This is a genomic window from Pseudomonas sp. PsB, assembly GCF_043658375.1.
GTDB classification, from domain to species: Bacteria; Pseudomonadota; Gammaproteobacteria; order Pseudomonadales; family Pseudomonadaceae; genus Aquipseudomonas; species Aquipseudomonas putida_Z.
The window spans coordinates 1-56,410 of the sequence record NZ_JBIGLU010000003.1 but is presented as its reverse complement, the minus strand read 5'-3'; the positions used below and the strand labels follow the sequence as shown (position 1 = coordinate 56,410).

Genomic DNA, 56,410 nt, shown 5'->3' with positions numbered 1-56,410 from the left:
GTCCAGATCTCGCCGCTGCGCACCAGCTCGACGCCGGCGCTGACCACGGCGCTGGGCGCCGGCAGGATGCGCGTTGACAGCCAGCCGGCGCTGACCGCCAGCTGCCAGGCAGCCAGCAGCAGTACCGGCAGCGCCCATGGCGCCAGGCGCTGGCCAAGGTTGTTGGAAGTTGCACGACTCATGGCCTGGCCCTCAGCTCTGCGCAACGGACTTGGGCAGGATGTCGTTGGCCACCATTTCGCCAAACGGGCTCACATAACCACCGGTCTTGGCTTGCTCCGGGCGTTGCACATCCAGGTGCGGGAACAGCAGCTCGGCCACCCGGTACGACTCTTCCAGGTGCGGGTAGCCGGAGAAGATGAAGGTATCGATGCCCAGCTCGGCATATTCCTTGACCCGCGCCGCGACGGTCGGGCCATCCCCCACCAGCGCGGTACCGGCACCACCACGCACCAGACCGACACCGGCCCACAGGTTGGGGCTGACTTCCAGCTTGTCACGGTTGCCGTTGTGCAGGGCGGCCATGCGTTGCTGGCCGACCGAGTCGAAGCGCGCCAGCGAGGCCTGGGCGCGAGCGATGGTGTCGTCGTCCAGGTGCGAGATCAGCTTGTCGGCAGCGGCCCAGGCTTCTTCGTTGGTTTCCCGCACGATCACGTGCAGGCGGATACCGAAGCGCACTTCGCGGCCCTGGGCGGCGGCTTTCTCACGCACCTGGGCAATTTTTTCAGCGACCGCACTCGGCGGCTCGCCCCAGGTCAGGTACAGCTCGACCTGCTCGGCGGCCAGGTCCTGCGCAGCTTCCGAGGAACCGCCGAAATACAGTGGCGGGCGTGGTTGCTGGATCGGCGGGTAGAGCAGCTTGGCGCCCTTCACCTGGATGTGCTTGCCGTCGTAGTCGACCACCTCGCCTTCCAGCACCTTGCGCCAGATACGGGTGAACTCTACAGAGGCTTCATAACGTTCCTGATGGTTCAGGTGCAGGCCGTCACCGGCCAACTCGTCCGGGTCGCCACCGGTCACCAGGTTGAACAGCGCGCGGCCGTTGGACAGGCGATCAAGGGTTGCTGCCTGGCGTGCCGCCACGGTCGGCGAAATGATCCCGGGGCGCAGGGCGACCAGGAACTTCAGGCGCTGGGTCACCGGGATCAGCGATGCCGCGACCAGCCAGGAGTCCTCGCAGGAGCGCCCGGTAGGTATCAGCACGCCACCAAAGCCGAGCCGGTCGGCCGCCTGGGCGATCTGCTGCAGGTAGCCATGGTCGACGGCGCGCGCGCCATCGGAGGTGCCCAGGTACTTGCCGTCACCGTGGGTAGGAAGGAACCAGAAGATGTTAAGGCTCATTGGAGTTGTCTCCTCAAGGGGGCTCAGCCAGGGCGGCGCCCCGGCGCAGGCAAATCAATCAAGGCGCACTGGCGACCTTGGCCGGGGGTGTCCAGATCACGTCCTTGATGCTCAGCGGCTTGGGAATCAGCTTCAGTGCCTGGAACGTGTCGGCGATCTTCTGTTGCGCGGCCACCACTTCCGGGGTGAGCGGCGCGGCACCGTAGCCTTGGCGCTTGACCGAGGTCAGGGTGATGTCGGCAGGCAGGCCGAGCAGCGGCGCGACCTGGTCGGTCACTTCCTGCGGGTTGGCCTGGGACCATTGACCTACGGCACGCACTTCTTCGATCAGGGTGTTGATCACCGCCGGGTGCTGGGTCGCGTAGTTGCGGGTGGCCAGGTAGAACTGATGGTTGTCGACCAGGCCCTTGCCGTCACGCAGGGTATGAGCCTGCAGCTGTTTCTCGGCGGCAGCCTGGTACGGGTCCCAGATCACCCAGGCGTCCACGCTGCCGCGTTCGAAGGCGGCGCGGGCGTCGGCCGGAGGCAGGTACACCGGCTGGATGTCGCTGTATTTCAGGCCGGCGTCTTCCAGGGCGCGAACCAGCAGGTAGTGAACGTTGGAGCCTTTGTTGAGGGCGACTTTCTTGCCCTTGAGGTCTTTGACCGACTGGATCGGCGAGCCCTTCGGCACCAGGATCGCCTCGCTGTGCGGCGCTGGCGGCTCGTAGGCGACGTACAGCAGGTCGGCACCGGCGGCCTGGGCGAACACCGGCGGGGTTTCACCGGTGACGCCAAAATCGATGGAGCCGACGTTCAGCCCCTCAAGCAGCTGCGGGCCGCCGGGGAACTCGGTCCATTGCACCTGCACGCCCTGCTCGGCCAGGCGCTTTTCCAGCGTGCCCTTGGCCTTGAGCAGCACAAGGGTGCCGTATTTCTGGTAACCGATACGCAGGCTCTCGGCCTGGGCTTGGGTGATGGCGCCGAAGGACACAGCCGCCGCAAACAGGGCGACCAGACCGCGACGCAAGAAGACTGTGCGCATGGCGCTCTCCTGTGCGAGTGGGTTCGGGTTGCACCTGCTTGCCTCGTTGTCGGGCGAGTAAGGTGGTAAAGCGGGTTGGGCCGGTCAGATGCTCCAGCGAGCACTGATCAGGCGTTCGTTCAATACGCCGGGGGCCACGGGGCGCGGCCGACGGGCCAGTGCAACGTGGAAGGTTTCCAGCGCGTCCTGCAGGCGTTCTTCCAGCGCCGCTACCAGCTGCGCGGGCCTGGAGCCTTCTGCGTAGGCGACCTGGCTGTCGTCGGCGAAGATCCCTTGCAGGGTCTCTTGCGCCTTGAGTGCCGACAGCACGGGTTTCAGTGCGTAATCCACCGCCAGCATGTGGGCGATGCTGCCGCCGGTGGCGATCGGCAACACGATCTTGTGTGCCAGGGCGCGTTCGGGCAGCAGGTCGAGCAAGGTTTTCAGGGCACCGGCGAACGAGGCCTTGTACACCGGCGTGGCGACGATCAGGCCATCGGCCTGGGCCACCAGCTGCTGGAAGTGCTGCACCTGCGGGCTGCCGAATCGGGCGTGCAGCAGGTCTTCGGCGGGAAAGTCACGTACCTGGAACGTCACTACTTCGACGCCACGGTCCTGCAGCCACTGGCGAGAACGCTCCAGCAGCACGCCGGAGCGTGAACGGGTACTGGGGCTACCACCGATTGAGACGACCAGCATTGCAGCGCTTCCTTGTGTTCTGTTGGAGGTGACATTAACAGTCGCCGCATATATCTAGAAATCATATTTTTTCATTTGTTTATTCCATTTTTATCAATCTCCTGTTTTGGCCCTTTCGCGGGTAAACCCGCTCCCACAGGGACCGCACAAGGCCTAAGACTTGCGCTATCCCTGTGGGAGCGGGTTTACCCGCGAAGAAGCCCACGCAGTTTCAGCAGGCATAAAAAAGGGCCGTCGAAACGGCCCGAATATCCCTGCTTTGGCTAAGAGCAATGCAACGAGGAATCCTTTAACGATTGGGCTGCGGGGTCAGCCGCAGATAGGGTTTGACCGCCCGGTAACCTTTGGGGAAGCGCTGCTTGATCTCTTCCTCGTCCTTCAGCGAGGGCACGATCACCACGTCGTCACCGTCCTGCCAGTTACCTGGCGTGGCGACCTTGTGGTTGTCGGTCAGCTGCAGCGAGTCGATCACCCGCAAGATTTCGTTGAAGTTGCGCCCGGTACTGGCCGGGTAGGTGATGGTCAGGCGCACCTTCTTGTTCGGATCGATGACGAACAGCGAGCGCACGGTCAGGGTGTCGCTGGCGTTCGGGTGGATCAGGTCGTACAGGTCGGACACCTTGCGGTCGGCGTCGGCAATGATCGGGAAGTTGACCACGGTGTTCTGGGTTTCGTTGATGTCATCGATCCAGCGGTGGTGCGAATCGACCGGGTCCACCGACAGGGCGATGGCCTTGACCCCGCGTTTGGCGAAATCGTCCTTCAGCTTGGCGGTAAGGCCCAGTTCGGTGGTGCACACCGGGGTGAAATCGGCCGGGTGAGAGAACAACACCCCCCAGCTGTTGCCCAGCCACTCGTGGAAGCGGATCTTGCCTTCGCTGGAATCCTGTTCGAAATCGGGGGCGATATCGCCGAGTTTTAGGCTCATGGGCTGCGGCTCCTGTGCTGGGTTATCTACCGTGTGGGTTCAATGTGCCTGCATTCGATTAAAAATAAAAAGAATAAATACTGATTTATTTATAACCATTCGGCATACGAAATTGCAGACACAAAAAAGCCTCGCACTAGGCGAGGCTTCTTGTTCAGCTACGGCTTACATGAAGTTGTAAGTGTAGTTCACGATGAAGCGAGTCTGATCTTTGTCGACTGGCGCTTCACCCTCACCACGGTAGACACCGTGACGCAGGCTAGCGCCCAGGCCCTTGAGGGTGCCTTCCTGGATCACATAGTCGATACGAGCGTCACGTTCCCACTCGTGGTAAGTACCGTTACCGGAGAAGTTACGGATATCGGTACCGCGCAGGTAGGCGACCGAAGCCTTCAGGCCAGGCACGCCAACGCGGGCGAAGTCATAGCTGTACTGGCCGAAGGTGGTGTTGGTACCAGCACGGGCGAACTGGTTGATCATACTATCGGTGAACAAGTAGAAGCTCGCGCCACCTGCACCTTCTGGTCGGCCATTGCCATCGGTCACCGAACCTTGGTTCAACCAGACGAAACCACCGTCATCGCTAACTTGCTGATGACCCAGCATCAAGGCATGGCCACCCAAGCTGTAGGTAAACATGGCAGACCAGGTCTTGTTGTCGACCTCGCCATTGTTCTTGCGATAGCCGCCGTTGTTGTTGAAGCTGTATTCGCCAGGCCCGTTCTTGCCATCGCTACTGCTGTCGAAGTATCGCAGATCAGTCTTGAACGATTGGTCATCGGAAATCTTGAAGATGTGGGTAGCACCCAGGAAGTGCTGCTTGTAGAAGTCTTTCAGATTCGAGTAGTAGTACTGCAGCGTCAGGTCAGGGGTGAGCTTGTAGTCCAGGCCACCGTAGATGAACTTGTTGCTGTCGGCAGTAGCACCGTTGACCGACAGGCCAGTACGGTTGCTCGAAGCACGCCCCATAGCGTGGGTCAGCTGACCGGCGTTGATGGTCAAGTTGTCGATTTCTTTCGACTGGATGGTGCCGCCTTCGAAGGTTTGCGGCAGCAAACGACCATCGTTGGAGACCAGAATCGGCAGGTTCGGCGCCAGGGCGCTACCGAAGTGGGCCTCGGTTTTGGAGAAACGAGCCTTGGCGTTACCACCAATACGAGCCCACTGGCTCACGGCGGAACCATCGGTGTCGCTCGGGAAGAAGGTGCTGCTATTCGGGTGCTTGCCGCGACCGCCGTCGAGGTGGATACCCCACAGAGCTTGTACATCAACGCCGAAGCCTACGGTGCCCTCGGTGAAACCGGAAAGGTAGTCGAGCTTGAAGCCCTGACCCGACTCACGGTTGTCAGCACCACCTTCGCGGTTGTCATCGTTGAAGTACATGGTGCGCGAGCTGAGCGACAGTTTGCTGTCTTCAACGAAACCGGCAGCGCCTGCTTGTTGGGCGAGAACCCCCAGTGCCACGGCCAGTGCCAGGCTGGACTTGTACATGTTTTGCTCCTCTACGTTCTAATTCTTGTGTATCTCTGGCGGTGGGATCTGCTGCCCCGCTCACCGTGGATTGGCGATTTAGTCCCAAAGCGTGACCGTTTAGTCAATCGTTTCTAAACATTTCGCGACTTTGGTCTAAGACGCCACCTGCGCTACAGGATAATGACAATCCTATAAATCCAAAATGACCGTTTTATGAATTGGTAAGATTTTTAAGGAATATGTTAGGAACTGTTACTGCGATTCGTTAGCAGCAGGTCGCTTTTCATAACTGCTGGTTATTTGCAAACGTTTGCTCATAACCTAATTCCGTATCGTTCTATCGGGACGAAAAAGCCTAGCAGCACTCTCGGATTTCGCCATTGAGCGAAATCACCAGCCCTCCCTGCTAATGCGCCCCCCCTGTAGGAGCGGCCTTGTGTCGCGATGGGGTGCGAAGCAGCCCCCAAAATCTCAGCCAACGCCGCATAAATTGCCGGGGCCGCTTTGCGGCCCATCGCGACACAAGGCCGCTCCTACAGGGATCGCGTAAAGGCAGGCGGTGATTTCAAACAATTGGCTCCTAAGCTAATGCAAAAAAGTTATTTATTTTACTTTTCTTAGATCATTTAGCCTTCTCGCCATCCATCACATCGATTGCCTGACGAGAGGTTCACCATGATCCCGCACGCTCCGCTGCGCCTGTTCGCCGCCCTGACCCTCGCCAGCGCCAGCTGGTTGGCCCAGGCTGCAAACCTGACCGTGGCCTACCAGACCACCGTCGACCCGGCCAAGGTGGCGCAGGTCGATGGCAACTACGAAAAAGCCAGCAAGGCCAGCATCGACTGGCGCAAATTCGACAACGGTGCCGACGTAATCACCGCCGTAGCCAGCGGCGATGTACAGATCGGCTACCTGGGCTCCAGCCCGCTTGCCGCAGCAGCCACCCGCAAGCTGCCGGTCGAGACCTTCCTGATCGCCACGCAGATTGGCGCCGGTGAAGCACTGGTCGCCCGCGACAGCATCAAGACGCCGCAGGACCTGGTCGGCAAGAAAGTCGCCGTGCCGTTCGTCTCCACCGGCCACTACAGCCTGCTGGCCGCGCTGAAGAGCTGGAACATCGACCCGTCCAAGGTGCAGATCCTCAACCTGGCGCCGCCGGCGATCATTGCCGCCTGGAAGCGCGGCGACATCGACGCCACCTACGTCTGGGACCCGGCCCTGGGCGTGGCCAAGGAAAACGGCAAGGTGTTGATCACCTCCGGCGAGCTGGCCGAGAAAGGCGCACCGACCTTCGACGCATGGATCGTGCGCAAGGACTTTGCCGCCAAGCACCCCGACGTGGTCAAGGCCTTTGCCAAGGTCACCCTCGACGCCTACGCCGACTACCGCAAGAACCCGCAAACCTGGCTGGCCAACCCCGACAACGTGAGCAAGCTGGCCAAACTGTCTGGCGCCAAGCCTGCTGACATCCCGGTGCTGCTGCAGGGCAACGTCTACCCGCTGGCTGCCGACCAGGCCAATGCACTGGGCGCACCGACCACCCAGGCGCTGACCGACACGGCCACCTTCCTAAAGCAGCAAGGCAAGGTCGACGCGGTGCTGCCGGACTACTCCCCGTACGTCAGCGCCCAGTACCTCCCCAACTAAGCCTGTAGAAAACCGACCGGAGCCTGCCATGGCCTTGCTCGAACTGGAGCGCATCAGCGCACAGTACCCCGGTGCCGAAACCCCGGTACTGGCCGACATCAACCTGAGCCTGGGGCCACGCCAACTACTGGTGGCCCTGGGGCCTTCCGGCAGCGGCAAGACCTCGCTGCTCAACCTGATCGCCGGCTTCGTCGCCCCCAGCGGCGGGCGCATCACCCTGGACGGCGTGCCCGTCCAGGGCCCCGGCGCCGAGCGCGGCGTAGTGTTCCAGGACGATGCGCTGCTGCCTTGGCAGAACGTGCTGGGCAACGTCGCCTTCGGCCTGGAACTGGCCGGCGTGCCACGCGCCGAGCGTGAAGCCAAAGCCCGCGAAATGCTGGCCCTGGTCGACCTCGACGGCTTTGGCGAGCGGCGTATCTGGCAATTGTCCGGTGGCCAGAAGCAGCGCGTGGGCCTGGCCCGGGCGTTGGCAGCCGACCCACGGGTGTTGCTGATGGACGAGCCGTTCGGCGCACTGGATGCCTTCACCCGCGAGCAGATGCAGGAGCTGTTGCTGCAGGTATGGCAACGCACTGCCAAGCCGGTGTTCCTGATTACCCACGACATCGAAGAAGCAGTGTTCCTCGCCAGCGAGCTGGTGCTGCTGGCGCCCAACCCGGGGCGCGTGGTGGAACGCCTGCAACTGGACTTCGGCCAACGCTACGCAGCCGGTGAACCGGCGCGGGCGATCAAGTCCGACCCGGCCTTCATCGAAACCCGCGAGCACGTACTGGCGCGGGTGTTCTCCCAACGTCAAAGCCTGCAGGAGCGCGCATGAGCAGCCTGGACCTGCCGGTCACCGGCAAACGCAACACCCAACCCCGGTCAGCCACCAAGCTGCGCCGCCCCCTGCCTACCCGCTGGATCAGCACACTGACCCTGGCCAGCCTGCTGTTGGCCTGGTGGCTGGTGACCGCGGCCGGCTGGATCGAGCCGCTGTTCCTGCCCTCGCCCGCCGACATCCTGGCCAAGGCCGGGGCCCTGCTGACCCAAGGCTACATGGATGCCAGCCTGTGGCAGCACCTGGGTGCCAGCCTGGGGCGCATCGGCGTGGCCCTGCTTGCCGCCACCCTCACCGCCATCCCGGTGGGTATCGCCATCGGCTACAACCGCGTGGCCCGCGGCATTCTCGATCCGCTGATCGAGTTCTACCGGCCGATCCCGCCGCTGGCCTACCTGCCGCTGATCGTCATCTGGTGCGGCATCGGCGAGCTGTCCAAGGTGCTGCTGATCTACCTGGCAATCTTCGCCCCCATCGCCATTGCCACCGCCACCGGCGTGCGCACGGTCGACCCGGCCAAGCTGCGTGCCGCGCAGTCGCTGGGCGCGACCAAGGCCCAGCTGATCCGCCACGTGATCCTGCCCAGCGCCCTGCCCGACATCCTCACCGGCATCCGCATTGGCCTGGGGGTTGGCTGGTCGACCCTGGTGGCCGCCGAGCTGATCGCCGCCACCAGCGGCCTGGGCTTCATGGTGCAGTCGGCGGCGCAATTCCTGGTTACCGATGTGGTGGTGCTGGGGATCCTGCTGATCGCGCTGATCGCCTTCGCCCTGGAAATGAGCCTGCGTGCCCTGCAACGCAAACTGGTGCCTTGGCACGGGCAGAGCCACTGAATCCTGTTGACCACGCCAGCAGCCTGGCGCCTGATTGAAGAGACCGACATGAGCCTGACCATCACCCCCCTCAGCCCGGCGCTTGGCGCCCAGATCAGTGGCGTGGACATCAGCCGCGATATCACCGTCGAAGAACGTGACGCCATCGAGCAGGCGCTGCTGCAACACCAGGTGCTGTTCTTCCGCGACCAGCCGATCAACCCGCAGCAGCAGGCACGTTTTGCCGCCCGCTTCGGCGACCTGCACATCCACCCGATCTACCCCAACGTGCCGGAAACCCCGCAGGTGCTGATCCTCGATACGGCGGTTACCGATGTGCGCGACAACGCCGTGTGGCACACCGACGTGACCTTCCTGCCGACCCCGGCCCTGGGCGCGGTGCTCAGCGCCAAGCAGTTGCCGGCCTATGGCGGCGACACCCTGTGGGCCAGCGGCATCGCTGCCTTCGAAGCCTTGTCGGCGCCGCTGCGCGAGCTGCTCGACGGGCTGACCGCTACCCATGACTTCACCAAGTCGTTCCCGCTGGAGCGCTTTGGTACCACGCCGGAAGACCTGGCGCGCTGGGAAGCAACCCGGCGCAACAACCCGCCGCTGTCGCACCCGGTGGTGCGCACGCATCCGGTGAGCGGGCGCAAGGCATTGTTCGTCAATGAGGGGTTCACCACGCGCATCAATGAGCTGAGCGAACTGGAAAGCGAGGCACTGTTGAAGCTGCTGTTCGCCCATGCGACGCGGCCGGAGTTCAGCATTCGCTGGCGGTGGCAGGAGAATGACGTGGCGTTCTGGGACAACCGCGTGACCCAGCATTTTGCCGTGGATGACTACCGGCCGAACCGGCGGGTGATGCATCGGGCGACCATACTCGGGGATGCGCCCTTCTGAAACTGGGAGGCCTTTGGCCTCCATTCGCAGCACAAGGCTGCTCCTACAGGGAAGCGCGATCCCTTGTAGGAGCAGCCTTGTGCTGCGAATGGGCCGCAAGGCGGCCCCAGCGATCTAGCGGACCAGATGCAGGTACTGCATGTGCCGTTCGTACTGGTCGAGGATGTCGTTGATGATCTGCTCCTTGCTGTAGCCCACCAGGTCGTAGTTCTGGCTGCCTTCGCTCAGGTGCACCTCCGCCCGGTAGTAACGGCGGTTCTTCAACTCTTGCGTACCCAGCCCACCCAAGGCGAACGATGGCGTGAAGTAGCCACGCATCTGCACCTGGTAAATGAACGGCTGTTCCTCGCCATGGCCAATCTTCAGGCTGACGTTGTCGTGGCTCGGGTCGTCCTGGGTAATCAGTACCAGGCCCTTCTGCTCGAACACTTCACGCACATCGGCAATTGCCGGACGCACCACGTCGTCCATGAAGCGATACACCTCATCACGCGACGGGAAGTGCACCGCCTGGCTCAGGCGCTGGCGCCAGCCACCACGGCCGCGGCGTGACTGGGCGAACGGGGCCAGCGAATGCATCTGCGCGATCTGCCGTTGCGACTCCAGGTAGAACGCCTTGTGCAGCCCCCACATCATGCACAGCAGGATCAGCGAGAACGGCAGCGAGGTCAGCACCACCGCCGACTTCAGCGAATCGATGCTGCCGGCGAACAACAACGCACTGGTGATCAGCGCCGTCATCGCGCCCCAGAAGATGCGCAGCCAGTTCGGCCCATCCTCGTCGGCATCACCACCCTTGGCCGACAAGGTCGACAGCACCACGGTGCCCGAGTCGGCCGAGGTGACGAAGAACACGAAACTGATGAACACCGTCATGGCGATCACCGTCTTGCTCCAGGGGTAGGTCTCCAGCAGCAGGTACAGGCTCATCGACGGGTTATCCAGCGCCGACTGGCCCAGCGCGGTCATGCCGTGGTTGATGACCTGGTCCAGGGCGCTGTTGCCGAAGATCGACATCCACGCCAGGGTGAAGCCCAGCGGAATCAACAGCACACCAAAGACGAACTCGCGGATGGTGCGGCCACGGGAGATGCGGGCGATGAACAGGCCCACGAACGGCGCCCAGGCAATCCACCAGGCCCAGTAGAACACTGTCCAGCCGCCCAGCCAGTCACGGTTCTCGCCGTAGGCATAAACGTCGAAGCTCTTGCGCGGCAAGGCCCCCAGGTAGTCGCCGAGGTTCTGGATCAGCGTGTTGAACAGGTGCTGGGTAGGCCCGGCGAACAACACGAACAGCAACAGCGCGCAGGCCAGGAACAGGTTGATGTCGCTCATCACTCGCACGCCCTTCTCCACCCCGGCGACGGCCACGGCCACCGCCGCGCCCATCATCAGGGTGATGAGCAGCACCTGCACCCACTGGCTGTGGTCGATGCCGAACAGGTAGTCGAGGCCGGCGTTCAGGTGCAGCACGCCAAAACCCATGTCGGCGCCCAGGCCGAACACCGTGGCGATGATGCCGAAGCCGTCCACCGCATAACCAATGGGCCCGTTGATGCGCTTGCCGATCAGCGGGTACAGCGCCGAACGCAAGGCCAACGGCAGGTTGTGCCGGTAGGCGAAGTAGGCCAGGGCCATGCCGACGAAGGCGAACACGCCCCAGCCATGCAGGCCCCAGTGCAGGAACAGTATCTGCATCGCCTGGCGCCCGGCCTCGGCCGTGCCCGCTTCGCCCTGGGGCGGCTGCAGCATGTGGGTCAGGGGTTCGGACACGCAGAAGAAGAACAAGGTGATGCTGATGCCGGCGGCAAACAGCATGCCGGCCCACGACAGGTAACTGAACTCGGGCTCGTCGTGGTCGGCACCGAGCTTGATCTTGCCGTAGCCGGACAAGGCGGTGACCACCACGAAGACCAGGTACAGCGTCATCGCCAGCATGTAGTACCAGCCGACCGTGTTGGCCGCCCAGTTCTGCGCCGCCAGCAACCAGTCGCCTGCTGCTTGCGGATAGGAAATGACCACCAGGCCGAAGATGAGGATGAAACTTGCCGCGAAATAGAACACCGGGGGGTTCATGCGGATCTTGCCATTGGCAAGGGAAGGGGTCGGTGCACTCATTGGGGGCGCACCTCGTCGAATGACGTAAGGCTCGGAATGAACGGGTTCAGCAAAGGAATCCTCCTGTTGAACACCGGCAGCGGACCAGCGTTTTTCATTGAACAAGCGTTCAAGTTAAACATGGATCGGATTTCAATGCGAATTGGGGTGCTGATTGGTGCCCTCCTGTTCCGGCCCTTTCGCGGGTAAACCCGCTCCCACAGGTACTGCACAGGATTCAAAATCTGTGGGGGCCCTGTGGGAGCGGGTTTACCCGCGAAGAGGCCGATACAGGCCAAGGAAATGCCAGATCAGTTCTTGTCCTGGCAATCCAGCTGCAGGTTGGCCTGGGTAATGTTGCTCTCGGCCGGCACACTGCGGGTCAGCCACACATTGCCGCCAATGGTCGAGCCTTTGCCGATGGTGATCCGCCCCAGCACCGTGGCCCCGGCATAGATCACCACATCGTCCTCGACGATCGGGTGGCGTGGCAGGCCCTTGTGCAGGGTGCCCGATTCATCGCTGGGGAAGCGCTTGGCGCCCAGGGTCACTGCCTGGTAGATGCGCACGCGCTCGCCGATGATCGCGGTTTCGCCGATCACCACGCCGGTACCGTGGTCGATGAAGAAGCTCGGGCCGATCTGCGCCCCGGGGTGAATGTCGATCCCCGTGGCCGAATGCGCCAGCTCCGAGCTGATCCGCGCCAGCAGCGGCAGGCCGGCCTGGTACAGGTGGTGCGCCAGGCGGTGGTGGATGATCGCCAGGATGCCTGGGTAGCACAGCAGGACTTCATCGACACTGCGCGCCGCCGGGTCGCCGTGGTAGGCGGCCAGCACGTCGGTGTCGAGCAGCACGCGCAGGCCCGGCAGGGCGGCGGCGAAGCCCTGCACCAGGCTCAGCGCATGGGCATCGACACCGGCCAGCTCGGCCTTGCTTTGCCGTGCGGCGTAGCGCAACTCCAGGCGGGCCTGGGCCAGCAAGGCGGTCAGCGCGGCATCCAGGGTATGGCCGACGTAGAAGTCTTCGCTTTCTTCGCGCAGGTCGACCGGGCCAAGGCGCATGGGGAACAGTGCGCCGCACAGTTGCTCCAGGATGTGTCGCATCGCTTCGCGCGAAGGCAGCTCACGCCCGCCCTGCTCGCCGCTGCTGCGGCCATTGCGGGTACGCCATTGTTCACGGGCACCGCGCAGGCCGTTGACGATGCTCTGCAACTGCCAGTGCCCGGATGAAGGTTGTTCGCTCACGGTTTTCTCCTGCCTGAGTAGGCCAACTATTTTTATCGGCAGGCCAGGCCTCTTCGCGGGTAAACCCGCTCCCACAGGGACTGCACAGGTTTCGATGCCTGTGCGGGCTCTGTGGGAGCGGGTTTACCCGCGAAAGGGCCGAACCTGCCCACATGCAATCCACTCTACGGCAAATCCATCCCTTGGAAAAAACAACGCTTTATTCCATCCTGCGCTAAGTCAGGCATAAGCCGCGATGACGGAGCAGGCAACCTCGCCTACCCTCAAAGCAGCCAGCACCTGGCAAAAACCAAAAAGGGAATAACAAAATAATTTTTTAGTATTTCCTGGCCTAAGCAGCCGACCCTATAGTCGCCACCCACCACTTACACAACAAGCGCGGGGCTCTGAAATGTCGAAATTCGCCAAACCGCTACTCAACGCCAGCCTGGCACTCCTGCTGGGTGCCGGCCTGCTCGGCCAGGCCTTCGCCGGCGAGCAGCTGAAGACCATCCAGGAAAAAGGCGTGATCAACGTCGGCCTCGAAGGCACCTACCCACCGTTCAGCTTCCAGGACGAAAACGGCAAGCTGACCGGCTTCGAAGTGGAACTGTCCGAACTGCTGGCCAAGGAGCTGGGGGTAAAGGCCAAGGTGCAGCCGACCAAGTGGGACGGCATCCTCGCCGCACTGGAGTCCAAGCGCCTGGACGTGGTGATCAACCAGGTGACCATTTCCGAAGAGCGCAAGAAGAAGTATGACTTCTCCGAGCCTTACACCATCTCCGGCATCCAGGCGCTGATCCTGAAGAAGAAGGCCGAGCAGCTGAACATCCACAAGGCCGCAGACCTGGCCGGCAAGAAGGTCGGCGTGGGCCTGGGCACCAACTACGAGCAATGGGTCAAGAAGGACGTGCCGCAAGCCGATGTGCGCACCTATGAAGACGACCCGAGCAAGTTCGCCGACCTGCGCAACGGCCGTATCGACGCCATCCTGATCGACCGCCTGGCCGCGCTGGAATACGCGCAAAAAGCCAAGGACACCGAACTGGCCGGCGATGCCTTCTCGCGCCTGGAAAGCGGCGTGGCCCTGCGCAAAGGCGAGCCGGAACTGCTGGCAGCGATCAACAAGGCACTGGACAAGCTCAAGGCTGACGGCACGCTGGCCAAGCTTTCCGAGAAATACTTCGGTGCCGATGTCACCAAATGATTGCTGAAAGCCTGCAACTCGTTGTCGACTCCGCGCCCTTCCTGCTGAAGGGCGCGGGTTATACAGTGCTGCTCAGTGTTGGCGGCATGTTCTTCGGCCTGCTGCTGGGCTTTGCCCTGGCACTGATGCGGTTGTCGAAGATCTTGCCGCTGAACTGGCTGGCGCGGGTTTACGTGTCGTTCTTCCGCGGCACGCCGCTGCTGGTGCAGCTGTTCGTCATCTACTTCGGCATGCCGCAGATCGGCATCGAGCTCGACCCGATCCCGGCCTCGCTGATCGGCCTGTCGCTGAACATGGCCGCCTACATCTGCGAAATCCTGCGCGCGGCAATTTCCTCGATCGACCGTGGCCAGTGGGAAGCCGCCGCCAGTATCGGCATGACCCGCGTCCAGGCCATGCGCCGGGCGATCCTGCCCCAGGCCTTGCGCACCGCACTGCCGCCGTTGGGCAACAGCTTCATCTCGCTGGTCAAGGACACCGCCCTGGCGGCGACCATCCAGGTGCCCGAGCTGTTCCGCCAGGCCCAGCTGATTACCGCGCGCACCTTCGAAGTGTTCACCATGTACGTGGCGGTGGCGGTCATCTACTGGGTGCTGTGCAGCATCCTCGCGCACTTCCAGAACCGCATGGAAGCGCGAGTCAACCAGCATGACCAGGAGCATTGAGCATGATTGAAGTCAAAGGCCTGACCAAGCGGTTCAAGGGCCAGACCGTGCTCAACGGTATCGACCTGACCGTGCAGCCCGGCGAAGTGGTGGCCATCATCGGCCCCAGCGGCTCGGGCAAGACCACTTTCCTGCGTTGCCTCAACCTGCTGGAAACACCCGATGCCGGGCAGATCCAGATTGGCGACATCAGCATCGACGCCAACCGCCCGCTGGGTGGGCAGCAAAGTGCGATTCGCCGCTTGCGCCAGCAGGCCGGGTTCGTGTTCCAGAACTTCAACCTGTTCCCTCATCGCACCGCCCTGGAAAACGTGATCGAGGGGCCGGTGATCGTCAAGAAGACGCCCCGCGAGCAGGCCATCGAACTGGGCCGGCGCCTGCTGGCCAAGGTTGGCCTGGCGGGCAAGGAAGATGCCTACCCGCGGCGCCTTTCCGGTGGACAGCAGCAACGGGTGGCCATCGCCCGCGCCCTGGCCATGGAACCGGAGGTGATCCTGTTCGACGAGCCGACCTCGGCGCTGGACCCCGAACTGGTGGGTGAAGTGCTGGCGACCATCCGCGGCCTGGCCGAGGAGAAGCGCACCATGATCATCGTTACCCACGAGATGAGCTTTGCCCGCGATGTGGCGAACCGGGTGATCTTCTTCGACAAGGGCGTGATCGTGGAACAGGGCGAGGCCAAGGCGCTGTTTGCGGCGCCGAAGGAAGAGCGTACCCGGCAGTTCTTGCGCAAGTTCCTCGGTACTGCTGCTTCCGAATAGGCACGCACATACACAGTCCCTGTAGGAGCGGCCTTGTGTCGCGAAAGGGCTGCGCAGCGGCCCCAGGCTTTCAGCATCACCGCTGAGATTGCCGGGGCTGCTGTGCAGCCCTTTCGCGACACAAGGCCGCTCCTACACCGATCACGCCTGCCTGGAACAGACACTCCTCCTTCCATCTATACATATTCCAAAGAGTTAGTTCATAAACTTTTTATAAAGCATTATGGTATATAAACCGGACCACCGGACCAGCACACATCTGTCGCGATCAGCTGTAGCGGCATCACTTTTTTTGTGAGGTCAGGAATGGTCAGGATCACAATCACCCCAGTGCGTAACGCCAGGGCATTGAGTGCAGCCAAGGAGCGGTACTGATGTCCAGCCAACCCAATACCCAATTCCACAGCGATCTCGACAGCTCGCCCCTGCTGCTGCCGGCCAAGGTACTGCGCAACGACGCCGAAGCCCTGCAAGCGGCCCGCGAACTGGCCGAGGTCGCCCGCGAGCAGGCCGCCCGCCGCGACCAGCAACGCAAACTGCCATGGGCCGAGATCGAACTGTTCACCCGCAGCGGCCTGGGCAGCATCAGCGTACCCAAGGCCCATGGCGGCCCCGATGTGTCATTCGAGACCGTGGCCGAAGTGTTCCGCCTGATCAGCGCCGCCGACCCGGCCCTGGGGCAGATCCCGCAGAACCAGTTCGGCATGCTGCAACTGCTGCGCCTGACTGCCACCGAGGCGCAACAGGCGGTGATCTTCCGCAGCGTGCTCGATGGCTGGCGCATCGGCAATGCCGGCCCCGAACGCAGCACCAAGGACACCCTGACCCTCAAGGCCAGGATCACCCGCGTCGGCGACAGCTATCGCATCAGCGGCGAGAAGTTCTATTCCACTGGTGCCCTGTTCGCCCACTGGGTGGCGGTCAAGGCACTGGACGACGAAGGCCGCCAGCGCCTGGCATTCGTGCGCCGAGGCAGCCCGGGGCTGCGCATCGTCGATGACTGGTCCGGGTTCGGCCAGCGCACCACTGCCAGCGGCACCGTGCTGCTCGACCAGGTACCGGTGGATGCCGACCTGGTGATCGACAACTGGCGCCAGCGCGATATTCCCAACATCCAGGGCGCTGCCTCGCAGCTGATCCAGGCGGCGATCGATGCCGGCATTGCCGAAGCGGCGATCGAAGACGCCATCAGCTTCGTGCGCGAAAAGGCCCGGCCATGGATCGAGGCCAAGGTCGACCGCGCCAGCGACGACCCCTATGTAATCGCCGACATCGGCCGCCTGAAGCTCGAGCTGCATGCCGCCGAAGCGTTGCTGCGCAAGGCCGCGCGGGTCCTGGACGAGGTCAACGCCGCGCCGGTCGATGCAGCAAGCGCGGCGCGGGCCTCGATCGCGGTGGCCGAGGCCAAGGTGCTGACTACCGAGATTGCCCTGCAGGCCAGCGAAAAGCTGTTCGAGCTGGCCGGCAGCCGCGCCACCCTCGCCGAGTTCAACCTCGACCGCCACTGGCGCAATGCCCGGGTGCACACCCTGCATGACCCGGTGCGCTGGAAGTACCACGCGGTTGGCGCTTACCACCTCAACGGCACCTTGCCCGCGCGGCATTCCTGGATCTGATTTGTGGGCCTTGGGGCTGCTTTGCAGCCCATCGCGACACAAGGCCGCTCCTACAAGGGATCGCGTACCTCCTGTAGGAGCGGCATTGTGTCGCGATGGGCCGCAAAGCGGCCCCAAGGCCCCGGAGAAACACCATGACTACAAACATCATCACCAGCGACACCGAAGCCCTGAACGTCGCCGAAGAAGTCGCCCGACACCTGCGCCGCGACAGCGCCCTGCGCGACCGCGAGCGCCGTCTGCCGCACGCCGAACTGGAACTGTTCACCCGCTCCGGCCTGTGGGCCATCAGCGTGCCCAAGGCCTTCGGCGGCGCCGGCGTGTCCAACGTCACCCTGGCCAAGGTCATCGCCCGCATCGCCCAGGCTGACGGCTCGCTCGGGCAAATCCCGCAAAACCATTTCTATGGCCTGGAAGTGCTGCGGGTAAACGGCGCACCCGAACAGCAACAGCGACTGTACGCCGAAGTACTGGCCGGCAGCCGCTTCGGCAACGCCCTGGCCGAACTGGGCACCAAGACCGCCAACGAGCGCACCACTCGCCTGACCCGCGACGGCGATGGCTTTCGCATCAACGGCCGCAAGTTCTACTCCACCGGCGCCATCTACGCCCAGCGCATTCCCACCTCGGTGGTCGATGAGCACGGCGTACAGCACCTGGCCTTCGTCCCGGCCGACAGCCAGGGCCTGCAGGTGATCGACGACTGGAGCGGCTTCGGCCAGCGCACCACCGGCAGCGGCTCGGTGGTATTCGACAACGTGTACGTCAGCGCCGCCGACGTGGTGCCGTTCCAGAGCGCCTTCGAACGCCCCACCCCGGTCGGCCCGCTGGCGCAGATCCTTCATGCCGCCATCGACACCGGCATCGCCCGCGCCGCATACGAAGATGCCCTGCACTTCGTGCGCACCCGCAGCCGCCCCTGGGTCGACTCCGGCCTGGACAAGGCCAGCGATGACCCGCTGACGCTGAAGAGTTTCGGCCACCTGGCGATCCGCCTGCACGCCGCAGAAGCCTTGCTGGAACGCGCCGGCGAATACCTGGACCGCGCCCGCGACGACAGCACTGCCGACAACGTGGCCGCCGCTTCCATCGCGGTGGCCGAGGCCCGTGCCATCAGCACCGAGATTTCCCTCGCGGCCGGCACCACCCTGTTCGAACTGGGCGGTAGCCAGGCCACCCTGGCCGAACACAACCTCGACCGCCACTGGCGCAACGCCCGCGTGCACACCCTGCACGACCCGGTGCGCTGGAAGTACCACGCCATCGGCAACTACTACCTCAACGATGCCAACCCACCACGCCGGGGGACCATCTGATGGCCAAACAGATCCTGCTCAATGCCTTCAACATGAACTGCATCGGGCACATCAACCACGGCCTGTGGACCCACCCACGGGACACCTCGACCCAGTACAAGACCCTGGATTACTGGACCAGTCTGGCGCGCCTGCTGGAGCGCGGCCTGTTCGACGGGCTGTTCATCGCCGACATCGTCGGCACCTACGACATCTACGGCCAGTCGCTGGACGTCACCCTCAAGGAGTCGATCCAACTACCGGTCAACGACCCGCTGCTGCTGGTCTCGGCCATGGCCGCCGTCACCCGTCACCTGGGCTTCGGCCTTACCGCCAACCTCACCTACGAAGCGCCGTACCTGTTCACCCGGCGCCTTTCCACCCTGGACCACCTGAGCAATGGCCGGGTGGGCTGGAACATCGTCACCGGCTACCTCGACAGCGCTGCCCGGGCCATGGGCCTGACGCAGCAACCCGAGCATGACCGCCGCTACGACCAGGCCGACGAGTACCTGCAGGTGCTGTACAAGCTGCTGGAAGGCAGCTGGGCAGACGATGCCGTGGTCGCCGACCGCCAGCAGCGCGTCTATGCCAGGCCCGACAAGGTGCGCAAGGTCAACCACCAGGGCGAGTTCTACAAGGTCGACGGCTACCACCTGTGCGAGCCCTCGCCGCAACGTACACCGGTACTGTTCCAGGCCGGCAGCTCGCAGCGTGGCCTGGCCTTCGCCGGCAACCATGCCGAATGCGTGTTCATCAGTGGCCAGGACAAAACCGCCACCCGCGCCCAGGTCGACAAGGTGCGCGCCGCCGCCCAGGCCGCTGGCCGCGACCCGCAAGCGGTCAAGGTGTTCATGGGCATCACGGTGATCGTCGCCGCCACCGAGCAGCAGGCCCAGGCCAAGCATGCCGAGTACCTGCGCCATGCCAGCGCCGAGGCCGGGGTCGCGCACTTCGCAGCGTCCACCGGCATCGACTTCGCCGCCTACGCCCTGGATGAGCCGATTGCCTTCAGCCAGGGCAACGCCATCCAGTCGGCCACGCGCCAGTTGCAGGACAACGCCTGGACCCGCCGGCGCCTGCTGCAGCAGCACGCCCTGGGTGGCCGTTACGTGACCCTGGTCGGCGCGCCCGAGCAGGTGGCCGAGCAGCTGATCGCCTGGATCGATGAAACCGGCCTGGACGGTTTCAACCTGACCCGCACCGTAACCCCGGAAAGCTTCGAGGACTTCATCGACCTGGTCATCCCGCAGTTGCAACAGCGTGGCCGCTACAAGACCGCCTACGCCGAAGGCACCCTGCGCGAAAAACTGTTCCAGGCCGACCACCCGCATTTGCCCGCCGACCACCCTGGCTCGGCTTACCGCTTTACCTCTACCCCTGCCCCGACTGGAGCCCTGCACCATGCTTGATAAACTGTTCCGGCCCGTCGCGGCCATTGCCCTCACCCTCGGCCTGTCCGCCAGTGCGCTGGCTGCCGAACCGCTGAAGATCGGCACCACCTCGGCCTTTGCCATCCCGCTGGAAGCCGCAGTGGAAGAAGCGCACAAGCAAGGCCTGGAAGTGAAGCTGGTCGAGTTCAGCGACTGGATCGCACCCAATGTCAGCCTCAACAGCGGCGACATCGACGTGAACTACTTCCAGCACATCCCGTTCCTGGAAAACGCCAAGGCGGCCGCGGGCTTCAACCTGGTGCCCTACGCCCCGGGCATCATCAACAACGTCGGCCTGTACTCGAAAAAGTACAAGAGCTTCGCCGACCTGCCCGAAGGCGCCAGCGTGGCCATCGCCAACGACCCGATCAACAGCGGCCGTGGCCTGCAGCTGCTGGCCAAGGCCGGGCTGATCACCCTCAAGCCGGGGGTCGGCTACAAGGCCACCGAGGACGACATCGTCGCCAACCCGAAGAAACTGAAGATCCTTCAGGTCGAGGCCGTACAGTTGGTACGCGCCTATGACGACGCCGACCTGGTGCAGGGCTACCCGGCCTACATCCGCCTGGCCAACAGCTTCGACGCCAGCTCCGCACTGCTGTTCGACGGCCTGGAGAACAAGGAGTACGTGATCCAGTTCGTCATTCGACCGCAAAGCAAGGACGACCCACGCCTGGCCAAGTTCGTCGACATCTACCAGCACTCACCAGTGGTGCGCGCAGCCTTGGACAAAGCCCACGGCAAGCTCTACCAGGCCGGTTGGGAGGGCTGACATGAGCCAGGCCAGCGCGCTCCGGGCGCCCACCGCACAACCACTGCCGCCAACGGCCAGGGAGCAGGCCTTGCGCCCGGAGGTCAATGAAGCCCATGTGCGCTTCATCGGCCTGGGCAAGACCTACCCGGGCCAGGCGCAACCGGCCTTGCAAGGCATCGACCTGAACATCCGCCATCGCGAGATCTTCGGCATCATCGGCCGCAGCGGCGCCGGCAAGTCATCGCTGCTGCGTACCATCAACCGTCTGGAGCAACCCAGCCAGGGCCGGGTGCTGATCGACCAGGTAGACATCGCGCCCTTCGACGAGGACCACCTGGTAGCCCTGCGTCGGCGTATCGGCATGATCTTCCAGCACTTCAACCTGATGTCGGCCAAGACCGTGTGGCAGAACGTCGAGCTGCCCCTGAAGGTGGCCGGCGTGGCCAAGGCCGAACGACAGCGCAAGGTGCGCGAACTGCTGGAGCTGGTCGGCCTGCAGGAAAAGCACCACGTGTACCCGGCGCAGCTGTCCGGCGGGCAGAAACAGCGCGTGGGCATTGCCCGGGCGCTGGTGCATGACCCCGAGATCCTGCTGTGCGACGAGGCCACTTCGGCGCTGGACCCGGAGACCACCGCTTCCATTCTCGAACTGCTGCGCGACATCAACCAGCGCCTGGGCCTGACCATCGTGCTGATCACCCATGAAATGGCGGTAATCCGCGATATCTGCCACCGGGTGGTGGTGCTGGAACGTGGAGAAGTGGTCGAGCAGGGTGAGGTCTGGCGGGTGTTTGGCTCACCACGCCACGAAGTCACCCGTACCCTGCTGGCACCGTTGCAAGCCAGGTTGCCAGCCACGCTGCAAGCCAGCCTGCGGGCCAGCCCGACAAGCCGCGACAGTGCCGTGGTGCTGAGGCTGACCCTGCTCGGCGAGCCCGAACTGTCTGCCCTGTTCAACGACCTTGGCGGCCGCGTGCGCCTGCTGCAGGGCGGTGTGGAAACCATTGGCGAGCATGCCCTAGGGCAGCTGATCCTGTCGGTGCAGCACTCGCCGCACGACACCCATCAATTGCTGGAACGCGCCCGCCGCTGGGCCGAGGACGTGGAGGTACTGGGCCATGTGGTTTGATCGCCTGCTGGAAGGCTTGCTCGATACCCTGCTGATGGTTGGCGTGTCGTCGCTGATCGCCCTGCTGGTGGGGGTACCGATGGCGGTGCTGCTGGTCACCAGCGACAAGGGCGGGATCTTCGAGGCGCCGCTGCTGAACCGGGTGCTGGGTGCCTTCGTCAACCTGTTCCGCTCGATCCCGTTCCTGATCCTGATGGTCGCACTGATCCCCTTCACCCGCCTGGTGGTGGGTACCACCTATGGCGTGTGGGCGGCGGTGGTGCCGCTGACCATTGCCGCCACGCCGTTCTTCGCGCGGATTGCCGAGGTCAGCCTGCGCGAAGTCGACCACGGCCTGGTGGAGGCTGCGCAGGCCATGGGCTGCCGACGCTGGCACATTGTCTGGCACGTGCTGCTGCCAGAGGCGCTGCCGGGGATTGTCGGGGGCTTCACCATTACCCTGGTGACCCTGATCAACTCCTCGGCCATGGCCGGAGCGATCGGTGCCGGGGGACTGGGAGACATCGCCTACCGCTATGGCTACCAGCGCTTCGACAGCCAGATCATGCTGACCGTGATTGCCATGCTGGTGGCGTTGGTGGCGTTGATCCAGCTGGGTGGAGACCGGTTGGCGAAAGGCTTGAACAAGCGCTGAATGCTTCGCGGGCACGCCCGCTCCCACAGGTACTGCACAGGGCTTGAATACAACGATATCCCTGTGGGAGATGGCCCAGCCCTTTGGGCTGCGCTGTCGCGCAGATAACTGAATTCGCAAGCGATCCTCGTACCCTGTGGGAGCGGCTTTAGCCGCGAAGAATCCAACGCGGTGCATGGCACCGGCTGCGCCGGTGTTCGCGGCTAAAGCCGCTCCCACAGGGTCCCTGCTGATTCAATGAGTTATGTGCAGTTCTATTCTATGGGAGCGGGCATGCCCGCGAAGGAGCCTTCAACCCCAGCGAAGATCCCCGGCAGGCACCGGCCGCCCGAACCAGTACCCCTGCCCCAGCTGACACAGCTCATGCAGCAGGAAACTGGCCTGTTCTGCCTGCTCGATGCCCTCGGCATGCACCTGCATGCCCATGCTGCGGGCCAGGGCGATGATCACCCGGACGATCGCGATGTCGTCCTCATCCAGCGGCAACCCGGCAACGAAGCCCTGGTCGATCTTCAGCTTCTGCACCGGCAAGCGCTTTAACCGCAGCAGCGATGAATAACCGGTGCCGAAGTCGTCGATGGCCAGGGTCACCCCCAGCTCGCGCAGGCGATGCAACTGCTCCAGGGCCACCTCCGGGTCCTCCATCACCGCGCTCTCGGTCACCTCCAGCTCCAGCAAGGCCGGGGCCAGGCCGGTGTCGTGCAGCACCTCGGCCACCTGCTGGTACAGCTCGTGCTGGCCAAACAGGCGACTGGAGATGTTCACCGCCACGAATGCCAACTGCCGCCCTTCACCCTGCCATCGCACCATCTGCCGACACGCCTGGCGCAGTACCCAGGCGTCGATCTCGGCAATCAGCCCGGTACGCTCGGCAATCGGGATGAACTCACCCGGCGGCACCAGGCCCCGCTGGGGGTGCTGCCAGCGCACCAGGGCCTCGACGCCGACCTGGCGGCCGCTCGCCAGGTCGTGCACCGGCTGGTAGAACACCCGCAGCTCGTCCTGCTCCAGGGCCCGGCGCAGTTCGCCGGCGGTTTCGACCCGCTGCTGGGCGTGGGCGGTCAGCTCTTCGGTGTACAGCGCGTAGCAGGCCCGCCCGTTGCTCTTGGCCTTGTACAACGCCGAGTCGGCATTGCGCAGCAACTGCTCGGCACTCAAGGCATCGCTGGGGAACAGGCTGATGCCCACGCTGACACTGATGAACAGGCGGTGACCGTCGAACAGGAACGGCTCGCGCATGCGCTCGATGATGCCCTGCGCCAGCTTGCCCGCCTGGCCGACCTCATGGCAGTTTTCCGCCAGCACGCCAAATTCGTCGCCCCCCAGGCGCGCCAGGGTCACGCCGCTGCCCAGCACCTCACCCAGGCGCTCGCCCACCAGTTTCAGCAACTGGTCGCCAATGGTGTGACCAAGGCCGTCGTTGATGCTCTGGAAGTGGTCCAGGTCCAGCAACAGCAGGGCACAACCACGCTTGTTGGCCTGGGCTGCCGCCAGGGCCTGCTCGACCCGGTCATTGAACAGCAGGCGATTGGGCAGGTCGGTCAGCGGGTCGTGGTGGGCCAGGTAGGCCAGTTCCTGTTCCGAATGCTTGATCGCGCTGATGTCGCTGAACACCGCCACGTAATGGCTGAGCTCGCCTTCATCGTCGCGGATGGCGCAAATGGTCTGCCACTGCGGGTAGATTTCACCACTCTTGCGCCGGTTCCAGATTTCGCCGCTCCACTCGCCCTTTTCCGCCAGGGTGGCGAATATCTGCTGGTAGAACGCCAGGCCATGGCGGCCCGACTTGAATTTGTTCGGACGCTGGCCGATGACCTCGTCCTGCTGGTAGCCGGTGATGCGCATGAAGGCACGGTTGACGTGCACGATCAGGCCATGGCGGTCGGTCACCAGCACGCCTTCGAGGGTGCTGTCGAACACTGCCGCAGCCATGCGCAGGCGTTCACGGTCTTCACCACGCATACGCGCGCCAACGCCGATGAAGTCGAGCAGACGTACCCTCGATACATAGATCAGCAAGGCGCTCAGCAGCACCCAGACCACCACGTTGATCTGCCGGCCCACGGTCAGTGCCAGGGGATCCTCGGTCATGCCGTGCAACACCACCTCGGCCAGCGTCAGCCAGAGGATCGAGAGCACCACATACAGCGCAGCCATGCGCAAGGCGTCGCGAACGGAAACAGACATGTCGGGTGCAATTGCCCATAAAAAATGATGGGGCATTATAAAGGCTGAAACATGTCGTGACTTCCTATCTGAACGGGTGACTGTATTTATTTCCTGCCCAAGGGATAATCAGCCCCTCCTCCTGCATTCCGAGGGTATTTACACCTATGTGGTACAACGGCCTGCTCGACTTGTCGGCCTGGCAACTGGTCGGCATCACCCTGCTGATGACCCACGTGACCATCGTCAGCGTCACGGTCTACCTGCACCGCTATTCCGCGCACCGGGCCCTGGAGCTCAATGGCGCGCTCAAGCACTTCTTCCGTTTCTGGCTGTGGCTGACCACGGCGCAGAACACCCGCGAATGGACTGCCGTCCACCGCAAGCACCACGCCAAATGCGAAACCCCCGACGACCCGCACAGCCCGCTGTACAAGGGCCTGGGCACGGTGCTGCGCAAGGGTGCAGAGCTTTACCGGGAAGAGGCGCGCAACCCCGAAACCCTGCGCATCTACGGCAAGAACTGCCCGGACGACTGGATCGAGCGCAACCTCTACTCGCGCTACAAGCTGGGTGGCATCGCGCTGATGGCGGTAATCGACCTGCTGCTGTTCGGCACCATCGGCATCACCATCTGGGCAGTGCAGATGATGTGGATTCCGTTCTGGGCCGCCGGCGTGGTCAACGGCCTGGGCCACGCTCTCGGCTACCGCAACTTCGAGTGCCGCGACGCCGCCACCAACCTGGTGCCGTGGGGCATCGTCATCGGTGGCGAAGAGCTGCACAATAACCACCACACCTACCCCAACTCGGCCAAGCTGTCGGTCAAGCGCTGGGAGTTCGACATGGGTTGGGCGTGGATCCGCCTGTTCTGCCTGCTGCGCCTGGCCAAGGTGCAGCGCGTCGCGCCCATCGCCCACCGGGTGGCCGGCAAGGCCAGCCTGGACATGGACACCGCCATGGCCATCCTCAACAACCGTTTCCAGATCATGGCCCAGTACCGCAAGCTGGTGATCGGCCCGCTGGTCAAGCAGGAACTGGCCCGCGTCGATGCCTCGCTGCGCCACCACTTCCGCCGCGCCAAGCGCCTGTTGTCGCGCGAGACCAGCCTGCTGGAAGACCGCCACCATGTGCGCATCGAGTCGATGCTCGCCCACAGCCAGGCGCTGAAGACCATCTACGAAAAACGCCTGGCCCTGCAGCAGATCTGGGCGCGCACCAGCGCCAACGGCCACGACATGCTGGCCGCCATGAAGGACTGGGTACATGAGGCGGAAACCAGCGGCATCCATGCCCTGCGCGACTTCGCGGCACAGCTCAAGACCTACTCCCTGCGCCCGACCGGCGCCTGACCGCCGTTGATCGGCACGCCCCTTTGGCGGGGCGTGCCGCCCGGAACTTCGCCCTCTCGTTTACACTCATATCTGGCACATCGCCCGCGTGGCGGGCCAGATGCTGGCCGCACGCTTTCACGCCGAGATCTGCTCCGTGCACATGGCCAAGAACATTCCAACGACACTGCCCGGCACCCCGCCTCCCGAAGCCGCCCAGACCTTGCTTGCGCTGCTCCACGCCCAGGGCGAGGTTGCCCGCCTGAGCGAGCGCGAGCAGCTGTTCAGCTCGCTGCTCGACAGCGTCAACGCGGTGCTATGGGCCTTCGACTGGGAAACCCGTCAGGTGCTGTACGTCAGCCCCGCCTACGAACGCATCTTCGGCCGCCCGGCCAGCCTGGTGCTGGCCGACTACAACGAGTGGCGCGACAGCATCTACCCCGACGACCTGGAGTTCGCCGAGCGCAGCCTGGCCCAGGTACTGCTCAAGGGCTCGGTGGAAGACCGCGAGTACCGCATCCTCAATGCCGACGGCCAGCTACGCTGGCTGAGCGACAAGTGCTACATCAACCAGCAACGCGATGGCGACCGGGTGATCATCGTCGGCATCGCCGAAGACATCACCGAGAAGAAGCAGCTCGAAGGTGAACTGCAGCGCCTGGCCACCACCGACGTGCTGACCCAGAGCAGCAACCGCCGGCACTTTTTCGAATGCGCCCAGCAAGCCTTCGACAGCGCCCGCGAAGACGGTACGCCACTGGCCTTCCTGCTGCTGGACATCGACGACTTCAAGCGCATCAACGACAGCTACGGTCACCAGGAAGGCGACCAGGTGTTGCAGCAGATCGCCGATAGCGGCAAGGCCGTGCTACGCCGAGGTGACCTGTTCGGGCGCATTGGTGGCGAGGAGTTCGCGGCAGTGTTCCCCGGCTGTAGTGCTCAGGTCGCGGAGCAGATTGCCGAGCGCTTGCAGCGGCAGATCCAGCGGCTGAGTTTCAGCCATGGTGAGCAGACCTACGGGGTGACGGTGAGCCAGGGGGTGACCGGGCTGACTGACGAGGATGTGGCGCTGGACAGCCTGTATGCCAGGGCCGATGCGGCGATGTACCAGGCCAAGCGACAGGGCAAGAACCAGATCGTCCGCGGCTGAGCCTTTGGGGGGGCTTTGCCCCCCTATCGCGACACAAGGCCGCTCCTACAGGCAACCGCGCACCCGTGTAGGAGCGGCCTTGTGTCGCGATGGGCCGCAAAGCGGCCCCAAGATCTCAGCCCGAAACTTCACCCTCAGCTAAAGGCGGTTCTTCCTGCTGCGGTTTCACCTCCGGGTTCTCCACCTTACTCAACCGCCTCAGTTCCGGCAGACCAAGCTTGAGCAGCCGCGCGGTCTTGCTGCTGGCCACCTTCTCCAGCCCCTGCTCGGCCGGCAGCCGCGACAGTTGCCCGGCCAGGTTCATGGCCAGGATCTCCCGCGAATACACCCCGCCGCCCAGCTGGTAGATCGCCGCAATCAACTCGCGCAACCCCAGCGGCAACCGCCAGCGCGTACGCAGCGCCGAGCCGAACGCCGCCCCGAACTCATTGAGCGACAGCTGCACCTGGTCCTCATCCAGCTCGCCCCCGGCCAGCCGCCATTCCTGCAGGCAACGCAGCACCGCCAGGTCGCCCAGGCAATGCAGCAACCCCGCGCAATAACAACGCCCTTCGTCCAGCTCGAGCATGCGTGCCAAGGTGCGGCCATATTCGGCAGCGTGCAGCGACAACCCCCAGTAACGGGCCGCATGCTCCGCCAGCAGCGGGTCGCTGAGGCGCGCACTGCGCTTGAGGGTCATGCCCAGGATCAGGTTCATGCTCTGGGTGCTGCCAAGCTTGTTCAAGGCCTGCAGCAACGTCTGCACCGGTGCTTCGCGGTGCAGCGCTGCGCTGTTGGCCGCAGCGATCAGCACGGCGGTGATCTGCGGGTCGCCCTGCACTTCCTCTTCGAGCACTCTCAGGTTCAAGCCCTGGGGGTTGAGCGCGCGCTTGATCGCCACCTGCACATCGGCCAGCAGCGGCCCGCCATCGGCGGTAGCGCGACGCTGTTCGAGGTAGGCCGGCAGGCTGGCACCTGCCTGCAAGGCCGGCACCGGGCAGGCGATCTCTTCGCCAACCGCCAACAGCAACTCTTCCAGGCGCTTGCGCAGGGTGTCCAGGTTCAGCGGCTTGCTCAGGTAGGCCGTGGGGTGCAAGGGCAGTGCTTCGCGCACACTGGCACTGTCGCTGCGGTTGCTCATGAGAATGAACGGCAACCCCGGACCTTTGGCACGCACCTTGCGCAACAAGTCGAGGCCATCGACACCGGCCAGTTCGCGCGCGGCGATGATCAGGTCGGGTTTGCTGGACAGCGCACTCAAGGCCTGCGAGCCGTCGGCGCAGACCTGAAGCCGGGCATCACAGCGCACGCTCAGCAGCATTTCGCTGAGCATGTCGCGTACCCAGGGGTCGCCCTCGACAATCAGTACGCTTGGTGGGGTGGGGTCTGCAGCGTTCATCGCCAACTCCTGAATAGCCCTGACACACAGTCCGTCGCAGCTTCCTGAGCAAATCCTCCGACAACGATAGCGCCCCACGGCTTTCCTGGGCACAAAAAAAACCCGCCGAAGCGGGTTTTTTCTGAAGCACGTCACATCAGGCGATTTCAGCGAAGCACTCTTCGATGATAGCCAGGCCTTTGTCCAGCAGAGCGTCTTCGGCGGTCAGCGGAACCAGGATACGCAGGACGTTGCCGTAGGTGCCGCAGGACAGCAGGATCAGGCCCTTCTCGCGCGCCTTGGCGACAACCTGGCCAACGGCAGCAGCGTTCGGGGTATGAGTGCCTTTCTCGAAGACTTCGACAGCGATCATCGAGCCCAGACCACGGACGTCACCGATGATCGGGTACTTCTTCTGGATTTCGCGCAGGCCAGCGGTCAGGCGCTCACCCACAGCTTTGCTGCGGTCCAGCAGTTTCTCTTCTTCGAACACTTCGATCACGGCCAGGGCCGCGGCGCAAGCGATCGGCGAACCGGCGTAGGTGCCGCCCAGGCCGCCAGGAGCGATGGCGTCCATGTACTCGGCCTTGCCGCACACACCGGCCAGCGGGAAGCCGCCAGCGATGGATTTGGCGAAGGTGGTCAGGTCAGGCGCAACGCCCATCTGTTCCATGGCGAAGAAGGTGCCGGTACGGCCAGCGCCGGTCTGTACTTCGTCGGCGATCAGCAGGATGCCGTGCTGGTCGCACAGGGCGCGCAGGCGCTTCATCAGCTCTTTCGGCGCTGGCAGGAAGCCGCCTTCGCCTTGTACCGGCTCGAGGATGATCGCGGCGATGTCGCGCGGCTCGGCGTCGTTCTTGAAGATGCGCTCGACCGAGGCGATGGCGTCGTCAACGCTGATGCCGTGCAGTTCGCTCGGGAACAGGGCGCGGAAGATGCCACCTGGCATCAGGCCCATGCCAGCGGAGTACGGCACGACCTTGCCGGTCAGGCCCAGGGTCATCATGGTACGGCCGTGGTAGCCGCCGGTGAAGGCGATGACGCCAGCGCGGCCAGTGGCGGCACGGGCGATCTTGACGGCGTTTTCAACGGCTTCGGAGCCGGTGGTGACCAGCAGGGTCTTCTTGTCGAAGTCGCCTGGGACCAGCTTGTTGATCTTTTCGCACAGCTCTACATAAGGTTCGTAGGCCAGCACCTGGAAGCAGGTGTGGCTGACCTTGGTCAGCTGCTCTTGCACGGCCGCAACCACTTTCGGGTGCAGGTGGCCGGTGTTCAGTACTGCGATGCCGCCGGCGAAGTCGATCAGTTCGCGGCCTTCAACGTCGATCACGGTCGAGTTCTTCGCGGTATCGACGAAGATCGGGTGGATCTGGCCAACGCCACGTGGGACGGCGGCGACACGACGTTGCATCAAGGATTCGTTGGTCTTGCTCATAATGCCCTCATTGCGCCGGTTTGGAGTGGCGCTTTTATTCGGGGGTGGCTGGGAGTGCTCGCGAACAGTATTCGTTGATCGACTGCCGTGAACGCCCTGGCCACCAGGTACTGCGATGTAAAAAAGGCCAGCGAGACGTCGCTCTCGCGCCCCGCTGGCAGAGGTAAAGCCGTTACCGTGCTATCAGACGCTGATGCACAGGTATTTGATTTCGAGGTAGTCCTCGATACCGTACTTGGAACCTTCGCGGCCCAGGCCCGAAGCCTTGATGCCACCGAACGGTGCCACTTCGTTGGAGATCAGGCCGGTGTTGATACCTACCATGCCGTATTCCAGGGCTTCGGCAACACGGAACACACGGCTCATGTCGCGGGCGTAGAAGTACGAGGCCAGGCCGAACTCGGTGTCGTTGGACATGGCGATGACTTCGGCCTCGTCCTTGAAGCGGAACAGCGGCGCCAGCGGGCCGAAGGTCTCTTCCTTGGCGACGGCAGCGGTCTTCGGTACGTCGACCAGAATGGTCGGCTCGAAGAAGTTGCCTTCGATGATCTTGCCACCGGACAGTACCTTGGCGCCTTTGCCAACGGCGTCTTCGATGTGTTCCTGGACCTTGGCGACAGCCTTGCCGTCGATCAGTGGGCCAGTGGTGGTGCCTTCTTCCAGGCCGTTACCGATCTTCAGCTTGGCAACCGCGGCGGCCAGCTTCTGGGCGAACGCGTCGTAGACGCCGTCCTGCACGTAGATACGGTTGGCGCAGACGCAGGTCTGGCCGTTGTTGCGGTACTTGGAGATGATCGCGCCCTCGACCGCCTTGTCCAGGTCGGCGTCGTCGAACACGATGAACGGGGCGTTGCCACCCAGCTCCAGGGAAACCTTCTTGATGTCCTTGGCGCATTCTTCCATCAGCTGGCGACCGATTTCGGTCGAGCCGGTGAAGGACAGCTTGCGGACCAGGGAGTTGCCGGTCAGTTCACCGCCAACTTCGCCAGCGCTGCCGGTAACCACGCTCAGCACGCCAGCCGGGATGCCGGCACGGTGGGCCAGCTCGACCAGGGCCAGGGCGGAGTACGGGGTCTGCGAGGCAGGCTTGAGCACCATGGTGCAGCCAGCGGCCAGGGCCGGGCCAGCTTTACGGGTAATCATGGCGGCCGGGAAGTTCCACGGGGTGATGGCCGCGGTAACGCCGATTGGCTGCTTGATGACGATCAGGCGCTTGTCTGGCTGGTGGCCCGGGATGGTGTCACCGTAGACGCGCTTGGCTTCTTCGGCGAACCACTCGATGAACGAGGCAGCATAGGCGATTTCGCCCTTGGCTTCGGCCAGCGGCTTGCCTTGTTCGGTGGTCATCAGACGAGCCAGGTCGTCCTGGTTCTCGATCATCAGTTCGAACCAGCGACGCAGCTTGGCCGAACGCTCCTTGGCGGTCAGGGCACGCCAGGCCGGCAGGGCCTTGTCGGCGGCTTCGATGGCGCGGCGGGTTTCCGCGGTGCCCATCTTCGGCACGGTACCGATGACTTCACCAGTGGCCGGGTTGGTGACCTTGATGGTCTGGCCGTTGTCCGCATCCAGCCACTCACCATTGATGTAGGCTTGCTGGCGGAACAACTGAGCGTCTTTGAGCTGCATGTCGGCTTCCCGAATTGTTGATTGTTGAAAAGCGCCCAAGGCAGGGCATCGAGCGTTTGAAATCTCAAACGAATGCTAAGCGGCTGCTGGGGTGTTGGACAATAGGCTGTTCGAAAAAAAGAACGAATGGTTGAACACCCTGGCGGAAATTTCATCATTTGCATAATGGCAACGGGCCTCTTCGCGGGCACGCCCGCTCCCACAGGTACCCCACCGGTTTCGAACTCGGTGCAGTACCTGTGGGAGCGGGCGTGCCCGCGAAGAGGCCAGTACAGGTTAGACGAACGAGCTGAAGAAATGTGATGGGAGGACCGACGGCCCTCCCGGAAGGGATGGGTCAGAAGGCCTTGGCCAGGTCGATCACCAGGGCCCGGTAACCCACGCTGCCCGGCTGCCGGCTGTGCACCTTCAGCTCCACCAGCACCTCCTGAGTCCCGCGCCGCACCTCGTTGAGCACGGTGGTGGTCAGTTTCTCCGGGGTCAGGAAGTTCACCGACGCCGAGTAGATGAACTGGGTGTCGGTCTCCGGCCGGTAGGCCACCACCGAGGTCACCGGGCTGTACCACTCGTCACCGCGCTCCTTGCCATATTCCCACACCTGTTCGACCGTGCCCTTGGCCTCGTCGATGCGGTACTCCACCGCCCGGCTGTAGTTGCCGGTCAGTCTGGTCGGCGCAAAGTCGCGGCCCCAGCCGTTGTCGAACACGGTCAGTGTGCCTTTGCCGGTCAGCCAGGCGGTGTGCTGGGTCCAGGACCAGTCGAAGCCTTCGCTCGCCACCGGCTTCAGCACTTTCTCGCGCAGACGCTCAGGCCAGCCTTGGGGCGAGGCGAGAATCCACTTCACCTGCTTGTCGCGGCCGATCTTCACCACGCCCTGGTGCCGTGCTGAAACGATGATGCTGTCGTCATCGGCGTCGTAGTCGATGGCATTGACGTGCGCCCAGTTACGCCCGGTGCCCACCCCCGGGGTGTCACCAAAGGGCAGGTCACCCTCGGCCAGTTCGTTGGCCAGCCGCTCGTCCTGTTTCTGCACCCCGGCCGGCAACTGGATGGCTGCCTTGCCCAGGGTTTCCAGCAGGTCGCCACGGTACGGGTCGAGGATCTGGTTGAGGTCCCAGAAGTCCAGCACATCACCGGCCTCGTCGACCTCGATGATGTGGTCGCGGATCGAGCGCACGCGCTTGCCGTCGGGCCGGCGATAGTCACTGGTGCCCACCCGCAGCAGGTAGGTGCCATTGGCGGTCTCACGGATTTCATGGGAGAAGTCGGCGAACTTGTCGGGCAGGCTGCGCTGCCAGATGCGCCGGCCCAGCAGGTCGTACTTGGAATAGGTCTGGCCCTGGCCCCAGATCAGCTTGCCGTCGCGGGTCTGATGGAAGCCCATGGTGCCGCCCAGGCCATCGCGGCGGTTGGAGTCGTGGATCTGCTCGATGTCCAGGTACCAGCGCACATCGCCATTGCTGTCGGCGATCCAGTTGTTGCCCACCTGGTCCCATTCCGCCGCACCTCCCAGGGCATTCCACTTGAAGGCACGCCCGCCCGGGATGTCCCCCTGCAGATGGTTGAACAGGTACAGGCGCTTTTCAAAACCTGGCGCTACCTTGACCGGCTGCACCTCAGGCAAGGCAGCGGTCTGCCTGGCCACCACCGGCAGGCGCACGGCCGGGGCGTAGATCTGGTACTGCTCGCGGATGCGCTCGCCGTCGAGCTTGTAGGTCACTTCCACCTGGTTGACGTGATCCGGGTACAGGCCGAATACCGGGATGCCGCCATAGGTCCACAACGAACGGTCGGACACCTCGTAGGCGATGTCCACACCGCGCTCGCCCCGCCCCAGCACGCGCACGTGCGCGGCACTCAGGCTGCGCCCACCGTCGCGAATGATCGCGGTCAGCGGCGCCAGGCGATACGGGTTGACCACCACGTCGCCGAGCAGCGCCTCGTCACGTTCGGGAACCTTGGCGGTCAGGCAGGCGCCTTCAGGCAATGCAGGGGTTTCGGTCTTGGCATTCATGGCATAGCTCCTTGTGCTCAGAAATCATAACGGGCGGTGGCGCCGAGAGTGCGCGGGGTACCGAGCACGCCGGCATAGCCACCGTTGGCGGAGTTCCACAGGCTGGTGAAGTAGGTCTTGTCACCGGCGTTCTTCACCCACAGCGACAGGTCGACCACGCCGTCGCCCTGGTCCAGGCGCACACCGGCGGAAAGGTTGACCAGCGCGTAGCTGGGGATCTGGCCGAAATCGGAATCGTCGATGGTGCCTACTGCCTTGGAGCGGAAGGCGTAGCTGGCGGTGACGTAGGGTTCGATGTGCTCGCTGGCCTGCCACTTGTACTGGGTGTTGAGGTTGGCGATGTACTTGGAGGCGCCGACCACCTGGTGGCCGGACAAATCGCAGGTGGCGGTGGCATTGGCCAGGCTCACCTCCGGCGGGCATGGGGCGTCCTTGTACTCGGTGTAGCGCACGTCGTTCCACGAGCCGTTGAAGTTGACCGTGAGGCCGCGCAGCGGCAGCGCCGTGGCTTCGAACTCCAGGCCACGCGAGCGCACGCGGCCGGCGTTGGCCAGGTACTGCACGCGGTTGATCTGGTCGTAGACGTTGGCCTGGTAGCCATGCACTTCGGCCCAGAACAGGTTGGTATTGAGCTGCAGGCGGTCGTCGAACAGCGAGCTTTTCAAGCCGAGTTCGGCGTTGTTGACCCGCTCGGTGCCGACCAGCAGCGAATCGGTGCCCAGCCGTGGCGCAGCGCCAACGGTAAGGTTGATGCCGCCAGAATTCTCGCCGTGGGTCAGGGTGGCGTAGCCCAGCAATTGCTCGTTGAAGCGGTAGCTCAGGCCCAGCAGGCCAGAGGGGCTGAAGCTGTACTGGTTGAGGTCGCCTGAATCGTAGGCGCCTACCCGGCCCTGGCGTGCTGCTGCGGCGGCCCCGGTTACTGCCGCACCGCCGGTTGGTGCATCGCGGGTCACCCAGGCGCTCTTTTCTTCATAGGTGCCGCGAACGCCGGCGGTGAAGTCCAGGCGGTCGGTGATGTGCCAGGTGCCCTGGGCGAACAGCGCGTAGCTGTCCGTGTCGATGTGCCCATTACCAATGGTGTCGACGTTGGCCAGGGCGCCGGCCGGGGTGAGGTTCCAGATGTCCGCCTGCGGCCCGTAGAAAGTGAAGGATTTGTTGTCCAGGTCCTGCTTGAAGTAGTACGCGCCCAGCACGTAGTCGAAGGCACCACCGGTGGGCGAAGCCAGGCGGATTTCCTGCGAGTACTGCTTGTCGCGCACCGATACCCCGGCGCTGTAGAACACCGGCACGTTGAGGCCGTCGTCGTTGCGCGGAGTGAAGTCCCACCAGCGGTAGGCGGTGATCGAGGTCAGGGTGAAGTCGTTGGGCAGGGTCCAGTTGGCCTCCACCGAGGTGCCGCCCTGGAACACCGTCACCTGCTGGTCGGCGTCGAAGTTGACCTTGCGGTGCTTGCCCGACACCAACGTCGCGCCGGCCTGGGCGGCCAGGCTTTCATAGCGGTTGACGCCATTGATGGTAGGGCCGGTGCTGTACAGGCTGAGGATGCCGTTGTCGGAGTCTTCTTCGTTGTATTCGCCGATCCAGCGCAGGTTGAAGGTTTCGCTCGGTTTGAACAGCAGCTGGGTACGAAAACCTTGGCGCTTGCCGCCGTTGAGGTCGTCGCCGTTGTGGATGTTCTTCACATAGCCGTCGTCTTCGGTGCGATAGGCGCTGATGCGCCCGGCCAGTGTGTCGCTGATCGGCCCCGAGAAGCTGCCTTGGGTTTGCAGGTAGCCGTCTTCACCAATCGACTGCTGGATGCTGCCCTCGCGGTGGAAGGTGGGCTTGCGCGTGGTGATGTTGAGCACACCGGCGGTGGTGTTCTTGCCGAACAGCGTACCTTGCGGGCCGCGCAGCACCTCCAACTGCTCCACGTCCAGCAGGTCGAACACCGCCATGCCGGGGCGGCCGAGGTAGACGTTGTCCAGGTAGATGCCGACGCTGCCTTCCAGGCCATCGCTGGCGGGGTTGTTGCCCAGGCCACGGATCGAAATGCTCGACTGGCGGGCATGAACGTAGGCGACGTTGGTGCTGGGTACCAGTTGCTGCAGGTCCTGCACGCGGTAGATGCGTTGGCTTTCCAGGGTTTCGCTGTCGAGCACGCTGATCGGCGTGGGCACGCTTTGCGCGGTTTCTTCGCGGCGGCGGGCATTGACCGTGACGGTGCCGAGCTTGGCTTCCTGCTCCACCGCCGGGGTGGCAGTGATCGGTTCTTCGGCGAAGCTGGCAGAGGACGCCGCCAGCAGCACGCCGGCAGCCAAGGGTTGCAAGGTGAAACGCGACGCGCGCGCAGGCCAACGGGAAACTCCGGACATGCAAATGCTCCTTGAGGCATGGGCCCTGGCGAGCATTTCCGTTGGCGGAACCGAATCGCGGTCAGTCGGGCTTATATTCTTTTATGTGATATAAATATTTGTAATTCATATTTTGTGGAATAAGTGACTCCCTTTATAAGGGGGCTAACCCTTGTCAGCAATTGCATTCGACCGAAAGTTTCAATGTAAAAAATGCATATCGATCTCCGTCAGCTGCGCCACTACATTGCCCTTGTCGAGCACCGCAGCTTCGTTGCTGCGGCGGCTGCGGTGAACCTGTCGCAATCAGCGTTCAGCCGCAGCATCCAGACCCTCGAGCACAACATCGGCTGCCGCCTGGTGGACCGCGCCAGCAAGGAGCTGGCGCCGACTCGCCAGGGCCTGCTGGTGCTGGAGCATTCGCGGCGGCTGGTGCATGGGGCGCACAACCTGGTCAACGAGATCCATCAGTTCAACGGTGCCACTACCGGCGTGGTACGTTTCGGCTCCGGCCCGGCGCCGGCAGGGGGTTTGGTACCGCGGGCGGTGGCACGCTTCGTCGCCGAATACCCCGCGGCGCGTACCTGCTTCCAGGTGGATAACTGGCAGGCGCTGAACCGCAAGCTGGTTGCCGAGGAGATCGAGTTCTTCGTCGCTGACACCCGCCAGTTCGAGTCCGACCCGGACTACCAGGTGCACAAGCTGACGCCGCAGCGCTGGCATTTCTGCTGCCGCGTCGGGCACCCGTTGACCGAGCGCGAGAGCGTGCGGGCGCGCGACCTGTTCGACTACCCACTGGCTACCACCTTCCGCCCGCCGAACATCCGCAAGATCCTCAGCGACCTCAGCGGGCGGCAGGATTTTCTGCCGACGGTGGAGTGCGAGCATGGCTATGCACTGCTGAATGTGGTGATGCATTCGGACACCATCGGCATTGCCTGCAATGCCAACTTGCGGCCGTATCAGCGTGACGGGGGATTGGTGGCATTGCAGCTGGCCGACCTGACGGTGGAGCAGGAAGAAGCGTTCTATACCCGTTATGGGGTGGTGAGCCGGGTGGGGTATGGGCTATCGCCGTTGGCTCAGGGGCTGGTCAGGCAGTTGATTGCCTGTGATACCGAGTTGTAGCTGGCGGGGGCTTTGCCCCCGTTTCGCGACACAAGGCCGCTCCTACAAGGGTATGCGATCGCCTGTAGGAGCGGCCTTGTGTCGCGAAAGGGCCGCAAAGCGGCCCCGGCGATATCAGCCTTTACGCGTGGTGCGGCTCAACTGCCCATCCACCCCGACCGGCACCTCACCCGCAAGGGTCACCCGCCGCACCACCCGCGGCTGGGTCCCGTAATCATCCACCGCATAATGCTGCGTCGCGCGGTTATCCCAGATGGCCACGTCCCCCGCCTGCCAGCGCCAGCGAACGGTGTTCTCCAGGCGCGTCACATGCCCTTGCAGCACCGCGAACAGGTGCTGCGAATCCGCCAGCGAATAACCTTTGATGCGCTTCACGAAATGCCCCAGCTGCAGCACCCGCTCACCACTGATCGGGTGCACGCGCACCACCGGGTGCTCGGTCTCGTACACCGTGGAGGTGAACACTTTGCGATAGCGCTCCAGCTTGGCCGGGTCCACATCGGGCTTCACGCTGGCGTAGTCGTATTCGTTGCTGTGCACCGCCCATAGCTTGTCGGCCAGCTCGCGCAGCGGCTCGGGCAGCTCCTGGTAGGCCGTGGCGGTGTTGGCCCACACGGTGTCACCACCGGATGCCGGCGCCACCACGCTGCGCAGGATCGAGGCCTTGGGGTAGGCGTCGACGAAGGTCACGTCGGTGTGCCAGGAGTTGGCCCGCTGGCCTTCGGCACCATCGAGCTGCAACAGGTAGCTGGTGCCATCCACCACCGGCACGGTGGGGTGGGCGACCGGCTCGCCGAGCAACTTGGCGAAGGCTTCCTGGCTTTGGTCATCCAGGTGGGTCTGGCCACGGAAGAAGATCACCTTGTGCTTCACCAGCGCGGCCTGGATGGCGTCGAGGGTGGCGGCATCAAGGTCGGCGGACAATTGCACCCCGCGAATTTCGGCACCGATGCGGCCGGCAACCGGGTGGATGTCGAGTTCGAGGGTTTGTGGCGCGGTGGCCAGGGCGGCGTTGCTCATGGTCGTGTCCTTGCGGTCATTGTCGGGTTATCGGGGTTCAGCGGGCGGCCTGTACGGCCTGCTTCTGTTGCAGGGCGGCATCGAGGAAGCGTGGTTCGATCCAGTCGGCCACCTGGAAGCCACGGCGGATCAGGCGCTCCTTGGCGGCCAGGTCCACGCCCTGTTGCAGCTGGCCGACGAATTCGGCATCCAGCCGTGGATCGAAGTAATGGGCCAGGTCTTCCTTGGCCAGGTCGTCGTTGAGGATGCTGCGCGGCCAGTTGGCATTGCTGGCCACCAGCTCGACATAGGCCTCGCGGTTGTGTTCGTCGCGCAGCCAGGCGCTGGCCTGTTGCTGGGCATTGACCAGGCGCTGCACCAGCTCGGGGTATTTGCGGATGAAATCGCCAGTGCCCAGCAGTACCGCCTGGGTACTGCCGGCGCCTTCCAGGTCACGCGAGTTGACCGGTAGCTCGACCAGCCCGCGCTCGCGCAGCGACAGCAGGTTGGACAGGCCCCAGGTGGCGTCGATCTGCTTGGCGGCCAGCGCGGCATTGGCGGCGTTGAAGTCCAGGTTGATCACCTTCAGTTCGCGCTCGCTAAGCCCCTGGCTGGCCAGGGCGCTGGCGAACGACAGCTGGTTGGCGGTGCCGCGGAACACCGCCACGCGCTTGCCTTTGAGGTCGTGCAGGGTCTTGATGCCGGAACCGGGCACCACGCCCAGGTAGCTCTTCACCCCACGTACCCCCGCCGACAGCACGCGGGTATCCAGGCCATTGGCCTTGCCGACGATGGCGGCCAGGTCGCCGAGGTAGGCGAAATCGGCCTGGCCGTTGGCCAACGCTTCGTTCACCACCGGCCCGGCGCCCTTGAAGAAGTGCCAGTCGATGCGAATGCCGTCCTTGGCGAATTCCTTCTCCAGCAGTTGCTGGTCACGCAGCACGTCGACCACGCCACCGGCGCTGGGCTTGCTGCCCGCGCTGAGGTCGGGCACGGCGATGCGGATGCTTGCTGGCTTGGCCGGCTCAGCTGCGTGGGCGCTGAGGGTGAAGGCCAGCCCAAGGGCGGTGATCAGGTGGCGCAGCGGGGTTTTCATGGCAAGGCTCCTTGGCAGGCTGCCACCGGCGATGGCCGGCGCTTTGGCCAGAAGCTAGGCAGGTCTGGTTAGAACCTACAAAGATCAAAACTTCATTCTTCAGTAACTGAAAGGCATAAATCAGGCGGCATGCGGGCCTGCGGCTGGCTTGCGGAAAACGCATGGAAAATATGAGGAAAACGCAACGGCGAGGGGCTTCCGTATGCATGAAGCGCATGCTGTTATCTCTTGAAAGTCATTTTTTAGAATTTTTAATTCCATAAATGAATAATCTAACAACGCTTCGAGAGATGGCCGATGAATGGAATTCTGAGCAGAGGTCGGGGATTGTTCCGGGGGTCGCTGCGCGACCCTTTCGCGACGCAAGGCCGCTCCCACAAGGATCGCGCCCGCTTGTTGCCCTGGGTCTTGCCTGTGCTGGTTGCACTGCTGTGGGTAGTGGCCAGCCGGGAGCACTGGATGAGCGAGCAGATCCTGCCAGCGCCAGCATTGGTGTGGCAGAGCGCAGTGGAGTTTGGCTCCGGCGAGCTGTGGGGGCACCTGTGGATAAGCTTGCAGCGGTTGTTCTGGGGGCTGGCGGTCGGCATCGGCAGCGGGTTGCTGCTGGGGGTCTGGCTGGGTGCTTCGCGGCGGGCGCAGACGCTGGTGCTGCCAACCTTTGTGGCGCTGGCGCAGATACCTACCCTGGCCTGGATCCCGTTGTTCATGCTGTTCTTCGGGATCGGCGAGTTGCTCAAGCTGGTGGTGCTGGTGAAAGCCGTGGTGGTCCCCGTTACCTTGCACACGCTGGTCGGTGTACGCGATGCCCAGCCCAAGCTGCGAGAGGCCGCTGCGGTGCTGCGCCTGCCTCGCCATCTACTGTTCCTGCGCCTGCTGCTACCGGCTGCCCTGCCCGCCTTCCTCACCGGCGTACGCCTGGCCCTGGCCACCGGCTGGACCTCGCTGCTGGCGGTCGAACTGCTGGCCTCCAGCGAAGGGATTGGCTACCTGATGGTGTGGGGACGGCAGCTGTTCATGCTCGACCTGGTGCTGCTGTGCATCCTGGTGATCGGCCTGGTCGGCGCACTGCTGGAGCGCGGCTTCTCGGCCCTGGAAAAGCGCCTGCTGTACTGGCCGCAAGCGGCCACAGGGGAGCAGCACCGTGGCCCCGTGCCGCGGGGTTGGCAAAGCCTGCTGCTGCCACTGGCACTGTTGGCCCTGTGGCAGGCCAGCAGCAGCTTTGGCTGGGTCGACAGCAACATCCTGACCTCGCCACTTGAAGTGTTGCACACCCTGCTGACCGGCCTGGCCGATGGTTCGCTGCCGCAAGCCTTGCTGCTGAGCCTGCAGCGCGCTTTGGCCGGCTTGCTGCTGGGCGGTAGCGCTGGCCTGCTGGTCGGTTTGCTGTTGGGGCTTTCGGCCAATGCCGAACGTATCTTCGGGCCCAGCCTGTCGGCCTTGCGTCAGGTGGCGCTGTTTGCCTGGGTGCCGCTGCTCACAGCCTGGTTCGGCCTGGGTGAAGGGGCCAAGCAGGTATTCGTCGGCATGGCTGCGTTCTTCCCGTTGCTGATCGCCACCCAGCGCGGTATCGCCAGCCTCTCGCCGCAGCTGGGTGAAGCCGCGCGCACCCTGCGCCTGAACCTGTGGCAACGCCTGCGCCTGCTGGTGCTGCCCGGCGCAGCCCCGGCCATTTTTGCCGGCCTGCGCCTGTCGCTGATCTACGCCTGGCTGGGCACCATCGGTGCCGAATACTTCATGCCCTCGGACGGTGGCATCGCCAGCCTGATGATCGGCGCCCAGCAACTGTTCCGCATGGACCAGGTAATGGCCGCCATGCTGCTGATCGGCCTGGTCGGCGCCCTGCTCGGCACCCTTGGACAACGCCTCGAATCGCGCGCCACGCGCTGGAGAACCGCATGAACGCCTTCAACACCTCGCACCTGCACGCGGCCAACCAGCCCGACGTCACCCCGCCCCTGGTCAGCTTCGAGGGGGTCGGCAAAGTGTTCAGCGTCGATGGCCAGCCGCTGGAAGCCATCCGCAACTTCAACCTGTCGATCAACCAGGGTGAATTCATCGCCATCGTTGGTGCTTCCGGCTGTGGCAAATCCACCCTGCTGCGCCTGCTGGTAGGGCTGGATACCGACTACAGCGGCAATATCCGTGTGGACGGCCACACTGTCAGCGGCATTGGTAGCGAACGCGGCATCGTGTTTCAGGAACACCGGCTGTTCCCCTGGCTGAGCGTGGAACAGAACATTGCCCTGGGCCTGGTCAACGAACCACTCACCCAGGGTGAGCGCGCGCGGCGGGTACACGAGTTCGTGCAACTGGTGGGGCTGGTCGGCTTCGAGTCGGCCTATCCACACCAGCTGTCCGGCGGCATGGCCCAGCGCGTGGCGATCGCCCGAGGCCTGGTAGCCAGCCCGCGTATCCTGCTGCTCGACGAACCGTTCGGCGCGCTGGATGCGCTGACCCGCCAGCAACTGCAGGACGAGCTGCTGGCCATTCGCGAACGAGCCGGCATTACCACGCTGCTGGTCACCCATGACGCCGAGGAGGCCACCTACCTGGCCGACCGGGTGGTGGTTCTGGAGCCGCGCCCGGGGCGGATCAAGTCGGTAGTGGAGATAGACCTGCCACACCCACGCTTGCGCACCGGCGCAGCCCTGCATGGCCTGCGCGAGAAGGTGCTGCACCAGATCACCGGCGACGGAGGCTACGTGCCCCCGGCACGCCGGGTGGAAGGGCTGCGGCCAGAACTGATCGCCCTCTAGGCCCAGTCCACCGCCGGGAAAAAGCGCTCGACCACAGCGTCGTGCTGAACCAGCTGCCGATAGGCCTGGCGATCGAACAGCAAGCCGGTGCGCATGGCGTAAACCGGCGTGCCGGCCGGCCGCGGCACTTCGCGCAGGCGAATACGCAGGAAGCGATAATGCTCCCCCCTGACCTCGCCTGCCGACTCAATCCGGAAATAGCGGCCGGGCGTGAACAGCACTTCGGCTTCCTGCCAGTTCAGCGACAATGGCGCGACTGGCACCCCGCTTGCCCGGCCATCCGCCAACAGTTCGTACAACACCGTGGTGTCATCGAAATGGCCCGCCACCTGCGCCAGCGGCAAATCGACCGCTTCCTTGGGCAGCATGAACCGGCGCGGGATGTACGGGCTCTCGGTGAAGGAGGTGATATCGGTGCTGACCAGCACGTCCCCCGCCTTGATATCGCCAGCCCGCCAACGGGCCCCAATTGTCACGCGCGGGCCCCGACCGCCGCGCCATAGCACCTTCGCTTCACTGGCTGGCAGTTGTGCCATCGAGTCGAACAAATGGCCGAGGAACGCCCGCAGCTCCTCCTCAGGTATCGCGGCCAGGCGCCTTCTGCCAATACTGAACACATCGTTGACCTTGGCCATGTGGCCGCTGTACTGCTCGATCAGGTTGTTGTGAACCTCGCCTTCCTGCCTGAAGCTGTAATGGCGAACGCCCTCGCGCTCGACATGCGGCGTACCGAATTCATCCATGGGCGCCATGTGCCCCTTGAACGACGGCAGATCGGCCTTGTTCAGCAAGGCCTTGTGCCGCTGGCGCACCGCTCGTGAAAGCAGGTCGCTGGATGTCGCGTCCACGTCGAGGTAGCTGTCCCACTGGCGCGGGGCCGCATTCGGCTGCGCTTCGCCGAACGCCGAAAAAACCATTACCAGCAGGTCACCGATGGCCGCAGCGAAGGCCTCATGCCGTTGTGCCTCGCTCCGGGCATTCACATAGGCTTCGATATCCAGCCCAAGCCCGACGACACCGGCGGTGAACAACAACATACCGACCGGCTCGCTGATGAGAGCAAAGGCGCCCAGCACGACAATCGCCAGGTTCAGCTCGTCACGCCAGTGCTGGCGACGCAGGTCGCCGTTGCTGACCAGCAGACGAAAGCTGGCCTCCAGGTCTTCCCTGATCCAGTCCCGCATCTCGGCAAACAGCGGCTGGCTGACTGGCACGCCCTGGCCAAAGGGCCAGCGCGGTGCACCAGGCACACCGCAGCGCGCGCGCACCGCTTGCAACCGGGCCTTGCGCTCGGCCGGGTCGGTGTGTCCGTGCGGTTTGTGCAGCGTGTCATACCAGGCTTGGGCATCATCCGCCAGCAGGCGCTCGGTCACCCAGGCATGCAGGGCGTGCTCAGTCTTGAACTGGCGCAGCGGGGACGTGGCAGTCGGGGTGTACAACAGCACACGTCCCTGCTTGCCCTTGAAGGTCAGCAAGTGCCCGGCCCCTTCCATCTGATAGGCCTGTACATCGAACCCACTACCGCCACCCGGCTCGGACAACGCAAACAGGCTCACCCGCCGCCCCGGTTCAAGCCCCATCCAGCTCCACAGCCGAGTACGATCATCGACCTCGATCAGGCCATCACCCAGGCTGACTTCGATGTCGGCGATAAAGCGGACCTTGATCAACAGCGGCAGGTCCAGGCCCTCCTTGCGCCAGAAGTCGTCATTTTTTGCGCGCACCTGCGCTGCGAAGTTGAGCGCCCAGAAGTCATCCATGACCTTGCGCGGGTCAAGCTTCACCTCGTTGTGCGCACCGTACTCACTGGCGTCGTCGCCCTGATCGTAGAAGCCACCGTCGGCCCAGGCAGTTTCCTGGTACTGGAAGTACTGGCTGAAACGCTGGATCCACAAATCGGTGAAACGCATGGAATGCACGGGGGGATAGCGGTGCGACCAACCGCTGAAGGTGGCGGCCGGACGCTTGTCACGGGTATTGAAGCTGTGCCACCAGACTTGATCGGGGTCCAGCGCCGAGCCGGTGTGCTGCAACAGGTAGTCGCTTGCCTGCCTGTAGGCCATGGCCTCCAGGTCAGGGAAGGCTGCCCGGTAATGCCGTGCCTTTTCCATCACGATACGCGCATCGGTGAGCCACGCCAGGCTGCGTGCAAAAGGGTCGTCCTGAATCATCTTCACAAAGCTCCGAGGTAGAGGAGCCGTGATTGGACTGCGTGCGGCACCTGGCAAGGCAGCAACCGGGTGCCACCTACGATGCCCTGGAGGGCGTGAAAGCCAGGGGCTGCTGGCAGCCGTAGGAAAAACAGCTACAGATCAAGGCGATGGACGCCACCGGATCAGATGGGTATCATGCGTGCGCGTTGCACTCGTAGCTCAGCTGGATAGAGTACTGCCCTCCGAAGGCAGGGGTCGTGGGTTCGAATCCCGCCGAGTGCGCCATATCCCCCCACAAAGCCCGCCTTGCGCGGGCTTTGTCGTTTCTGCAAGTCAGCACCGGGCTGCTCGCGTTATTTCGTTTGGCGCTTACCAAAGCCGGCTTTAGTCCTGATGGCTTTACCTGGTTGGATCCATCTGCTTAGAATAGTGGCATTATGCCTCATCCTTCAGATGGATCGTCGCAAGGTTAACCATACCCTCCAGGGACTCAGGAATGAAAATGCTGAAACACTGTCTGGCCTTGACCATCGCCGCCACACTCGTGGGTTGCCAGGCGACCGGTGAGCAATACCAATCCGATGTGTTCGATGCCAGCCAGGTAAACACCCAGCAAGAGGCCAAGACCGTGAAAATCATCACGGTCTCGCCGACCAAGATCAAGGTCAGCAACGAGAAGAACCAGAAGGCCGCGATGGTGGTTGGCGGTGTACTGGGCGCACTGGGTGGCGCGGCGCTGGGTGCGGGCCACAACAAGGACACCGCGATCATCGGCGGCGTGGCAGGCGGTGGCGCCGGAGCCCTGGCCGGTTCGCTGGTCAGCGATACCTCGCTGGTGCCTGGCGTGCTGATCGGCTACTCGGAAAACGGCAAGATCTACACCTCCGCCCAGGTTGGCCGCCCGTGCGATTTCGAAGTGGGTGGCATCTCCCTGATGGTCATGACCATCTCCAACGAAACCCGCATCCAGCCAAATGCGACCTGCCCAGATCCGAAAAAGAGCTGAGGCCTGAGCACATGAAACACTTTGTTCTGGGCACCGCCCTCGCACTGTCTGCCGCCACTGCCGCGGCGGGCCAGTTCGATCAGCTTTACCAGATCGAACAGCAGACCAAGCAATCCGAAGCCGCACTGGAAACCGAACGCCTGCGCCAGGCCGCCGCCGCCGAGCAGCGCGCCGAAGCTCGCGAAGCCGCTGCCCGCCAGCAGCGCGCAGCGTCCCAGCGCGCTTCCGCGCAACGTGCCGCCGAGAAACAGCAGGCGCAAGCAGCCGAGCGCAAGCGCGTGCAGACCCGCGAGGAAGCCTACGAGGACGACCTGCGGGCGCTGGAGCTGGAAGAGCGTCGCCTGGCCCTGCAAGCGAAAAAGGCAAAGGTCGCCCGTGCCAATGACTACATCGATGCCGAGCTGCGCGACAGCGCCGCACGCACCGACGTGATCCAGTCCAATGCCGATTCCGCACGCAACGTCACCTCGGGCGCCAAGTCGCTGCTCGAGGATTCCGGCAAGGCAGAAGTGAAACGCGCCGGTAGTCTGTTCGGCGAGTAACCATCCAGGTGCAGTCCCGGCCCGCCGGCCGGGGCCGCCCGTTGCAGAGACAACATCATGCTACGTCTGATCATGCTGGCCACGGCCGGCCTGTTGCTGAGCGGCTGCCTGCAGGAAGAAGCCAAGTTCCCCACCGTCGACTTGCACGGCCGCCTGGTCGTCGACCAGGAAATGACCGCCTCGCGCCAGGCGCAGGGCATCCAGGGCGAGTACTTCAAGCGCGTCCTGAGCGTGAACGGCCAGGACATGGCCTTCAATGACTTCGTCCAGCAATACTGCCCGGACAGCAACACCCGTAACGAAACCTGTATCAAGGCCTTCCGTATCAAGAAGATCGACGATGTCAGCGGTGCCACGAGGTTCCTGCCCAACGGGCTGTAATCACCGCTCGAAGCACTGAAAAGGCCCCGGCAACCCGCCCGGGGCTTTTTCGTTTGTGCGACACGTCGCGTTTCTGGCACTCCCGTGCCATGGGTCATTGGTGTTAGCGTGGGCGTCTTCCCGTTTCCCGACGGGTAACCCACAACAATGATTGGCGAAGGAATGCGCACAACCATGCACCTGAAAAAACTTACCGCCACCACCCTGCTGCTGGCCAGCATCGGCCTGTTCACCCTGCCGGCCCAGGCCAACCTTACCCAGCAACAGTCCGCGGCCATCGTCAAAGCCTTCGACGGCAGCGACCCAAGCGACTTCAAGCAGTTCCTCGGCAAGCTCAAAGGCAGCGACCTGGCCAAGGCCGACAACCTCGCGGCAACCCTCGATGCCTACCTGGCCGGCAAGCCATTGGCCGCCGAGCAGCAGAACGAGATCAACCGCCTGCTCGGCCTGTACACCCGCATCAAGTACGGCAAGGCTGCCAGCGAAACCCTGCGTGAACTGGTGGCCATCCCCACCTTCAACGTCGAGGGCACGCCGCAGCACGAGAACCCCGAGTTCCTCAGGATCGCCGATAAGATCAAGGCCTTGGCCGACAGCTTCGGCCTGGCTTTCCGCAACATCGACAACCGGGTGTACGAGATTTCGCTGGGCAGTGGCAAGGTAGTGGTCGGCATCCATGCCCACGCCGACGTGGTGCCGGTCAACCCGGACAACTGGAAGCTGGCCGATGGCACGCGCCTGGACCCGTTCAAGGTCACCCTGATCGGCGACCGCATGTACGGCCGTGGCACCGAAGACGACAAGAACGGCATTGTCGTGGCGATGTACGCGCTGAAAGTGGCCAAGGACGAGAACCTGCCGCTGGCTCGCCAGTTCAAGCTGCTGATCGACACCACTGAAGAAACCAGCGGTGATGCCATCCCCTACTACTTCGAGCGCAACCCCACGCCCGACTACAACCTGGCACTCGATGGCGGCTACCCTGTGGTCATCGCCGAGAAAGGCTACGGCACGATCATGGCCAGCTTCAGCAAGCGCCAGGCCAGTGGCAAGGGTGCCGAGATCGTCAACCTGACCGGCGGCCTGGCCACCAACCAGATCCCGACAACCTCGGTCGCGACCCTGGTCACCGACAACCCGGCGAAGCTGGCCAGCCAGCTGGAAAAAGCCGGCGCCGATTACGTGAAGCGCAATGGCGGCGACTTCAGCATCGCTGCCAAGGCCGATGGCAAGCAGGTGTTGCTCACGGTGACCGGCGTGTCCGCTCACTCTTCGGAGCCGGAGTCCGGGGTCAACCCGGTGGCGCGCATGCTTGGTTTCATCAACGGCCTGGGCAAGGATGTGCCGCTCAAGCACAACCACTTCACCGATGCCGCCCGCTACGCCACTGACAACTGGGGCCTGGACTACCTGGGCAACAAGCTCGGCGTGGCCTTCAAGGATTCGTTCATGGGCCCGCTGACCGCCTCGCTGACCTTTGTCGGGGTGGATGAAAAAGGCCTGAAACTGGCGGTGAACCTGCGCATTCCGAAAGGCAAGCCAATTGCCACGATCAAGGACGAACTGGCTGACAAGCTGGGCAAATGGACCCGGCAGAGCCATACCTCGGTGGCCTTCGACTACAGCCTGGACGAGCCGATGTACCGCAACCCCGAGGGCGAATGGGTCAAAGCCTTGCTTGATGTAGCCACCGAGAACCTGGGCATGAAGCACGAGTTCGGTACCTCGGCGGGCGCCACCTCGGTACACGACTTGCCTAACGGCGTGCAGTTCGGCCTGGCCATGCCGGATGTGAAGTACACCGGGCACAACGACAACGAGTTCAAGACCGTTGAGCAGTTCATGCTGGACTTGCAGGTGGTGAGCGAGATGGTGGCGCGGATCGGGCAGATGCCGAAGCTCTGAGCCAACTCTACCGGCCTCTTCGCGGGCACGCCCGCTCCCACAGGAATTACGCAACCTGTGGGAGCGGGCATGCCCGCGAAGAGGCCGGTACAGGCGACCGCTCATGACGTTTTTCAATCGACTCGATGCCGTTTCCTGCATTGCCGTGCAGAGCGCCGTGCCGGATGCTTTATTTACTCCGAAACATCGCTTTTTTCACCCGCAGAGGCCCGTATGAAGACCGTCGAACAAATCCTCAAGACCAAGTCCCAGCACCAGACCGTATACACCATCGGCCCGGATGACTCGGTACTCGACGCCCTGAAGCTGCTGGCGGAGAAAAACGTCGGTGCGCTACCGGTGGTCGAGGCCAACCAGGTAGTGGGTATCGTCAGTGAACGGGACTATGCGCGCAAACTGGTGCTCAAGGGCCGCTCGTCCGCCGCTACCCCCGTGCGCGAGATCATGAGTGCGCCGGTGGTCACCGTGGAACCGAAGCAGAACCTCGAGTACTGCATGAACCTGATGACCAACCGCCACCTGCGCCACCTGCCGGTGGTCAGCAATGGCGAGCTGCTCGGCCTGCTGTCGATCGGTGACCTGGTCAAGGAAACCATCGCCGAACAGGCAAACCTGATCCTCAAACTGGAGCAATACATCCGCGGTGAATGAAGCGCCTCAATGGTAGGCGCGCTCCAGTTCGTCCAGCTGATGGTCGAAGCTGCGCAGGCGCGCCGACCAGGTGTAAACCAGCACTTCCAGGTCCCGGTTGAGCACGGCGGTGTTGCCATGGCCGCTGCGGGTCGGCTCTCCCACATCCAGCTGGTAGCGTTCACGGGCCATGGCCTGGGCCACGCTGGACAGGTCGCGGGCATTGGCCAGCCAGTGGTGATGGTGGTCATGAATTTCGCGGTCGAGCAAGCGGCACTGGCGTTTCAGGGCATCCAGGCTCTGCTCCAGCGGCGTGCCCTTGAGCTCGCCCATGACCTCTTCGAAGGTGCGCCCCGAATGCCAGTAGCTGCCCCAGAAGTAGCGGTCGAACACCGTCTCGACGCGGCGTAGCGCGACCTTGGTGTTCCAGATGGTCAGCAACGTTCGCCCCTGCACCACCTCACGCTTGTTCAGGTGCAGTTGCTGCCAGGCGATCCAGGCCAGCGCCACCAGTGCAACCGCCACAGTGACAGCGGCAGCGGCATACAGGAAATGCACCGCCTGGTTCATCTGTTGCGTTTGCCGTACGCCGTAGAAATAACTGGCCGTCAACGTGCCCAGGATCGTCACGGAGCACCAGAAGCCTGGTGCGTAGGGATCTTTCATCGCGCTATCCCCTTGTTGTTTTCCTGAGCATAGCAACGGCCAATCACTCGTCAGGCACCACTCGGCGCTTTATTTTTTGCTTGGATGCAGCGCCTCGTTCAGTTGGTCGATCATCGGAATCCAGTCGTCATCAGCGATGTACTTCTCTTTCAGGAAATCGCGCTGTGAATCGCTCCAGAAAGGCGCGTCAACCAGCTTTATATCGTCGTCGAGCGGCGAATGGGTGGTGATGAAACGGTCGATATCGACCGGATCGTCAGACAGCCCCAGCTGTTTGAAAATCTCGGACAAAGGATGAATCGGCTTATCCATGGTTCCTCCTCGTCGCCAGACCGGTCGTCGACGATGCCGGCCCGGCATGGGTTGAGAGCATCAGCTGAGCTCACGCACTTCGGCGCGCGGCACCAACTTCAGATATTGCTCCATGCTCATGTGGATCAGGTGATCGTGATCACCCGCCTCCAGATAGACATCGCCTTGGCGGGTAAGACTCGAATCAAGCAGCATCTTTATCTGGTAGGCATCGCCAAGCGCCGGTACGGCACCGCGCTCGCAGTCGCCGAACAGGCTCGGCAGGCCGCTTTCACGGGTCAGTTGCCAGGCCCCGGACATGCGCACCTTGGTCATGTCCAGATGCCGGTTGGCAGGTAGCACGGCCATGATGTAGTTGCCATGACGGTCGTCGAGCATCACCGACTTGGCGACCCGCTCGGCGGGCACGCCGGCCGTACGGGCCGACTCCAGGCTGGTGGCCGAGTGTGGATGGGGAATGATGTCGTAATCGCAGTTGGCCTTGTCCAGGCGATCCTGCAGGGTCTTTGCCATACGCATGATGCACCTCCGGTTTCGCCCCCCAATTTCCAATTTTAGGCCGGGTACCAGCAGGCAGGGCTAAACTTGTGCAATAGAGGCAAACGAGGTGACGACAGGTGATCACCCGCTGCTGGCGCTGGCTGTTGCTGCTGTTGCTGCTTGGTATCACGCCAGGCGGCTTGGCAGCGCCCGGTGCAGTCTGGGTGCTGGGCATCGATGACGCCATCGGCCCGGCCAGCGCCGACTACCTGGTGCGCAGCCTCGACCAGGCCAAGGCGCAGGGTGCGCAACTGGTGGTTATTCGCATGGACACCCCGGGCGGGCTCGACAGCGCCATGCGCCAGATGATCAAGGCGATTCTCGCCAGCCCCGTGCCGGTCGCAACCTTCGTCGCCCCCAGTGGTGCCCGCGCCGCCAGCGCCGGCACTTATATCCTCTATGCCAGCCATGTCGCAGCCATGGCGCCCGGTACCAACCTGGGCGCCGCAACCCCCGTGCAGATAGGCGCCCCGCCAGGCACGCCCAAGGACGACAAGGCCAAAGGCAGCGATGACGAAACCCTCGCGCGCAAGCAGGTAAACGATGCGGCGGCCTACATTCGTGGCCTGGCGCAGCTGCGCGGGCGCAATGCCGACTGGGCGGAGAAGGCCGTGCGCGAGGCGGTCAGCCTGTCCGCCAGCGAGGCTTTGCGGCTCGACGTGATCGACCTGATGGCCGATGACCTGCCCGACCTGCTGCGCAAGCTCGATGGCAAAACGCTCACTGTCGCTGGCCAGCCCCAGCGTGGCGCTGATCCTGATCATGATCGGTGTGTACGGCCTGCTGTTCGAGTTCATGAACCCTGGCTCGACGGTAGGCGGCGTGGTCGGCGGCATCTGCCTGCTGCTGGCGCTGTATGCCCTGCAACTGCTGCCCGTGAGCTTCGCCGGGGTGGCGCTGATTTTGCTCGGCATCGCCTTCATGATCGCCGAAGCCTTCCTGCCCAGTTTCGGCGTGGTCGGCTTTGGCGGCATCGTCGCCTTCGTGGTCGGCGCGCTGATCCTGATCGACACCGATGCCCCTGGTTTCGGTATCCCGCTGGCCCTGATCGGCACCTTAGCGGTGCTCTCGGCGCTGCTGATCGGCGGCGTGCTGGGCATGGCGCTCAAGGCCCGCCGACGGGCGCAGGTCGGCGGTGACGCCGGCCTGGTCGGCAGCCTGGTCACCGTCACCCAGGTGATGGCAGGCAACCCGTTCTGTGGCTTCGTGCTGGCCCAGGGCGAGCAATGGCAGGCGCAGTGTGGAACGCCACTGCAAGCGGGCCAGAACGTGCGGGTGACCGCGCGCCATGGCGTCATGCTGGAAGTGAGCGCCGCCGCGCCCGCGGCGCAAGGAGAATGACCATGTTCATGCAATTGGGCTTCGGCGCGGTGCTGATCGTGCTGGCGATGCTGTTGCTGTCGGCATTCCGCATCCTGCGCGAGTACGAGCGCGGCGTGGTGTTCCAGCTGGGGCGCTTCTGGCAGGTGAAGGGGCCGGGGCTGATCCTGTTGATCCCGGTGATCCAGCAAATGGTGCGGGTCGACCTGCGCACCGTGGTGCTGGATGTACCACCGCAGGATGTGATCACCCGCGACAACGTCTCGGTCAAGGTCAACGCCGTGGTCTACTTCCGCGTGCTCGACCCGCAGAAGGCGATCATCCAGGTCGAGGACTTCCTCGTGGCGACCAGCCAGCTGGCCCAGACCACGCTGCGCGCGGTGCTCGGCAAGCACGAACTGGATGAACTGTTGGCCGAACGCGAGCAGCTGAACTCGGACATTCGCCAGGTGCTGGATGCACAGACCGATGCCTGGGGCATCAAGGTGGCCAACGTCGAGATCAAGCACGTCGACCTCAACGAATCGATGGTGCGTGCCATTGCCCGCCAGGCCGAGGCCGAGCGTGAACGACGGGCCAAGGTGATCCATGCCGAGGGTGAGTTGCAGGCGTCGGAGAAATTGATGCAGGCGGCGCAGATGCTGAGCAAGGAGCCGGGGGCGATGCAGTTGCGTTACATGCAGACGCTGGGGACGATTGCCGGGGACAAGAGTTCGACCATCGTCTTTCCGCTGCCGGTGGATTTGCTCAAGGGGTTGGTGGACAAGCAGAAATAGCAAAGGCCGCCATGCGATCCCTGTAGGAGCGGCCTTGTGTCGCGATGGGCTGCAAAGCAGCCCCCGGGCCTATCAGACTGGCGCGCGGCGCAGGGTCGCCAGGAAGGTGGCCGCGCCAATGAACAACCCGGCAAACGTCCGGTTCAAACGCTTCTGCTGCTTGGGCGTACGCAGCAAGCGCAACACCCGCGCAGCCAACCCGGTGTACCCCGCCATCACCAGCATATCCACGGTAACCATCGTCACGGTGATCGCCACATACTGCGGCAACAGCGGTTCATGCGGGTTGATGAACTGCGGCAGCACCGCCAGCATGAACACCAGTGCCTTGGGGTTGCTGACGTTGACCAGGAAGCCACGGAACACCAGGCTCAGCGGTTTACCGATAGGGCGCACGGCGGACTCATCGCTCATGTCCATCGGCAAGGCTCGCCATTGTTTGTAGGCCAGGTAGACAAGGTAGGCGACGCCGAACCATTTGATGATCTGGAAGGCCGTGGCCGAGGCGGCCAGGATGGCGCCGACGCCGGCGGCGATGATGGCGATCTGCACGATCAGGCCCAGTTGCAGGCCCAGGGCGTTCCAGTAACCACGCCAGAAGCCGTATTGCAGGCCGCTGGACATCGAGGCAATCGCCCCGGCACCGGGTGAAAGGCTGATCACCCAACAGGCGGCAAAGAAGCCCAACCACACTTCCATCGACATCACACACCTCGCTCGAACATATGTTGCAAAACGTTAAGCTAAGGTGTTGGTGAAAAAATAACCAGCGATTTCTGAAGGATTTGTATTGCCTGTGCTGGCCTCTTCGCGGGTGAACCCGCTCCCACAGGTATCGCGCTGTCCCCAAGGGCTGCGGAACTCCTGTGGGAGCGGGTTTACCCGCGAAGAGGCCGGTTCAGGTTCAGTCAGCCTCGACAGGCGACTCTTTGTGCATAACCTGCACCTCAGCCCCGCGCCAGCGCCGTACCGACTTCTGGAAGAACTGGCTATTGGGCACCTGCACCAGCGCCCCGCCCGCCTCGGGCATTTCCATCAGGGTGGTGAACAGCAGGTTGATGGCAATCACCCGGCCTTTGACGCCCGGCTTGTCCAGGGTGTCGACCAGTTCGACCACGTCACCAATACGAAACGGCCCGACGGTGAAGATCAGCACCGCGCACAGCAGGTTGGACAGCACGCTCCACATGGCGAAGAAGGCCACTGCCGCCACCGCGACGAAGCCGGACAGTGCTGTCCACAGCACAGTCGCCGACACACCCAGGCGCTCCAGCACAAACAGCAACGCGCTGCCCATGATCAGCCAGCGCAGGCCGCCACGCACCGGCACCAGCAGTTCCGGCGGCAACGGGTAACGCTGGCTCAGGCGGCTCAGCCCGCGTGCAACGATGCGCTGCAGGACGAAGGCCGCTACCAGGATCAACAGGATCTGCAAGCCCAGCCAGAAGGTGTCCATCCATTGCCCTGGCAGCAGCGAACGCAGTTCCTCCATCAGGACAGCGCCTCGAGCTCGGCCTGCATGCTTTCGAGGGTTTCCAGCGCTTCCATCCAGGCCTCTTCCAGTTCGCCTTCGCGCTGCTTCAGCTTGCTCTGGCGCGCCAGCAGGTCACGCAACTCGTCCTTGCGCGACGCGTCGTAGAGGCCACCATCGCCCAGCACGGTCTCGATCTCGGCCAGTTGCGCGTGCACCTGGTTGAGCTCGGCTTCCAGCTTGTCAGCAGCCTTCTTGTGCGGGGCCAGTTGCTGGCGCAAGGCTGCGGCAGCCTGGCGTTGGGCCTTCTTGTCGGTCTTGTCCGGGTTGACCGGGGCGGTACTGGCCGGCGCGCTGCGCTGGCGGTACTCGACCAGCCAGCGGCTGTAGTCGTCCAGGTCACCATCGAAGATGTCGACCTTGCCGTCAGCCACCAACAGGAAGTCGTCGGTAGTGCTCTTTAGCAGATGACGGTCGTGCGACACCACCACCACGGCACCGGCAAACTCCTGCAGGGCCATGGTCAGCGCCAGGCGCATTTCCAGGTCGAGGTGGTTGGTCGGTTCGTCGAGCAGCAACAGGTTCGGTCGCTCCCAGGCGATCAGGGCCAGCGCCAGGCGGGCCTTCTCACCACCGGAGAAGTTCACCACCGGCTCGTCGACGCGATCGCCATGGAAGTCGAAGCCACCCAGGAAGTCGCGCAGGGTCTGCTCACGCTCGGCGGGGGCAATGCGTTGCAGGTGCAGCAGCGGGCTGGCCTTGTCGTCCAGCGAATCCAGCTGGTGCTGGGCGAAGTAGCCCACGGCGAGGTTCTCACCCCGCACCAGGCGGCCCGACAGTGGCTCGAGTTCGCCTGCGAGGTTCTTGATCAGGGTCGACTTGCCAGCGCCGTTGGGGCCGAGCAGGCCAATGCGCGCACCGGGGGTGAGCTGCAGCTTGACCTTGTCGAGGATCGCCTTGTCACCGTAGCCCAGGCGGCCTTCGGACAGGCTCAGCAGCGGGCTGGAGATTTTTTGCGACTCGCGGAAAACGAAGTCGAACGGCGAATCGACATGCGCCGCCGACAGCTCCTCCATGCGCTCCAGGGCCTTGATCCGGCTCTGTGCCTGGCGGGCCTTGGTGGCCTGGGCCTTGAAGCGGGCAATGTACTTTTCCATGTGCGCACGCTGGGCCTGCTGTTTCTCGTAGGCCTGCTGCTGTTGCGCCAGGCGCTCGGCCCGGGTGCGCTCGAAGGCGGTGTAGCCGCCTTTGTACAGGTTCAGCTTGCGCTGCTCGACGTGCAGCACATGGTCGACCACGGCATCGAGGAAGTCGCGGTCGTGGGAGATCAGCAACAACGTGCCGGGGTAGCCCTTGAGCCAGTCCTCCAGCCACAGAATAGCGTCCAGGTCCAGGTGGTTGGTGGGCTCGTCGAGCAGCAGCAGGTCGGACGGGCACATCAGGGCCTGGGCCAGGTTCAGGCGCATCCGCCAGCCACCGGAGAAGTCGCCGACGCGGCGGTCCATCTGTTCGTTGGTGAAACCAAGGCCGGCCAGCAACTTGCGTGCGCGGGCGTCGGCGGTATAGCCGTCGGCGCTATCCAGCTCAATGTGCAGGCGCGCCAGGGCAGTACCGTCGTGGGCCTGCTCGGCCGCGGCCAGTTCGGCCTGGACCTTGCGCAGGCGCACGTCGCCGTCGAGCACATAGTCCACGGCCAGGCGGTCGAGGGTATCGACTTCCTGGCGCATGTGGGCGATGCGCCAGTCACCGGGCAGCTGGCAATCGCCGGCATCAGTCGACAGCTCACCGCGCAGCAAGGCGAACAGGCTGGATTTTCCGGCGCCGTTGGCGCCGATCAGGCCGGCCTTGTGACCGGTGTGCAGGGTCATCTCGGCGCCTTCTAGCAAGCGCTGCGGACCACGCTGTAAAGTGAGGTTGGATAGTCTGATCATGATGGTCGCGGAGTCTACCAGCTTCCTCGGCCCATAGCGCGAGTGGAACCATGCACACCGACCTGTGGAATCACGCCCTGGCCCTGTACGCCAGGCCCGGCGTAGAAGCCGCCTGCCTAGACTTGCAGGCGCTGGGTGGCGATGTCTGTCTGCTGCTGTGCGCAACCTGGCTGCAGGCGCGTGGCGTGGCCGTGCGGGACGAACGCGTGCAGGCATTGCGCGAGGTTACCGAGCCTTGGCAGCGCGAAGTGGTCAACCCGTTACGTAGCTTGCGCCAACAGTGGCGAGCAGCGGCGCAAAGTGATGCGCAGCTGGCGGCGTTGCGTGAGCAGGTGAAGGGGTTGGAGTTACAGGCCGAGAAAGCCTTGCTGGAACGCTTGCAGGAGCGTTCGCGACAGTGGCCGGTGGGCGCCCATGAGCCCATGGAAAACTGGCTGGACCGGCTGGCGCCGGCCCAGGCCCGCCACCACGACGCGCTGATTCGGTTGCGCGTCGCGGCGGCAGCGCTTCAGGACGCCGAAGACGGTGCCTGAGCCGGGGTGCTGGCAGGTGCCGATGGCGCTACCGAAGCTGCCGGGGTGGCCGAGTTGGTCGCGGCGGCCGGAGTGCTGGCGGCTGGCGTAGCCGGTTTGGCTTCGGCTGGCTTGCTGGCAACAGGCTTGGCAGCTGCTGGCTTGGCGGCGGGTTTGGCGGCCGTACGTGCTGGGGCCTTGGCGGCAGCTGGTTTCGCGGCCGGCTTGGCAGCAGCGGCTTTGGCTGGCGTTTTGGCTGCCGCTGGCTTGGCTGCAGGTTTAGCGGCTGCGGTGGCTTTGGCTGCTGGCTTGGCTGCCGGTTTGGCAGCAGCAGTGGCCTTGGCAGCCGGCTTGGCTGCAGGTTTGGCAGCAGCAGTGGCCTTGGCGGCTGGCTTGGCCGCAGGTTTGGCAGCAGCAGTGGCCTTGGCGGCTGG

Annotated in this window: 49 protein-coding genes, 1 tRNA gene and 1 pseudogene (1 of these 51 cut by a window edge); 27 read left to right on the top strand and 24 right to left on the bottom strand. The window is 63.7% G+C overall.

Translation table 11 applies throughout. The features are described from left to right. From ssuC to ACGLHT_RS06505, 6 genes are all read right to left on the bottom strand, one after another. A protein-coding gene (gene ssuC, locus ACGLHT_RS06530; protein WP_274078832.1) for an aliphatic sulfonate ABC transporter permease SsuC crosses the window boundary here: on the bottom strand, positions 1–182 show its beginning. It extends 616 nt beyond the left edge of the window; 182 of the gene's 798 nt are visible here — the first part of the coding sequence; it begins with the start codon at positions 180–182; its stop codon lies off the left edge, out of view. A gap of 10 nt (positions 183–192) precedes the next feature. Further along, positions 193–1,341: an FMNH2-dependent alkanesulfonate monooxygenase gene (ssuD, locus tag ACGLHT_RS06525; protein ID WP_025337326.1), complete on the bottom strand. Its 1,149-nt coding sequence runs from the start codon at positions 1,339–1,341 to the stop codon at positions 193–195. A gap of 58 nt (positions 1,342–1,399) precedes the next feature. Next, positions 1,400–2,365: a sulfonate ABC transporter substrate-binding protein gene (locus ACGLHT_RS06520; protein ID WP_025337325.1), complete on the bottom strand. Its 966-nt coding sequence runs from the start codon at positions 2,363–2,365 to the stop codon at positions 1,400–1,402. 84 nt (positions 2,366–2,449) lie between these two features. Beyond that, positions 2,450–3,043, bottom strand: a complete 594-nt coding sequence (gene ssuE / locus ACGLHT_RS06515; protein ID WP_274120044.1) for an NADPH-dependent FMN reductase — start codon at positions 3,041–3,043, stop codon at positions 2,450–2,452. A 289-nt stretch (positions 3,044–3,332) separates the two neighbouring features. Beyond that, positions 3,333–3,971 (bottom strand): peroxiredoxin, encoded by a 639-nt coding sequence (locus ACGLHT_RS06510; protein ID WP_013970445.1) that lies wholly within the window; start codon positions 3,969–3,971, stop codon positions 3,333–3,335. Positions 3,972–4,136: 165 nt separating this feature from the next. Next, entirely contained in the window at positions 4,137–5,462 is a 1,326-nt protein-coding gene (locus ACGLHT_RS06505) for an OprD family outer membrane porin (RefSeq protein ID WP_274078830.1), read from the bottom strand. A gap of 657 nt (positions 5,463–6,119) precedes the next feature. Here ACGLHT_RS06505 and tauA point away from each other — a divergent pair. From tauA to tauD, 4 genes are read left to right on the top strand one after another with little or no spacing between them, the layout of a single operon-like run. Beyond that, positions 6,120–7,091: a taurine ABC transporter substrate-binding protein gene (gene tauA / locus ACGLHT_RS06500; protein ID WP_274120043.1), complete on the top strand. Its 972-nt coding sequence runs from the start codon at positions 6,120–6,122 to the stop codon at positions 7,089–7,091. 28 nt (positions 7,092–7,119) lie between these two features. Further along, positions 7,120–7,908, top strand: coding sequence for a taurine ABC transporter ATP-binding subunit (gene tauB / locus ACGLHT_RS06495; RefSeq protein ID WP_075044314.1), 789 nt, complete (start codon positions 7,120–7,122; stop codon positions 7,906–7,908). Next, entirely contained in the window at positions 7,905–8,744 is an 840-nt protein-coding gene (tauC, locus tag ACGLHT_RS06490) for a taurine ABC transporter permease TauC (protein ID WP_274120042.1), read from the top strand. The genes tauB and tauC overlap by 4 nt, the downstream gene beginning before the upstream one ends. Before the next feature lie 48 nt (positions 8,745–8,792). After that, complete coding sequence (tauD, locus tag ACGLHT_RS06485; protein ID WP_075046922.1) at positions 8,793–9,626, top strand: taurine dioxygenase; 834 nt, start codon at positions 8,793–8,795, stop codon at positions 9,624–9,626. A 114-nt stretch (positions 9,627–9,740) separates the two neighbouring features. Here tauD and betT read toward each other — a convergent pair whose 3' ends face one another. Both betT and epsC read right to left on the bottom strand, forming a co-directional pair. Continuing rightward, complete coding sequence (betT, locus tag ACGLHT_RS06480) at positions 9,741–11,702, bottom strand: choline transporter BetT (RefSeq protein ID WP_170929293.1); 1,962 nt, start codon at positions 11,700–11,702, stop codon at positions 9,741–9,743. 332 nt (positions 11,703–12,034) lie between these two features. Further along, positions 12,035–12,967 (bottom strand): serine O-acetyltransferase EpsC, encoded by a 933-nt coding sequence (gene epsC, locus ACGLHT_RS06475; protein WP_274120041.1) that lies wholly within the window; start codon positions 12,965–12,967, stop codon positions 12,035–12,037. Between the two features lie 391 nt (positions 12,968–13,358). On the opposite strand from epsC, the gene tcyJ reads away from it, so the two are divergent. The 9 genes from tcyJ to ACGLHT_RS06430 all read left to right on the top strand — a co-directional run bounded on the left by tcyJ (position 13,359) and on the right by ACGLHT_RS06430 (position 22,440). Beyond that, positions 13,359–14,153 (top strand): cystine ABC transporter substrate-binding protein, encoded by a 795-nt coding sequence (gene tcyJ / locus ACGLHT_RS06470; RefSeq protein ID WP_003257420.1) that lies wholly within the window; start codon positions 13,359–13,361, stop codon positions 14,151–14,153. Further along, positions 14,150–14,818: a cystine ABC transporter permease gene (gene tcyL / locus ACGLHT_RS06465; RefSeq protein ID WP_025337317.1), complete on the top strand. Its 669-nt coding sequence runs from the start codon at positions 14,150–14,152 to the stop codon at positions 14,816–14,818. The genes tcyJ and tcyL overlap by 4 nt, the downstream gene beginning before the upstream one ends. 2 nt (positions 14,819–14,820) lie before the next feature. Next, positions 14,821–15,579 (top strand): L-cystine ABC transporter ATP-binding protein TcyN, encoded by a 759-nt coding sequence (tcyN, locus tag ACGLHT_RS06460; RefSeq protein WP_013970435.1) that lies wholly within the window; start codon positions 14,821–14,823, stop codon positions 15,577–15,579. Between the two features lie 374 nt (positions 15,580–15,953). Next, positions 15,954–17,195 (top strand): SfnB family sulfur acquisition oxidoreductase, encoded by a 1,242-nt coding sequence (locus ACGLHT_RS06455; RefSeq protein ID WP_274078826.1) that lies wholly within the window; start codon positions 15,954–15,956, stop codon positions 17,193–17,195. 134 nt (positions 17,196–17,329) lie between these two features. Continuing rightward, positions 17,330–18,511 (top strand): SfnB family sulfur acquisition oxidoreductase, encoded by a 1,182-nt coding sequence (locus ACGLHT_RS06450; RefSeq protein WP_274120040.1) that lies wholly within the window; start codon positions 17,330–17,332, stop codon positions 18,509–18,511. After that, positions 18,511–19,902: an LLM class flavin-dependent oxidoreductase gene (locus ACGLHT_RS06445; RefSeq protein WP_274120039.1), complete on the top strand. Its 1,392-nt coding sequence runs from the start codon at positions 18,511–18,513 to the stop codon at positions 19,900–19,902. The genes ACGLHT_RS06450 and ACGLHT_RS06445 overlap by 1 nt, the downstream gene beginning before the upstream one ends. Beyond that, entirely contained in the window at positions 19,895–20,695 is an 801-nt protein-coding gene (locus tag ACGLHT_RS06440; protein ID WP_274120038.1) for a MetQ/NlpA family ABC transporter substrate-binding protein, read from the top strand. Before ACGLHT_RS06445 ends, ACGLHT_RS06440 begins: the two co-directional genes overlap by 8 nt. A 1-nt stretch (position 20,696) precedes the next feature. Next, the gene (locus ACGLHT_RS06435) at positions 20,697–21,806 is read left to right on the top strand and encodes a methionine ABC transporter ATP-binding protein (protein WP_274120037.1); all 1,110 of its coding nucleotides are present in this window, start codon (positions 20,697–20,699) and stop codon (positions 21,804–21,806) included. After that, positions 21,796–22,440 carry a methionine ABC transporter permease gene (locus tag ACGLHT_RS06430; protein ID WP_008096606.1) on the top strand — a complete coding sequence of 215 codons (645 nt, stop codon included), beginning with the start codon at positions 21,796–21,798 and terminating at the stop codon, positions 22,438–22,440. The genes ACGLHT_RS06435 and ACGLHT_RS06430 overlap by 11 nt, the downstream gene beginning before the upstream one ends. Before the next feature lie 291 nt (positions 22,441–22,731). On the opposite strand, the gene dibA is transcribed toward ACGLHT_RS06430, so the two are convergent. Beyond that, positions 22,732–24,627, bottom strand: coding sequence for a phosphodiesterase DibA (gene dibA, locus ACGLHT_RS06425; protein ID WP_274120036.1), 1,896 nt, complete (start codon positions 24,625–24,627; stop codon positions 22,732–22,734). Between the two features lie 146 nt (positions 24,628–24,773). Here dibA and desA point away from each other — a divergent pair, with 146 nt between their 5' ends. Together desA and ACGLHT_RS06415 are read left to right on the top strand one after the other, a co-directional pair. Then, positions 24,774–25,958 carry a delta-9 fatty acid desaturase DesA gene (desA, locus tag ACGLHT_RS06420; protein ID WP_039614263.1) on the top strand — a complete coding sequence of 395 codons (1,185 nt, stop codon included), beginning with the start codon at positions 24,774–24,776 and terminating at the stop codon, positions 25,956–25,958. A 100-nt stretch (positions 25,959–26,058) separates the two neighbouring features. Then, positions 26,059–27,087: a sensor domain-containing diguanylate cyclase gene (locus ACGLHT_RS06415; protein WP_039614264.1), complete on the top strand. Its 1,029-nt coding sequence runs from the start codon at positions 26,059–26,061 to the stop codon at positions 27,085–27,087. 115 nt (positions 27,088–27,202) lie between these two features. Here ACGLHT_RS06415 and ACGLHT_RS06410 read toward each other — a convergent pair whose 3' ends face one another. The 5 genes from ACGLHT_RS06410 to ACGLHT_RS06390 form a co-directional block, all read right to left on the bottom strand. After that, positions 27,203–28,465 (bottom strand): response regulator, encoded by a 1,263-nt coding sequence (locus tag ACGLHT_RS06410; protein WP_274120035.1) that lies wholly within the window; start codon positions 28,463–28,465, stop codon positions 27,203–27,205. Between the two features lie 136 nt (positions 28,466–28,601). After that, entirely contained in the window at positions 28,602–29,879 is a 1,278-nt protein-coding gene (gene gabT, locus ACGLHT_RS06405) for a 4-aminobutyrate--2-oxoglutarate transaminase (protein ID WP_003255866.1), read from the bottom strand. A gap of 183 nt (positions 29,880–30,062) precedes the next feature. Beyond that, positions 30,063–31,505, bottom strand: a complete 1,443-nt coding sequence (gene gabD, locus ACGLHT_RS06400; RefSeq protein WP_015268576.1) for an NADP-dependent succinate-semialdehyde dehydrogenase — start codon at positions 31,503–31,505, stop codon at positions 30,063–30,065. 337 nt (positions 31,506–31,842) lie between these two features. Continuing rightward, positions 31,843–33,519: an aryl-sulfate sulfotransferase gene (locus ACGLHT_RS06395; protein ID WP_274120034.1), complete on the bottom strand. Its 1,677-nt coding sequence runs from the start codon at positions 33,517–33,519 to the stop codon at positions 31,843–31,845. Between the two features lie 17 nt (positions 33,520–33,536). After that, a complete protein-coding gene (locus ACGLHT_RS06390) occupies positions 33,537–35,873 on the bottom strand; it encodes a TonB-dependent receptor (protein WP_274120033.1) in 2,337 nt (778 codons plus the stop codon). Positions 35,874–36,065: 192 nt separating this feature from the next. Here ACGLHT_RS06390 and ACGLHT_RS06385 point away from each other — a divergent pair, with 192 nt between their 5' ends. Beyond that, a complete protein-coding gene (locus tag ACGLHT_RS06385) occupies positions 36,066–36,980 on the top strand; it encodes a LysR family transcriptional regulator (RefSeq protein ID WP_075044302.1) in 915 nt (304 codons plus the stop codon). A 114-nt stretch (positions 36,981–37,094) separates the two neighbouring features. Here ACGLHT_RS06385 and ACGLHT_RS06380 read toward each other — a convergent pair whose 3' ends face one another. After that, positions 37,095–38,000, bottom strand: coding sequence for a TauD/TfdA family dioxygenase (locus tag ACGLHT_RS06380; protein ID WP_025337303.1), 906 nt, complete (start codon positions 37,998–38,000; stop codon positions 37,095–37,097). 37 nt (positions 38,001–38,037) lie between these two features. Further along, complete coding sequence (locus tag ACGLHT_RS06375) at positions 38,038–39,075, bottom strand: ABC transporter substrate-binding protein (RefSeq protein ID WP_274120032.1); 1,038 nt, start codon at positions 39,073–39,075, stop codon at positions 38,038–38,040. A 297-nt stretch (positions 39,076–39,372) separates the two neighbouring features. Between ACGLHT_RS06375 and ACGLHT_RS06370 the strand changes: the two genes are divergently transcribed. Further along, complete coding sequence (locus ACGLHT_RS06370) at positions 39,373–40,974, top strand: ABC transporter permease (protein WP_274120031.1); 1,602 nt, start codon at positions 39,373–39,375, stop codon at positions 40,972–40,974. Further along, positions 40,971–41,831 carry an ABC transporter ATP-binding protein gene (locus ACGLHT_RS06365; protein WP_137162757.1) on the top strand — a complete coding sequence of 287 codons (861 nt, stop codon included), beginning with the start codon at positions 40,971–40,973 and terminating at the stop codon, positions 41,829–41,831. Before ACGLHT_RS06370 ends, ACGLHT_RS06365 begins: the two co-directional genes overlap by 4 nt. Here ACGLHT_RS06365 and ACGLHT_RS06360 read toward each other — a convergent pair. Then, positions 41,828–44,002: a dermonecrotic toxin domain-containing protein gene (locus tag ACGLHT_RS06360; protein WP_137162756.1), complete on the bottom strand. Its 2,175-nt coding sequence runs from the start codon at positions 44,000–44,002 to the stop codon at positions 41,828–41,830. The two genes, ACGLHT_RS06365 and ACGLHT_RS06360, sit on opposite strands and share 4 nt — an antisense overlap. 190 nt (positions 44,003–44,192) lie before the next feature. Between ACGLHT_RS06360 and ACGLHT_RS06355 the strand changes: the two genes are divergently transcribed. The 6 genes from ACGLHT_RS06355 (at position 44,193) to ACGLHT_RS06330 (ending at position 48,469) form a co-directional block, all read left to right on the top strand. Continuing rightward, positions 44,193–44,269: transfer RNA gene (locus ACGLHT_RS06355), tRNA-Arg, on the top strand. 217 nt (positions 44,270–44,486) lie between these two features. Continuing rightward, positions 44,487–44,990 carry a hypothetical protein gene (locus tag ACGLHT_RS06350; protein ID WP_087501888.1) on the top strand — a complete coding sequence of 168 codons (504 nt, stop codon included), beginning with the start codon at positions 44,487–44,489 and terminating at the stop codon, positions 44,988–44,990. Positions 44,991–45,001: 11 nt separating this feature from the next. Further along, the gene (locus ACGLHT_RS06345) at positions 45,002–45,532 is read left to right on the top strand and encodes a DUF5384 family protein (protein WP_137162755.1); all 531 of its coding nucleotides are present in this window, start codon (positions 45,002–45,004) and stop codon (positions 45,530–45,532) included. Between the two features lie 57 nt (positions 45,533–45,589). Beyond that, positions 45,590–45,913, top strand: a complete 324-nt coding sequence (locus tag ACGLHT_RS06340) for a hypothetical protein (RefSeq protein ID WP_015268559.1) — start codon at positions 45,590–45,592, stop codon at positions 45,911–45,913. A gap of 174 nt (positions 45,914–46,087) precedes the next feature. Continuing rightward, positions 46,088–47,818 carry a dipeptidase gene (locus ACGLHT_RS06335; RefSeq protein ID WP_274120030.1) on the top strand — a complete coding sequence of 577 codons (1,731 nt, stop codon included), beginning with the start codon at positions 46,088–46,090 and terminating at the stop codon, positions 47,816–47,818. Between the two features lie 213 nt (positions 47,819–48,031). Next, positions 48,032–48,469, top strand: coding sequence for a CBS domain-containing protein (locus ACGLHT_RS06330; protein WP_025337291.1), 438 nt, complete (start codon positions 48,032–48,034; stop codon positions 48,467–48,469). Positions 48,470–48,475: 6 nt separating this feature from the next. Here the strand turns inward: ACGLHT_RS06330 and ACGLHT_RS06325 are convergent, their stop codons facing one another. The 3 genes from ACGLHT_RS06325 to ACGLHT_RS06315 form a co-directional block, all read right to left on the bottom strand. Then, positions 48,476–49,114, bottom strand: coding sequence for an NADH:ubiquinone oxidoreductase subunit N (locus ACGLHT_RS06325; protein WP_137162753.1), 639 nt, complete (start codon positions 49,112–49,114; stop codon positions 48,476–48,478). 69 nt (positions 49,115–49,183) lie between these two features. Further along, positions 49,184–49,426, bottom strand: a complete 243-nt coding sequence (locus ACGLHT_RS06320) for a DUF2789 domain-containing protein (protein WP_274120029.1) — start codon at positions 49,424–49,426, stop codon at positions 49,184–49,186. Between the two features lie 60 nt (positions 49,427–49,486). Then, positions 49,487–49,945 carry an aminoacyl-tRNA deacylase gene (locus tag ACGLHT_RS06315; RefSeq protein ID WP_003260230.1) on the bottom strand — a complete coding sequence of 153 codons (459 nt, stop codon included), beginning with the start codon at positions 49,943–49,945 and terminating at the stop codon, positions 49,487–49,489. 98 nt (positions 49,946–50,043) lie between these two features. On the opposite strand from ACGLHT_RS06315, the pseudogene ACGLHT_RS06310 reads away from it, so the two are divergent. Both ACGLHT_RS06310 and ACGLHT_RS06305 read left to right on the top strand, forming a co-directional pair. After that, positions 50,044–51,307 (top strand): annotated as a pseudogene (locus ACGLHT_RS06310) (nodulation protein NfeD). A 2-nt stretch (positions 51,308–51,309) separates the two neighbouring features. After that, complete coding sequence (locus ACGLHT_RS06305) at positions 51,310–52,062, top strand: slipin family protein (protein WP_025337287.1); 753 nt, start codon at positions 51,310–51,312, stop codon at positions 52,060–52,062. Between the two features lie 72 nt (positions 52,063–52,134). On the opposite strand, the gene ACGLHT_RS06300 is transcribed toward ACGLHT_RS06305, so the two are convergent. The 3 genes from ACGLHT_RS06300 to ACGLHT_RS06290 form a co-directional block, all read right to left on the bottom strand. Further along, positions 52,135–52,767 (bottom strand): LysE family transporter, encoded by a 633-nt coding sequence (locus ACGLHT_RS06300; protein WP_046616418.1) that lies wholly within the window; start codon positions 52,765–52,767, stop codon positions 52,135–52,137. 199 nt (positions 52,768–52,966) lie between these two features. Then, complete coding sequence (locus ACGLHT_RS06295) at positions 52,967–53,554, bottom strand: mechanosensitive ion channel family protein (RefSeq protein ID WP_075044289.1); 588 nt, start codon at positions 53,552–53,554, stop codon at positions 52,967–52,969. Further along, positions 53,554–55,464 (bottom strand): ATP-binding cassette domain-containing protein, encoded by a 1,911-nt coding sequence (locus tag ACGLHT_RS06290; protein WP_274120028.1) that lies wholly within the window; start codon positions 55,462–55,464, stop codon positions 53,554–53,556. The genes ACGLHT_RS06295 and ACGLHT_RS06290 overlap by 1 nt, the downstream gene beginning before the upstream one ends. Positions 55,465–55,514: 50 nt before the next feature. On the opposite strand from ACGLHT_RS06290, the gene ACGLHT_RS06285 reads away from it, so the two are divergent. Further along, entirely contained in the window at positions 55,515–55,997 is a 483-nt protein-coding gene (locus ACGLHT_RS06285; RefSeq protein ID WP_137162750.1) for a TIGR02444 family protein, read from the top strand. On the opposite strand, the gene ACGLHT_RS06280 is transcribed toward ACGLHT_RS06285, so the two are convergent. Next, positions 55,973–56,410, bottom strand: a 438-nt coding sequence (locus tag ACGLHT_RS06280; RefSeq protein WP_394518806.1) for a hypothetical protein, incomplete at its 5' end; no start/stop codon positions are given. The genes ACGLHT_RS06285 and ACGLHT_RS06280 overlap by 25 nt on opposite strands.

What these genes read in the sequence shown, in the direction of transcription:
- tauC (WP_274120042.1), top strand. Translation starts at nt 7,905, where the DNA reads ATGAGCAGCCTGGACCTGCCGGTCACCGGCAAACGCAACACCCAACCC.
- ACGLHT_RS06505 (WP_274078830.1), bottom strand. Translation starts at nt 5,462, where the DNA reads ATGTACAAGTCCAGCCTGGCACTGGCCGTGGCACTGGGGGTTCTCGCC.
- tauA (WP_274120043.1), top strand. Translation starts at nt 6,120, where the DNA reads ATGATCCCGCACGCTCCGCTGCGCCTGTTCGCCGCCCTGACCCTCGCC.
- ACGLHT_RS06290 (WP_274120028.1), bottom strand. Translation starts at nt 55,464, where the DNA reads ATGATCAGACTATCCAACCTCACTTTACAGCGTGGTCCGCAGCGCTTG.
- ACGLHT_RS06315 (WP_003260230.1), bottom strand. Translation starts at nt 49,945, where the DNA reads ATGCGTATGGCAAAGACCCTGCAGGATCGCCTGGACAAGGCCAACTGC.
- ACGLHT_RS06300 (WP_046616418.1), bottom strand. Translation starts at nt 52,767, where the DNA reads ATGTCGATGGAAGTGTGGTTGGGCTTCTTTGCCGCCTGTTGGGTGATC.
- ACGLHT_RS06415 (WP_039614264.1), top strand. Translation starts at nt 26,059, where the DNA reads ATGCTGGCCGCACGCTTTCACGCCGAGATCTGCTCCGTGCACATGGCC.
- ACGLHT_RS06430 (WP_008096606.1), top strand. Translation starts at nt 21,796, where the DNA reads ATGTGGTTTGATCGCCTGCTGGAAGGCTTGCTCGATACCCTGCTGATG.
- gabT (WP_003255866.1), bottom strand. Translation starts at nt 29,879, where the DNA reads ATGAGCAAGACCAACGAATCCTTGATGCAACGTCGTGTCGCCGCCGTC.
- ACGLHT_RS06450 (WP_274120040.1), top strand. Translation starts at nt 17,330, where the DNA reads ATGACTACAAACATCATCACCAGCGACACCGAAGCCCTGAACGTCGCC.
- ACGLHT_RS06285 (WP_137162750.1), top strand. Translation starts at nt 55,515, where the DNA reads ATGCACACCGACCTGTGGAATCACGCCCTGGCCCTGTACGCCAGGCCC.
- ACGLHT_RS06365 (WP_137162757.1), top strand. Translation starts at nt 40,971, where the DNA reads ATGAACGCCTTCAACACCTCGCACCTGCACGCGGCCAACCAGCCCGAC.
- tauD (WP_075046922.1), top strand. Translation starts at nt 8,793, where the DNA reads ATGAGCCTGACCATCACCCCCCTCAGCCCGGCGCTTGGCGCCCAGATC.
- gabD (WP_015268576.1), bottom strand. Translation starts at nt 31,505, where the DNA reads ATGCAGCTCAAAGACGCTCAGTTGTTCCGCCAGCAAGCCTACATCAAT.
- dibA (WP_274120036.1), bottom strand. Translation starts at nt 24,627, where the DNA reads ATGTCTGTTTCCGTTCGCGACGCCTTGCGCATGGCTGCGCTGTATGTG.
- tcyN (WP_013970435.1), top strand. Translation starts at nt 14,821, where the DNA reads ATGATTGAAGTCAAAGGCCTGACCAAGCGGTTCAAGGGCCAGACCGTG.
- ACGLHT_RS06330 (WP_025337291.1), top strand. Translation starts at nt 48,032, where the DNA reads ATGAAGACCGTCGAACAAATCCTCAAGACCAAGTCCCAGCACCAGACC.
- ACGLHT_RS06445 (WP_274120039.1), top strand. Translation starts at nt 18,511, where the DNA reads ATGGCCAAACAGATCCTGCTCAATGCCTTCAACATGAACTGCATCGGG.
- ACGLHT_RS06380 (WP_025337303.1), bottom strand. Translation starts at nt 38,000, where the DNA reads ATGAGCAACGCCGCCCTGGCCACCGCGCCACAAACCCTCGAACTCGAC.
- betT (WP_170929293.1), bottom strand. Translation starts at nt 11,702, where the DNA reads ATGAACCCCCCGGTGTTCTATTTCGCGGCAAGTTTCATCCTCATCTTC.
- ACGLHT_RS06510 (WP_013970445.1), bottom strand. Translation starts at nt 3,971, where the DNA reads ATGAGCCTAAAACTCGGCGATATCGCCCCCGATTTCGAACAGGATTCC.
- ACGLHT_RS06295 (WP_075044289.1), bottom strand. Translation starts at nt 53,554, where the DNA reads ATGGAGGAACTGCGTTCGCTGCTGCCAGGGCAATGGATGGACACCTTC.
- ACGLHT_RS06440 (WP_274120038.1), top strand. Translation starts at nt 19,895, where the DNA reads ATGCTTGATAAACTGTTCCGGCCCGTCGCGGCCATTGCCCTCACCCTC.
- ACGLHT_RS06435 (WP_274120037.1), top strand. Translation starts at nt 20,697, where the DNA reads ATGAGCCAGGCCAGCGCGCTCCGGGCGCCCACCGCACAACCACTGCCG.
- ACGLHT_RS06345 (WP_137162755.1), top strand. Translation starts at nt 45,002, where the DNA reads ATGAAACACTTTGTTCTGGGCACCGCCCTCGCACTGTCTGCCGCCACT.
- tcyJ (WP_003257420.1), top strand. Translation starts at nt 13,359, where the DNA reads ATGTCGAAATTCGCCAAACCGCTACTCAACGCCAGCCTGGCACTCCTG.
- ACGLHT_RS06305 (WP_025337287.1), top strand. Translation starts at nt 51,310, where the DNA reads ATGTTCATGCAATTGGGCTTCGGCGCGGTGCTGATCGTGCTGGCGATG.
- ACGLHT_RS06370 (WP_274120031.1), top strand. Translation starts at nt 39,373, where the DNA reads ATGAATGGAATTCTGAGCAGAGGTCGGGGATTGTTCCGGGGGTCGCTG.
- ACGLHT_RS06390 (WP_274120033.1), bottom strand. Translation starts at nt 35,873, where the DNA reads ATGTCCGGAGTTTCCCGTTGGCCTGCGCGCGCGTCGCGTTTCACCTTG.
- ACGLHT_RS06375 (WP_274120032.1), bottom strand. Translation starts at nt 39,075, where the DNA reads ATGAAAACCCCGCTGCGCCACCTGATCACCGCCCTTGGGCTGGCCTTC.
- ACGLHT_RS06410 (WP_274120035.1), bottom strand. Translation starts at nt 28,465, where the DNA reads ATGAACGCTGCAGACCCCACCCCACCAAGCGTACTGATTGTCGAGGGC.
- ACGLHT_RS06520 (WP_025337325.1), bottom strand. Translation starts at nt 2,365, where the DNA reads ATGCGCACAGTCTTCTTGCGTCGCGGTCTGGTCGCCCTGTTTGCGGCG.
- tcyL (WP_025337317.1), top strand. Translation starts at nt 14,150, where the DNA reads ATGATTGCTGAAAGCCTGCAACTCGTTGTCGACTCCGCGCCCTTCCTG.
- ACGLHT_RS06320 (WP_274120029.1), bottom strand. Translation starts at nt 49,426, where the DNA reads ATGGATAAGCCGATTCATCCTTTGTCCGAGATTTTCAAACAGCTGGGG.
- ACGLHT_RS06385 (WP_075044302.1), top strand. Translation starts at nt 36,066, where the DNA reads ATGCATATCGATCTCCGTCAGCTGCGCCACTACATTGCCCTTGTCGAG.
- ssuD (WP_025337326.1), bottom strand. Translation starts at nt 1,341, where the DNA reads ATGAGCCTTAACATCTTCTGGTTCCTTCCTACCCACGGTGACGGCAAG.
- ACGLHT_RS06360 (WP_137162756.1), bottom strand. Translation starts at nt 44,002, where the DNA reads ATGATTCAGGACGACCCTTTTGCACGCAGCCTGGCGTGGCTCACCGAT.
- ACGLHT_RS06350 (WP_087501888.1), top strand. Translation starts at nt 44,487, where the DNA reads ATGCTGAAACACTGTCTGGCCTTGACCATCGCCGCCACACTCGTGGGT.
- ACGLHT_RS06395 (WP_274120034.1), bottom strand. Translation starts at nt 33,519, where the DNA reads ATGAATGCCAAGACCGAAACCCCTGCATTGCCTGAAGGCGCCTGCCTG.
- ACGLHT_RS06325 (WP_137162753.1), bottom strand. Translation starts at nt 49,114, where the DNA reads ATGAAAGATCCCTACGCACCAGGCTTCTGGTGCTCCGTGACGATCCTG.
- ssuE (WP_274120044.1), bottom strand. Translation starts at nt 3,043, where the DNA reads ATGCTGGTCGTCTCAATCGGTGGTAGCCCCAGTACCCGTTCACGCTCC.
- desA (WP_039614263.1), top strand. Translation starts at nt 24,774, where the DNA reads ATGTGGTACAACGGCCTGCTCGACTTGTCGGCCTGGCAACTGGTCGGC.
- ACGLHT_RS06455 (WP_274078826.1), top strand. Translation starts at nt 15,954, where the DNA reads ATGTCCAGCCAACCCAATACCCAATTCCACAGCGATCTCGACAGCTCG.
- tauB (WP_075044314.1), top strand. Translation starts at nt 7,120, where the DNA reads ATGGCCTTGCTCGAACTGGAGCGCATCAGCGCACAGTACCCCGGTGCC.
- ACGLHT_RS06335 (WP_274120030.1), top strand. Translation starts at nt 46,088, where the DNA reads ATGCACCTGAAAAAACTTACCGCCACCACCCTGCTGCTGGCCAGCATC.
- ACGLHT_RS06340 (WP_015268559.1), top strand. Translation starts at nt 45,590, where the DNA reads ATGCTACGTCTGATCATGCTGGCCACGGCCGGCCTGTTGCTGAGCGGC.